The sequence below is a fragment of the Ochrobactrum sp. Q0168 genome (assembly GCF_016427605.1).
Lineage (GTDB): Bacteria > Pseudomonadota > Alphaproteobacteria > Rhizobiales > Rhizobiaceae > Brucella.
Window position 1 is genome coordinate 742,447 of sequence record NZ_JAELXQ010000001.1, and the last position, 55,808, is coordinate 798,254.

Consider the following 55,808-nt stretch of genomic DNA (forward strand, 5'->3'; position numbering starts at 1 on the left):
GGCAGCGCTCGCCGGATTTCTGCGGATATGGCAGCCGAAACGTATATGGACTTCGACAAGCCTTGATGCGGATGAGGTCGCCGCGCCCTATACCCCACCGCAGAAACATGCGACCGGAACCGTTTTCCGAGCTTGGCTGCCATGGCTCATCCTGTCGGTCTTCGTGTTTCTCTGGGGCACGCCGCAGTTCCGCACATGGCTTGATTCGCTCTGGGTGCTGAAAGTTCAGGTGCCTTATCTGCATAATCTGGTGTTCAAGGTACCGCCTGTCGTTGCCGAAGCCCATGCAGAAGCGGCGGTCTATACGCTTAACCTGTTGTCGGCCACCGGGTCGGGCATCCTGCTTTCCGCCATCGTGGCCGGGCTGGTTCTTGGCTTCAATCCATTCAAACTGGTGAAAGAATACGGCAGGACCGCCTATGTGGTGCGTTTCTCGCTCATCACTATCGCGGCCATGCTGGCGCTCGGCTATGTCACCCGTTATTCCGGTACGGACGCGACACTCGGCCTTGCATTCGCGCAGACTGGCTGGGTCTATCCGTTCTTCGGCGCGATGCTGGGCTGGCTCGGCGTTGCCCTCACCGGCTCGGACACCGCATCCAACGTGCTTTTCGGCGGATTGCAAAAAATCACCGCCGAACAGCTCGGCCTTTCGCCGGTGCTGATGGCCGCCTCGAATTCCTCGGGCGGCGTCATGGGCAAGATGATCGACGCGCAATCCATTGTCGTCGCGTCCACGGCAACCCAGTGGTACGGGCATGAATCGAAGATTCTGCGCTATGTGTTCTTCCACTCGATTGCACTGGCGTCGCTCATCGGCCTTCTCGTGATGGCACAAGCCTATCTGCCGCCTTTCACCCATATGGTTCCAGCAGAAGCGCTGCCCGCCATAACCCATTGATCGTGAAGAAGGTCACGGAGAACCCACGCGAGCGGATGCTGCGTGGGTTTTCGTATCGGAACCGATGCCGCGTTCAGGCGTTCCATTCTCATCCATTACGTTAAGGAGTCGAATGTGAATAGAAACGGGCTTTATCTGATTATCGGCGCGTTGATCGTCGTTGCGGCTGGTCTGGCTTTTTACGTCTATCGCGAAGAAACGAAACCCGCCGGGATTGAGTTAAAAATTGGAGAAGGCGGTGTTTCCGTTCAGGAAAATTGAGGCCTGAAAAGGTTATAAACATATAAACCGATTTAGATTTCAAGCGCTTACGCTTTGTGATGGAACGTTCTGAACAGCTTCATGTTATTTGCTTCGCCAGTTAAACGGAGGATCGAAATGAGTATCCAGACTGTTTCCGATGAACTTTATCGTCGTCATGAACGCGAATGGGCCCAGTGGCGCGAGGCAGTTGAAGAGCAGGAATCGAACCAGAGGCAACAGGATAAGGTTTCCGGCGAAGCTTCTTGCGACGGTAATACGTCCGGACATTGATCGGCTTCTTTTCGAAGAATTGGATGCGCCGCGAAAGCGGCGTTTTCCATTTGTGGCGTGCCGCTCCCCCGCCAAGCCAAGGTAACGAAATGCGAAGGAAGACTTGTTAGCGTCTGATAATCGCGATTCGAACAGGGGTCAGACATATGGCTGCACGCAAGCCCACCCGAAAAGCTGCACCGAGAAAAAGGGCCCGTTCCAACAAGGGCGGATCTGGTTCGTCTGCGCCCGTTCTGGCGCTGGCAGCCATTCTCGGTCTCGGCGCGTTCAGCCTGTGGGCCACATCGCAGCATAAAAGCCCGCAGGACGCACTGACCGCTCTGTTCCAGCGTTCCGCGACCAATCCATTCGCATCGACCGCGCCCCGCATGGAGAGCAAGCCGACCGTTGCCGCCAAGGCTCCAGAGCCGACCGTGCCGTCCAAGGATAAGGACTATGGCGCTGCCGTTGGTCCTGTGCCGCGTCCCTCTGCACCCGTAGCGCCTGTCGTACAGAAGCCCGTTCAGCAGGCAGCAGTGCAAGCCCCCACTCAAGTGACCGTTCAGGCGCCAAAGCCGCTACGTCCGACCAATCAGGTCGTCGCGTCAGCGCCGACAGGTCCTCATATGATGCCGCCGCGGGGCGTCAACACGCCCGCGCATTCGCCCTCGGTAGTCTATGCCCGGACGCAGCTCACCATCCACAAAAACGCCTGGGACAAATCCGCAGCCATCGGCACCGTGGAAAAAGGACGCGAGATGCGCTCCTACGGCAAGACCGGTCGCTGGCATCGCATCATCGTGCCTAAGACCAATATGATTGGTTGGGTTCATGAAGATCAGCTGGTCGGCGGTCGCAACAAGCCCGACAGTGCGACGCTGATTACCGGCTCGGTGACCAAGAAGCCGGAAATCGCAAAAACCGCGCCTGTTCAGACGCAATCGCGCATTGTGCCACTGAAATCCGTGGGCGATAAAAACTAGGCCTTCTGGGATTCCACGGCCATGGCTGCAATCTGCGGATCGCCGGGGAGATATTCAAACCCGGCCTCGATCAGCGACGATGTATCCGCCGTCAGATCGCCGAAAAGCTGCTCATAAAGGCCCTTTTTGCCGAGCGATGTCAGTAATAGGCGCATCAGCACGGGCGGCACGGGAAGAAGCCGCGTCGGACGCCCCATGGCGCTGCGGGCGATGGATACCAACTCCCGTGTTGAACGCGGCTTGGGTTCGGCCAGATGGAACACGCGCCCCGCGACCTTGTCCGCCGGAGCCTGTGCCAGAAAGGCGAGCGCGCGGGCGGCATTCTGTAAGGATACGAAGCTGCGCCGATTGTTCGCCATGCCGAAGGGCAGCGGCAAAGCGCCATCGCAGTGCTTCATCAGTGCTCGCAGATTGGCGCGCGCGCCGGGACCGTAGACAAGCACGGGCCGCGCAATCACAATCTCGATGCCGGTCATCGCCAGCAGAGCCGCTTCCGCCTTTGCCTTGGCGCGTCCATAGCCGTCGTCTGCCCTTGGCGCTAGCGGCATCTCGGGCGTCAACGGCGATGGATTTCCGGCAATGGTGTAGATGGTCGAAACGAAGATGAAGCGGTTTACGCCCGCCTGCTTGGCCCTCGCGGCAAGCTCCACCGTCAGCCGGTGATTGACGGCATCGAAAGCATCGGCATCCGGTCGTTCAGCGCCCGTGCGATGCGCAAGGGCCGCGCAATGCACGACCGTCTCAATGCCCGAAAAGTCCGCATCTGCCAGATCGTTGCGAGAGAGGGGCGTGACCTGATGGCCTTCCTGGCTCAGCTGCCGCGCAACTGCGCTGCCGATAAACCCGCCTGCCCCGGTGACGACAATCCTCACAGTCAGCCTGCCTTGTCGCCTGTTTGGCCATCAGTATCGGCCAGCACCTGTGACGCCAGCGCCCGCGTAATGCGGGACTTCTGCTCCAGTGCTGCCCGGTCAAGCTTATCGACGATTTGAATCGCAGACAGAAGCGAGCGTTCAATCCGGCTGACCAGATAGGTCACGACATGCGGCTCGACACTGACCTGACGATCCGCAAAGAGCTTATGAATGACGCCCGACAGCAGCAGATCGTCCGGCTCGGCGATTTCAACCACGGTTGCCGCTTTCAGCCGCGATGCGAGATCGGGCAGCTTTACGTTCCAGTTCGCGGGCCACAGGCGCGACGTCATCAACAGTGACGGCCCGAAACCCTGCGCTGCATGTTGGCGAACGCTGTTGATCAGGTGAAACAGCCCCGTTTCATCGAAGGGCGCGCCGCCAATATCGTCGATCAGCACGGCGCGCTCTGCCGCAGCCTGCACGATTTCATCTGAAATGCGTGTTGGATCGACCAGAAGCGCATCCGTGCCCGCGCGCCAGACTTCTGCGAGATGCGTCTTGCCCGCACCGGTAGGCCCGGCCAGAATCGTCACCGGCGACACCCAGTTCGGCCAGCGGTCGATAAGGTCGACCGCCGCACGGTTTGAGCCCGTGACGATCAGATCCTCGCGGTGATAACCGGGCTGGTGTTCGAGATTCAGCGGAATCTGACGCGGGGCGTCACGCATCGCTGCCTCCCGCACACCCATCCAGATTGCGGTTCAGTCTCATTTGTCTCTGCCTGCGTTCGGGCCTGCATTCTCGCCTGCCTCGATCAGCGGTCCCGCGTCCGGGTCGCGACGACGAAAGGCTGGATCGTACATCGGTGAATTGAGATAGCGATTCAAGGCAAAACGCACAAGCACCCCGACTGCTGCCGCAGCAGGCACCGCGACCAGCATTCCGGTGAAGCCGAACAGTGAACCGAACGCGAACAGAGCGAACATCAGCCATACCGGATGGAGGCCGACTGACGAGCCGACCAGCTTGGGCTGGAGGATGTTTCCCTCCACGAACTGGCCGATGAAAAACACCGCCGCAACGGCGCAGATCATGATCCAGTCCGGCCAGAACTGCACCAGAGCCACACCAATAGCGAGTGCCAAACCGACAAACGAGCCGATATAGGGAATGAAGGAGATCAGACCGGCAAAAAAGCCGATCAACAGGCCGAAATTGAGCCCTGTAAGGGTCAGTCCGAGGGCATAATAGGTGCCCAGAATAAGGCAGAGTGTGCCCTGCCCGCGAATAAAGCCTGCAACCGCTGCATTCATCTCGCGCGCGATCTGGCGCACCGTATGAAGCTGCGCGCGCGGCACCCAGGAATCGATGCGGTTGACCATGCGGTCCCAGTCGAGAAGCATGTAGAAGGCGACCACCGGCGTAACCACGAAAAGCCCTGCAATATCGATCAGCGATTTCCCCGAATTCCACAGGGACTGAAGCAGCGTGGTCATGAAACCAGCACCCTGCTGAAGCAGCGCGCTGAGATTTTGCTGAATGACCGAACTGTCGATGCCGATATATTTCTTCAGCCATTGCGAGTTCTCATTGGCGAGCAATGACTGCAACTGGGTGATATATCCCGGCACTTTGGAAATGAAATCGGCAAGCTGCGTTGCCAGAATAGGCACGATGATCATCAGGCCGACGACAAGCGCAATCAGGAAAACGAGCAGGATGACGACGGTTGCCGTCAGACGCGACAGGCCGAAGCGCTGAAGCCGGTCAGCCACCGGGTCAAGGAAATAAGCCAGAGCCATGCCCGCCACAAAGGGCAGCAGAACCGAGCTGAATACCACCAGGAAAAACACGAACACGGCCATTGTCGCGACCCAGAACATCGCCTGACGCCGGACCGTCGTTCCCGTCAAACTGCCGACTTCGACATTGACGTGGATATTGCCGTCCGAGGCGACGGCGTCCGTCTGACGAATGATCTTGCTGCCAGCCGCCTTGTTCGTATCCGTCTTGGTGCTCGTCTGGCGTGTCGGCGTCGGTTTCTTGACCATATGGTTCCGTTCTCTGCAAAGACCTGCTGGCAAAACAATATCTGAATTGCATTACCGTCATCTTATCGCTGATGCACGGCTCATTCCTTTTCGAGAGTAGACCGGACTGTGCGAAATGCAAAGCCAGCACAACAGACATCTGTATTGACACGAACATGGCCGGTCATTCGAAAAACTGGGCAGAATCCACCAGGGTTTTGCGCTTTTCCCGCTTCATGACCTTGCGGGCAAAGCCATCTCGTGTCATTGCGCGCAAGGGTCTAAACTCGATTAGGATTTGGAGCGCGGTATGACCTCGGAAAACAAGCTCGCCGGCCAGAATGGCCTGACCTATGCGCAGGCAGGTGTCGATATCGATGCCGGAAACCTGATGGTTGAAAAGATCAAGCCGCTGGTGCGTTCTACGCGCCGCCCCGGGGCGGATGGCGAAATCGGCGGTTTCGGTGGTCTCTTTGACCTTAAAGCGGCAGGCTTCAAAGACCCGGTTCTGGTCGCCGCCAATGATGGCGTGGGCACCAAGCTGAAGATCGCCATCGACGCCGACAAGCACGATACGGTCGGCATCGACCTCGTCGCCATGTGCGTGAACGATCTGGTCGTGCAGGGCGCGGAGCCGCTTTTCTTCCTCGATTATTATGCAACCGGCAAGCTGTCGCCCGATCAGGGCGTCGACATCGTTGCAGGCATCGCCGAAGGCTGCCGTCAGGCTGGCTCGGCGCTGATCGGTGGCGAAACCGCTGAAATGCCCGGCATGTATCGCGACGGCGATTACGATCTGGCCGGTTTTGCCGTTGGTGCAGCAGAGCGCGACCGGCTGTTGCCGCGCGGCGATATTGCCGAAGGCGATATCATTCTCGGCCTCGCCTCATCCGGCGTTCATTCCAATGGCTTCTCGCTGGTGCGGCGCATCGTTGAACTGTCCGGCCTCGGCTGGAAGTCCGACGCGCCATTCCAGCCGGGTTCGACGCTGGGCGAAGCGCTTCTCACTCCGACACGCATTTATGTGAAGCCGCTGCTTGCAGCCATCCGCGCTTCCGATGGTATCAAGGCGCTGGCGCATATCACCGGCGGCGGTTTCCCCGACAATATTCCGCGCGTTCTGCCGGAAGGTCTGGCTGCCGAAGTCAATCTGAGTGCCATCGCCGTTCCACCGGTTTTCTCCTGGCTTGCCAAAACTGGCGGCGTGGAGCCTGTCGAAATGCTGCGCACCTTCAATTGCGGCATCGGCATGATCGCCGTTGTCACGCCTGAAAAGGTTGACGAAGTGGTCGCAGCCCTCGTCGCTGAAGGCGAACAGGTCGTCACGCTCGGTCGCATGATTACGCGTGAGAAGGACGGCGTCGTCTATAAGGGCACGCTCGCGCTATGAGCCGCAAACGGGTCGTCATCTTCATCTCCGGCGGCGGCTCCAATATGGAGGCGCTGATCCGGGCAGCGCAGACACCCGACTTCCCGGCGGAAATCGTCGCGGTCTTTTCGGATAAGGCAGAAGCAGGCGGCATCGCAAAAGCGCGGGCCGCCGGTATCGCCACGCAGGTTTTCACGCGCAAGGATTTTGCGTCGAAGGACGAGCATGAAGATGCCATCCTCGCCGCATTGGCTACGCTGGAACCCGATTTTCTCTGCCTTGCTGGCTATATGCGGCTGCTGTCCGGGCGTTTTATCGCGCCCTATGAAGGACGCATTCTCAATATCCACCCTTCCCTGTTGCCGCTCTTTCCCGGTCTTCACACGCATCAGCGCGCCATCGATGCAGGCGTCAAGCTTGCAGGCTGCACCGTGCATCTGGTGACGGAAGGCATGGATGAAGGCCCTATTCTGGCTCAGGCAGCCGTGCCGGTCGTTGACGGCGATACCGCCGACACGCTGGCGGCACGCGTTTTGAAAGCCGAACATCGGATTTATCCGCTTGTTCTGCGACAGTTTGCCAGCGGCCAGAAGGACGAGGATGCGTCGCCAGCCAACGCTATGCTCGTGAGCGCCTAAGCGCGCTTACGCGCGACAAATTCATCACATCCCAAGTTTTTTGTTAATAAAACTTTAATCTCCCGCAAAAAGCTCTAATTCGCTTTTGTAACGGAACTTGCTTCGGCAATCCCCGTTATTGAGACGAGGCTTTCAGATTCGTCTCTTTCAATATGTGTTCAAGAAGAGGACAAGATCATGTCTCTCCGTTTTTCGACTTCCTTCCTGTCTGCAATGGCCGTCTTTTCCGGCATTGCTGTCACCGCTCCCGCCATCGCAGCAGACTACGTAGCTCCTCCCGCTTCAGGTCGCACGCAGCCGCGCTCGGAAGTCGGCACTCTCACCTGCGACATTTCCCCGGCGATCGGTGTGATCATCGGCAGCCAGCAGGAAGTTGATTGTGTATTCCGTCCTGCGCGCCGTGGTAATCCTTTGGAACATTACACGGGCACCATCACCAAGCTCGGCGTCGACGTCGGCTTCATCAATGGCGGAACTGTTGCCTGGGCTGTCTGGGCTCCGACCGTTCGTCCAGAAGGCGCGCTCAAGGGCCGTTACGTCGGCGCTTCGGCTAATGCAGCGATCGGCGTCGGTTTCGGCACGAACATTCTGACCGGCGGTTCGTGGAAGACGATCTCGCTGCAGCCGATTTCGGTACAAGGCCAGCGCGGTCTGAATGCAGCTGTGGGTGTGTCCAAGCTGAAGCTGAACTACGCCGGTTAATTGTTAGCCTGCTTTACGAAAAAGCCGCGCCGAAGACATTCGGCGCGGCTTTTTGTTGGAATTTGATGGCCTCTAACCTGGTCTGGTCACCACGCTTCCCCCTCATCCTAAGCTTGTCGAAGGACGAGGGAAAAGAGCACTTAGTAGCTTAACCGCAGAGTGTCGCTCCTCGGCCCAGTTTTCTAATCCAGATCTTGGTGTCATGCACCGCAAGACCGCCATAAGGGGCGGCAGGCTCCGCGCCGATCAGTGTATTGATCCCCTCGCCGCGCTCGAAGGACGAGTTGGGGAAAATGCCTTCCGACACCACCACGCCGCGTTTTTGACCAGCGCGCAGCACGGCATGCAGCACCACTTCGCCGCGATGATTGCCGATTTCAATGCGCTCGCCATCGGCAATGCCCAGTTCCGCCGCATCGTCCGGATGGATCAGCAGTTCAGGCCGGATTTCCTTGGCCATCGAGGTCTGCGTTTCGGCAAAAGTCGAGTTCAGGAAATTATGCGCCGGTGAGGTCGCAAGCCGGAAGGGATGCTCAACGTCGGCCACTTCGATCACTTCCCAATAATCCGGGAATTCCGGGATCGACTGGAACTCACCTTGCAGGCCCATGACTTCCGGTGGCCGGTCCGGCGCAGGGCTTCCGGTCCAGTCGGGACGGAAACGGAATTTACCATCGGGCCATTTGAAGCCGTTGATATAATGCGCTTCTTCGAAAGGCGGCTGCTTATCGATAAAGCGCCGCTCTTTCAGTTCGTCGAAATGCGGCAGATCGCTCTTGGCGTTCATATTGTCGATCAGCGTGCGCTCATCGACAGAAAAGCCCGGAAGATGGCCAACGCCAAGCCGGTTGGCCAGCTCGTTGATGACGAAAATATTCGGCCGCGCCTCGGCTAAAGGTTCAATCAGCTTCGGCCCGAGCACCACATGCTGCTGGCCGCCGCCGCGATAAATATCGTCATGTTCGAGAAATGTTGTGGCGGGCAACACGACATCGGCCATCGTGGCCGTATCCGTCATGAACTGCTCGTGCACGGTGACGAACAGGTCCTCGCGCGCAAACCCTTTGCGAACGAGACGCTGTTCCGGCGTTACATTCATCGGATTGGTGTTCTGGATCAGCATCGCCATGACGGGCGGGCCGTCATAAAGCGCCTCACGATCACCGGTGAGGATGCGCCCGATCTTGGACTGGTCGAGGAAGCGGATGGTCTTGTCCTGCATCGCCCGGCCTTCAATCTCGCGCTTGTCGAATTTGAAGATGCTGGCGTTCGAATGAAACGCGCCGCCGCCTTCATGCAGGAAAGCACCGGTCACGCAGGCAATCGACGCTGCGGCATGCATATTCACCGCGCCATTGCGCTGGCGCGTGAAGCCATAGCCAAGGCGGAAATAGGTCCGCTTGGTTTTGCCGACCAGATGCGCGAAGGCTTCGATTTCCTCAACGCTCAGACCGGTGATGGCGGACGCCCATTCCGGCGTGCGGGTGCTGAGATGCGCTTCCAGTCCCTTCGGATCGTCGGTGTAGCGTTCCAGATAATCCCAATCGGCAAGGCCGTCGCGGAACAGCACATGCATCACCGCACAGGCGAAAGCGCCATCCGTGCCCGGCTTGAGCACAATGCCCATATCGGCCTGCCGCACCGTCGCATTGGCATAAATGTCGATGACGACGATCTTCGCACCGCGCTCTTTGCGCGCCCGCACGGCGTGGGTCATGACATTGACCTGGGTGGCGGCGGCATTGGTGCCCCAGATCACCACCACATCGGCCTTGCTCATCTCGCGCGGGTCGGGGCCGATCAGGCTTCCCGTTCCGGCGAAATAGCCAGTCCATGCCATATTGGTGCAAAAACTGTCGAACTGATTGGAATAGCGCTTGGCAAAGCGAAGACGATTGATGGAGTCGCGCTGAACGAGCCCCATCGTGCCCGCATAATAATAAGGCCAGACGCTTTCGCTGCCATATTCGGCTTCGGCTTTCAAAAACCGTTCGGCAATCAGATCAAGCGCTGCTTCCCATGACGCCTGTTTCCATTCGCCCGCACCCTTAGCGCCGGAGCGTATCAAGGGGTGTTTCAGGCGGTCTGGATGATGAACGCGTTCGGCATAGCGCGCGACCTTGGCGCAGATCACACCAGCCGTATAGCTATTGTCCTTCGAACCGCGCACACGACCGATGGTGCGCTCGTCCAGAAGCTCGATATCGAGCGCGCATGTGGATGGGCAGTCATGCGGGCAAGCCGAATGGCCGATTTTGGTATTGGGAATGGAAACTTGCTCGTTCATATTTCTTTATTACCGCATGCGCTCAGAGGGCGAAATATGTTTTCGACAGAGAGCTGCTAAGAGAGACGAAGTGTGATGGCACCCAGCACAATGAGTGCCGCCGCCGCAAAGCGCGGCAAGCCCACCTTTTCCTTCAGCACCACAGCAGAAATGATCATGCCGAACAGGATGGCTGTTTCACGCAAGGCCGCCACCACGGCAATCGGCGCCATGGTCATTGCCCAGAGCGCCAGTCCGTAGGAACCGAGCGTTCCCACACCACCAATCAGCGCCGGACGCCAGCGATTGCGCATATAGCTGATGAAACGATCCGGCTCGCGATAGAGCGCCCAGCCCGCCAACGGCACGGCATTGATGACGAACAGCCACAATGTATAGGAAAGCGGCGCACCCGACGCCCGCACGCCAAGTCCGTCGATGATCGTGTAACCGGCGATAAACCCGGCATTGGTCAGCGCCAGAATGGCCGTGCGGCTGGAGGTGCCGCGATTGCGCCGCCTTGCTTCCAGCGCCATGGCCAACACACCCGAGCAGATGAACACGATGCCAAGCCAGCTCTTCCAGCCCATGACCTCGCCGACCAGCGGCGCACTGACCAGCGCGACGAGCAAGGGCGGCGTGCCGCGCATGATCGGGTAGGCCTCGCTCATATCGCCGGATTTATAGGCCGCCGCCACCAGCGACATATAGAAAGTCTGGGTGACGGTGGACATCAGGATATAGACCCAGCTGACCGCATTCGGCATAGGCAGAAATGGCACGATGAAAAGGGCGATGAAACCGGCAGCGCCGGTTACGCTAGCGGCTGCGAAAAACTTGTCGCCGCTGCCCTTGACGATAGCGTTCCAGCTCGCGTGAAGAAACGCGCCAAAGAGGACGATCAGAAGGACGCCACCGGACATTGCAAGCTCGACTCAGGTGAAGATGCGGTTGGTGACCGCTGTATGTCACATTTATGACAGCCAAGGCGAATCGGAAATTCGTATCCTCTTGCCGAAAGCGACCAGCCGTGAAACAAGCGCGATCATGAACTATCGTCATGCCTATCACGCCGGAAATTTCGCGGATGTCGTCAAGCACGTCATCCTCGCCCGTATTATCGACTATCTGAAGCGCAAGGATCAGGCCTTTCGCGTCATCGACACCCATGCGGGCATCGGGCTTTACGACCTGAAAGGTGTCGAAGCAGGCAAGACCGGCGAATGGACGGGCGGGATTCACCGCCTTGTCGACGCGGTGGAAAAAGGCCAGATCGAACCGGCGGCACTCGAACTGCTGGCGCCCTATCTCGATGCGGTGCGCGCGGTGAATGTGGACGGAAAGCTCCGCCACTATCCCGGCTCGCCTTATGTGACACGACATCTGTTACGTAAGCAGGACCGCCTGTCAGCGCTGGAACTGCATTCACAGGATGCGGCCAAACTGGCAAAGCGTTTCGACGGCGATTATCAGGTGCGCGTCATTGAACTCGATGGCTGGCTGGCAATGGGCGCGCATCTGCCGCCCAAGGAAAAGCGCGGCCTCGTGCTGGTCGATCCGCCTTTCGAAATGGAAGGTGAATTTGATCGTCTGGTGGATGGTCTCGCCAAGGCGCACAAGCGCTTCGGCGGCGGCACCTATGCGCTGTGGTATCCGGTGAAGGATCGCAAGGAAACCGAGCGTTTCGCAAAACGGCTCTATGAAACCGGAATTCCAAAGATCATGCAGATCGAGCTGGCGATTCGCCCGCCCTCATCCGAACCGCGCCTCGACGGCACCGGTATGATCGTCGTGAATCCGCCCTATACACTCGAAAGTGAGATGCAAACGCTGCTTCCCACCCTTACGAAAGTGCTGGCTGAAGAAAAGGGTAGCAATTTCGGTGTTCGGTGGATACGCGGCGAGACGGATCGCACTTGACCGCCGCCGCGTGCTGAAAGAAACTGCGCAAAGCAAAGCTTCGGCTATCACAGACATAAGCGCGCGCTTCGCGCGAGCATTTTGGGACAGGATAGAGACATGCAACTTACCTCGGGCAAACTGGATCGCTTCGGACGCTTTTCGCGGGCCGCCCTCTTCGCCGCCTCCGTCCTGCCGCTAACCTTTGCAGCCCTGCCCGCCAGCGCTGCCGATTACATTCAGTCCGCTCCAGCGGTGGTCGACAACACCGTCTGCAACCAGCAGAGCGTGTTGCGCCGGGTGGTCTCGCGTTTCGGCTATCAGGTGCGTCACGTTCCCGAACTGCCGCAGGTCGGCATTTCCGCCATGAGCGATGTGCGCCTCACCCGTTATGAGCCGAAGACCAACCCGGCTGAGATCGAACGCACCTATTGCAAGGCCACTGCCGTTTTGAGCGACGGCCAGTATCGTTCGGTCTGGTATCTGGTTGAAGAAGGCCAGGGCTTTGCATCGGTGGGCCGCAACGTGGAATTCTGCGTCGAAGGCTTCGACCGCTGGTATGTCTACGACGCGCCAAGCTGCCGCGTCCTCCGCTGACCGGAGGTTATATGCTGCGAAGACTGGCGGCTGCCTCAAGCGCTTTGCGTTCGGTTGCCCTGATGGCGACATTGTTGTCAGGGCTGACGGGGCCCGCCCTTGCTGACGACCGCGACGGCGGCGATGTGCCTGGAGATTTCGACTTCTATGTGCTGTCGCTCTCATGGTCGCCGAGCTATTGCGCGTCGGAGGGCCGTCGCGCCAACAAGCAGCAATGCAACACGCAGCGGCCTTTCGGTTTCGTCGCCCATGGTCTGTGGCCGCAGAATGAATGGGGCTATCCGGCCAATTGCCAGCTCGACAATGATCGAAGCCGCGGCGGCTATGTCCCGCGCCAAATCATTTCAAGCCTTTCCGACATCATGCCTGCTGCCGGATTGATCGGCCATGAATGGCGCAAGCACGGAAGCTGTTCCGGCCTCTCCCAGAGCGATTATTTCGATACGCTGCGCAAAGCCTATGATCAGGTAAATATTCCGCCAAGCCTGCGTAGCGTGAGCGGCAATCGACGGGTTGATCCGACGCTCGTTGAAAACGCTTTCATCGCTGCCAATCCGGGCATGAAGGCCAACGGCATTTCCGTCACCTGCCAGCGCAATTATCTTCAGGAAGTGCGCATCTGCATGACGAAGGATCTTCAGTTTCGCGCCTGCCAGGAGGTCAATAACAACTCCTGCCGCAGCCGTTCGGTCATGATGCCGGCAACCCAATAATCTTCATTCTCAGGAATCAAACATGACGCAGATTCTCTATTCACCCGCTTCGCCCTACAGCGCGAAGGTGCGTATGGCCGCACATTACGCAGGCGTCCCTTTTGAAAGCGTAGTCGTGAATACCTCGGCTGAGCCGGAAAACCTCATCACCGCCAATCCGCTCGGCAAGATTCCAACCCTCGTCACGGACGACGGCAAGGCAGTTTTTGACAGCCGCGCCATCACGCAATATCTGAACCGCGTTTCCGGCAACAAGCTCTTCCCACGCAATGCGGAAAAGCGCACCGATGCAGAGCGTTATGAAGCCATTGCTGATGGTCTGGCTGACGTTCTCCTCGCGCATGTCTACGAACGCCGCATGCGCCCGGACGAGAAAATCCACCAGCCATGGCTTGATCTGCAATGGCGCAAGGCAGAACGTGCGCTTGACCTGCTCAATGAAGCGCCTCCGCGTCTGGCGGGCAAGCTGCATGCGGGCCATATCGCCGTTGCCGCAACGCTTGGTTATCTCGCGCTGCGTTTCGATGGCAAATGGGAGCGCGGACGTCCGAAGCTCAAGCGCTGGATCAAGCGTTATCAGGAATTGCATCCAGAATTGGCGGCTTTGCTGCCGCAGGGTTAACTCTGGCGGTATACTATCAACGCCCCGGATGGCTGCCGCTATCCGGGGCGTTTGCGTTTATCGATCAGCGATTGCCGTCCAGCGCCTTCAGGATGCGGTAACCGGCCCTGATACGCGCCTCGTTCGGATAATTGCGGTTTGCAAGCATCACTATGCCGATCTTCTTAGCTGGCACAAAGGCCACATAGGCTCCAAAGCCGCCGGTCGAACCGGTCTTGTTGAGCAGCATGTCGTCTGACGGCTGCATGGGCGGATCGAGCCTTTCGATTTTATGCGATTTCATCGCCATGTCGGAGGTGTTGCCACCAAGCAGCGTTTTCAGACTCAGCGGATAGGTGTAACGCTCCCAGCCGAGGCTCTGCGTCATGTCGCCAACCTTGTAATAGCCGGTATGCGTGGCCGCCACAGCCTCTCGCATCGACTGGTCAAGCGATGCGCTGTCCATATTCAATTGCACGAAGCGAATCAGATCCGGTGCAGTGGTCTTAATTCCATAAGCCTGCGCGTCGAATGCACCCGGAGACACGCGGATCGGCTTGTTGGCTTTCGAATAGCCATAAGCATAGTTCGACATCTGGCTTTCAGGCACCTGGATGAATGTATGCTTCAGACCAAATGCCGGAATAAGCTTGTTTTCCATCACCTTGTCGAAGGGCTCGCCCATGCTTTGGGCAGCGAGATAACCGAACAGACCGATACTCGGATTCGAATAACGCCGTTGTGTTCCCGCCGGATAATCGGGCTTCCAGTTCCTGTAGTAGTCGATCATCGTCTGATGATCGGTGACGCTGTCTGCAAACTGCAAAGGCAGACCGCCAGCCGTATAGGTGCCAAGGTCGAGCATCGAGACCTTGTCGAAGCTGCTGCCTGCCAGTTCAGGCGCGTATTTCGTCGCCGGATCGCCCAGTTTGAACGCGCCGTCCGCGAGCCCCAACCCGCCGAGCGTCGCAGTGAAGGTCTTGGAAACAGACCCGATCTCGAAGATCGTGTCTTTGGTCACCTTCTGCCCGCTTTCTTTCGAGGCGACGCCATAGCCGAAAAAGTAGGTCTCACCGCCAGCCGTCACGGCCACCGCCATTCCGGCAATCTTGTGCTCGGCCATGACCGGCTTGATCGTTTCATCGACCAGATGCCTGATTTCTTTCTCACTTAACGCACCCGCAGCCTTTGCGGATACGCTGGACAACAGGCTGGCGACGGCAGCGACACTCAAGGCGAAAACGGTAGTTTTTCTCATGGCTTATAAGCGATCCTTATTGTGAAACGGTTTCCCTAGCGCGTTGATTTCTCTGGCTGGTCAATACCGCACGGCAGGAAGGCTATTGAAGGGCAAGCTGTCCGCGAAGAGAACTTCGGACAACAAAAAAACCGGGCAGTCGCCTGCCCGGTTTTCCGTGTTCAATTATCAGATAATTAGAACTTGTAGCCCAGACCAACGCGAATGTCGTGGGTGTCGAGCTTGTTGCCAACGGTCGTGGCGTCGATGTCGTAGTCCTTGTTACCGAACTGGGTGTAGCGATATTCAACGCGGCCCAGAATGTTTTCGGTCAGCTTGGCTTCCATACCGGCACCAGCCGTCCAACCAACGCGGAACTTGCTTTCGTCGTCGCCGTTGGCGCTCAGCTTGATCTGCGAACCAGCAATACCACCGGTGATGTATGGCATGATCGGGTTCAGGTCATAGCCGAGACGTGCACGCAGCGAGCCTTCGAAGCCCTGCTTGACTTCCAGACCTTCCTTGGACTTCTTGGCCCAGGAGTAACCGGCATCACCTTCAACACCGTATACGAACTGGTCCTGCTGGAAGTTCCAGCCAGCATAAGCGCCAGCCTTCCAGTCGTCAGGCTTGATGGTGCCGACGTAGTCGTTCTTGGCCTTGTTCCAGCCGTAGCCGAGGTACAGACCGGTATAGCCGCCAGCCCAGGTGTTCTGGGGAGCCATTTCGACCGGAGCCGGAACAGGAGGCTGTTCCTGAATGGCGTCAGCGGCAAATGCAGTCGCAGAGAACGGCAGCAGCGCAGCCGAGGCGATTACGAGAGACTTAAGAGTGCGCATAGCATTCTCCTTACACAATTACGTTTGACACGGTCCCTTATCGGGCGGGCAGCGTTTTGGGAGTAAACTGCCCATGCCGTGCTGATGGGGAGGAGGTATCGTCGGTAATTGCGGCACGAAATGCCCGCTTCTGTGAAGAAAACCAGTCGAGAAAATGGCAAAAATGCGATGTTGCATTCTCGCAACGCCAAGCATTTGGGACTATATCAGCAAGTGCGGATTGTTGCGGGGCAATCAACCCACCCGCTCGCTGCGAGAAGCACCTGAAATTGCTACGATTTTGTCAGCAGCCGAGCCATCTGGCGCTATTAATGGATGCAATTTGATGAGCAAAATGGCATGAAAATCACGTGAGAATCTCGATAAGAAAGTGTTTACCGTGTTGAACGATCAGGAAGTCAGCCAGCTTGCCAAATGTCCGGTTCTTGTGACGGGCGGCGCGCGGCGCATCGGAAAGGCGATTGTCGAATACCTCGCGGCCCATGGCTTCCCTGTTGCGATCCACTGCAACCGTTCCATCGACGAAGGGCAGGCTCTGGCCGACGCCATTATGGCGCGCGGCGGCACAGCCTGTGTTGTTCAGGCCGATCTGGCATCCGAACAGGATGTGCGCGGTCTCATTGCCCAAGCCGAGCGTCAGATCGGCCCCATCCGCCTGCTTGTCAACAATGCTTCCCTGTTCGAGGATGACCGGGTTGGTGATCTCGACATGGCGTTGTGGGACAGGCATTTTGCGATTCATCTCAAAGCGCCGGTCATTCTTTCCGAAGCCATGGCCAAGGCCTTGCCGGAAGCAACCGATGGGTTGATCGTCAATGTGATCGACCAGCGGGTCTGGAAGCTCAATCCGAACTTTTTCTCCTATACGCTGTCCAAGACGGCGCTCTGGAATGCGACCCGAACGCTTGCGCAGGCATTGGCCCCGCGCATTCGCGTTAACGCCATCGCGCCGGGCCCCACCTTGCCGAGTGAACGGCAGCGCCCGGGCGATTTTGAACGACAGGTCAGCAAGATCGCCTTGCAGCGTGCGCCAGAATTGCCGGAATTTGGGCGTACGGTGCGTTACTTCTGGGAGAATCGTTCCATTACCGGCCAGATGATCGCGCTCGATGGCGGGCAGCATCTGGCATGGGAAACCCCCGACATTGCAGGAATCACGGAATGAGCGGCAACCGCAAAAACCATGACGATACCGGGTCCAGTCTGCCGTCCGACGACGAGCAGGACGTGGCCGGTATTATCATTGGCGACGCGGAAGCCGAAGATGATGACGACAGCGACGATACCGGTTCCGAAATTGTCGCCGCACCTTCCATAGCCGACCAGATCCAGTGGGATTCGTCCGATGGACTGCCGGATACGGCAGGGCTTAGCGGTCAGGATATCATCAACGCCTTTGTCAAACGCCTGCCGAACAATCCCGGCGTCTATCGCATGTTCAACAGCGGTGGTGACGTGCTTTATGTCGGCAAGGCGCGCAATCTCAAGAAACGCGTTTCCAATTATGCGCGCGGCATAGCCCATTCGAATCGCATCGTGCGGATGATCCGCGAGACGGCGATGATGGAATTCGTCGTCACGCGCACGGAAACCGAAGCGCTGCTGCTCGAAGCCAATCTGATCAAAAGATTGCGCCCGCGCTTCAACGTTTTGATGCGCGACGACAAGTCGTTTCCCTATATCCTGCTGACTGGCGATCATCGCGCGCCCGGCATTTTCAAGCATCGTGGCGCGCGCTCGCGCAAGGGCGACTATTTCGGCCCCTTCGCGTCAGCAGGCGCTGTGGGACGCACGATCAACGCGCTGCAACGCGCCTTCCTGCTGCGCACCTGCACCGATTCGGTGTTCGAAAGCCGCACGCGTCCCTGCCTGCTCTATCAGATCAAGCGGTGCTCCGGCCCCTGCACGCACGAAATCAGCGATGCGGATTACGGAGAGCTGGTCTCCGAAGCCAAAGCATTCCTGTCAGGCAAGAGCCAGTCGGTGAAAGACCATCTGGCCACCGCCATGCAGGCCGCGTCCGCCGATCTCGATTTCGAACATGCTGCGGTCTATCGCGACCGTCTGGCAGCACTTTCGCATGTCCAGTCGCATCAGGGCATCAATCCGCAGACGGTCGAGGAAGCCGATGTTTTCGCCATCCATCAGGAAGGCGGCATGACCTGCATTCAGGTCTTCTTCTTCCGCACCGGCCAGAACTGGGGCAACCGCGCTTATTATCCGAAGGCCGACAGCTCGCTTGGCCCGGCGGAAGTTCTGGGCGCCTTCCTGTCACAATTCTATGACGACAAGCCCTGCCCGCGCCTTGTACTTTTGTCCGAGGCCGTGGAAGAACAAGCGCTCATCGCCGAGGCGCTCTCCACCCGCGCCGGTCATAAGGTGCAGGTCAATGTGCCCCAGCGCGGCGAGAAAAAGGATCTCGTCGATCACGCACTGACGAATGCCCGCGAAGCGCTGGGCCGCAGGCTTGCCGAAACCTCGTCGCAGGCGCGTCTGTTGCAAGGCATGGCGGAGACATTCGGCCTTGCGCGCACGCCGCGCCGCATCGAGGTCTACGATAACTCGCATATCATGGGCACGAACGCCGTCGGCGGCATGATTGTCGCGGGGCCGGAAGGTTTCGTCAAAAACCAGTATCGCAAGTTCAATATCCGCTCGACCGACATCACGCCGGGCGACGATTTTGGCATGATGCGCGAAGTGATCGAGCGTCGTTTCTCAAGGCTGGTGAAAGAGCATGGCGCCCCGGATGAAGCGCCCACCCCAGACAGCCTTGAAACGCCTGAAGTAAACGACAGTTTTCCGGCCTGGCCCGATGTGATTCTCATCGATGGTGGACTGGGGCAAGTGGGGGCTGTGCGTCAGATTCTCAATGAAATGGGTATCGCCAATCTCGTCAATGCAATCGGCATCGCCAAGGGGGTGGACCGTGAAGCAGGACGTGAGCGGTTTTTCGTGGAGGGCAAACAGCCTTTCACCCTGCCGCCCCGCGATCCCGTTCTTTACTTCATCCAGCGCCTGCGCGACGAGGCACACCGCTTTGCCATCGGCACCCACCGCGCGCGGCGCAAGAAGGAGATGGTCAAGAATCCGCTCGATGAGATTGCGGGAATCGGTCCGTCACGCAAACGCGCTTTGCTGCATCATTTCGGAACGGCAAAGGCGGTTTCGCAGGCGGCGGTGGAAGACCTGATGCAGATCGACGGCATATCAGAGGCGATGGCACGCACCATTCACGGCCATTTTCGTGACCGGTGACACAATTTTGATGCGCTTTTGCGCGGCAGCGTCATAAGGTCCGAGCAGAACACCTGCACAAGTGTTGATTTTATTGATCATCCCTGTTCATGTGCACAAAATAACGGTTACGGCGGAACAATGCAGAAAAAACATACCCTCTCCTTGCCCAACATCCTCACTTACGGACGGATTGTCGCCGTGCCGCTTGTGGTGTTGTGCTTTTTTGTGGAGGGACGCCTTGAATCCAGCGACTTCGCACGCTGGACCGCTCTTGGCCTGTTTGCGGTCGCCAGCATTACCGATTTCTTCGACGGCTATCTTGCTCGTATCTGGAAGCAGACCTCGACGATCGGGCGCATGCTTGACCCGATCGCAGACAAGCTTCTCGTATCTGCGATTCTGCTGCTTCTGGCTGCCGATGGCACCATTGCAGGCTGGACCCTGTGGGCGGCAATCATCATCCTGTGCCGCGAAATTCTGGTTTCGGGCCTGCGTGAATATCTCGCAGAACTCAAGGTCAGCGTTCCGGTTTCGCGTCTTGCGAAGTGGAAAACCACGGCGCAAATGGTTGCACTGGCGTTTTTGCTCGCTGGCCCTGCCGGTGATAAGATCATGCCCTATGTAACGGAACTGGGCATCGTCCTGCTCTGGATATCGGCGATCCTCACGCTTTATACGGGCTGGGATTATTTCCGCGCAGGTCTCAAGCACGTAATGGATTAAGCTCGTGAGCGTCAAAGTCGTCTATTTTGCCTGGGTGCGGGAGAAAATCGGCAAGGGTGAAGATCTCATCGTCCTCCCCTCCCCGAAAGTGACGGTCGGCGAACTCATAAGCGCGTTGAAAAGTCGTGGTGAAGAATATGAAGCGGCTTTCGAACATGGCGACGTTATCCGCGCAGCAATCAATCAGGAACATGCCGAACACCACGAATTCATCCAGGACGGGGACGAGGTTGCTCTTTTCCCGCCCATGACGGGTGGCTGAGATGAGCGGGCAACCGATTTGCCCGCTGTTCGTCAGCGTTCGCGAAGAAGACTTCGACGCGACTGCCGAAGTTGAAAAGCTTCGCGGCGGGCGCAAGGATATCGGGGCCATAGTCACCTTTTCCGGACTTTGCCGGGATGAAAATGGTCGCCTCTCCGCGCTTGAACTCGAACATTATCCGGGCATGGCGGAAGCCGAAATCGGGCGCATTGCCGAGCAGGCAATGGCGCGCTGGCCGCTTCTGGGCATATCCGTCATTCATCGCTACGGACTGATCAAACCGGGCGACAATATCGTACTCGTTGCAACCGCTTCGGCCCACCGCCTTGCCGCTTTCGAAGCAGCCTCTTTTCTCATGGATTTCATGAAGACCGGCGCACCGTTCTGGAAGCGCGAACATCTCGCTGACGGCACTGCCGATGGTTGGGTCGCAGCCAAGGATGACGACGAATTAAGTCGAAAGCGATGGGACAAATCGCAAAATACTTGATGCCCGTTCAGCACCTTGATCTATTTGCAGAAAACTCTGTTTCTCTTTAAGCACGAATTAACTATTTAAACCCCTAAAATAAACGGTAATTTGGGTGGCACTTACTTGTGCTGCCACAATTTTCACATGAAGATTTCATTATTGTCTGCGGAGTGAATCAAGCTCCTGTCAGACGCGGATCGCGGACGGAGCGACGGGCACGGCAACACTGTCACATTGGGAGAATATTCCCGACTGTGCAGGAACGAGGTTTCGGACTTTAAGAATGCGAAAACTACTGAAGAGCACTCTTTCCATTGCTGCGGCACTCGTGGTCGGCCTTGGCGCGCTTGGTGGCGCAGCCTTGTTCCTGACCACGTCCATGCCGACGAGCAGCATTGCTGCGGAGAAAACAGTCAGTGGCAAGGTCATGTATCGCGAACGCATTGCCCTGCCGCCGGAAGCCAAGCTGACGGTGCAGCTTGCAGATATCTCGCTCGCCGATGCGCCGTCCAAGACGATTGCCGAAACGCGCATCGAATCCGCGCAGGGATCGCCGATCCCCTTCGCGATCAATTTCGACACCGACCAGATCCAGCCCGGTCACACCTACGCCTTGCAGGCCCGCATCACGGCTGGCGATACGCTCTGGTTCGTCAACGACCAGAATTACACCATTGATCCAGCCAACCCCGGCGATCCGATAGAAATGCGCGTCGTCATGGTTCGCAAGAGCGCAGACGAGGCAGTGTCCATCGGCATCGAAGGCAAGGACTGGCTGGCGGAAGACATTCAGGGCGGCGGCGTCATCGACAATGCCCAAACCACGCTGACCGTCACCTCCGATGGGTCCGTCAGCGGTTCCGGCGGCTGCAATCGTTATTTCAGCAAGGCGACGGTAACGGGCGAAACCATTTCCTTTGCCGAAGTCGGATCGACCTACATGCAGTGCCCTCCCGCCCTCATGAACCAGGAACGCAAATTCCTCGATACGCTGACCAGAACACGGTCATACAAGATCGATACGGTGGGCAAACTCGTCCTTCTCGATCAGGACGGCAAAGAGATCGCGACACTGGCGCAAAATCTCTGATCTGATTTGAGAGAAGATACAAAAAAGCCGGGCTCGCGCCCGGCTTTTTTCATGCATATGGAGCGGATTAGCCGACGATTTCGGTGCCCGAGAACCAGTAAGCGATTTCTTCGGCAGCGGTTTCCGGAGCGTCGGAACCGTGAACCGAGTTTTCGCCGATCGACAGGGCGAATTCCTTGCGGATCGTGCCGGCGTCTGCGTTTGCAGGGTTGGTGGCGCCCATGACTTCGCGGTTCTTGGTGATTGCGTTTTCACCTTCGAGAACCTGAACGATCGTCGGGCCGGAAGACATGAATTCAGTCAGTTCGCCGAAGAAAGGACGGTCTTTGTGAACAGCGTAGAAGCCCTGTGCTTCACGCAGGCTCATCCAGACGCGCTTCGAAGCGACAACACGCAGACCAGCTTCTTCAAGCTTGGCGGTGATTGCGCCGGTGAGGTTGCGGCGGGTCGCGTCGGGCTTGATCATGGAGAAGGTACGTTCGATTGCCATTATGACACCTTGTTTGCTGGGAAATTTCAGAAAAGTGAGGCTCTATACCGTCGATAGGCCGAATTGCCAAGAGGCGGCTGGATTTAGAACACATCCGTTATCGCCTAGCAGCTTGAGACGGCACAAATTTGAAGGCATAGATAATGCCACTCCGATTCAATCTGTCAGATAGTGGGGGAATTGCATGGAACAGCATTTTCAAATGTTTGCGTGGTATAATCGCTGGGCGAACGAGCTGCTCTATGCCGCCGCTGCCGATCTGAGCGACGAGGAATACCGGCTGGATCTCGGCCTGTTCTTCGGCTCGGTCCATCGCACGCTCAACCATCTTCTGGTCACCGACCGCATCTGGATGAAGCGCTTTACCGGCGAAGGCGACCATCCAAAGCAGCTCGATGCGATCATTACCGACAATTTCATCACGCTGCGCGATCTGCGCCACGCCGAGGATGAACGCATCTGCCGCTATACCGATGGGTTAAACGCCGAAAAGCTCGCGGGGCGCTTTACCTATACGACCGTTTCAGACATGCGCACGATGAGCCAGCGGCTTGCGCCTTCGCTCGCGCATCTGTTCAATCACCAGACGCATCATCGCGGCCAGATCCATGCGGCCCTGACGCGGCTCGGTACCAGCGCCCCATCGCTCGACCTCGCACAATTCCAGCGCACGGAAGGCGGCCGCCGCTTCGCCTGATTGATGTTGATACTTGCGGAAATGCGCAGAGCCGTGCAAAAGCCAGTCCATGCTTATTCTCGATGACATTTCCGTCCGCATCGCCGGACGCCTTCTGATCGATCATGCCAGCGTGACGCTGCCTGCCGGGTCGAAGACCGGTTTCGTCGGTCGCAACGGCACGGGAAAGTCCACCCTGTTTCGGGTGATCACCGGCGATCTCGCGCCTGAAACGGGCAGCGTTTCCGTGCCGAAGCACACCCGCATCGGTCAGGTTGCGCAGGAAGCCCCCGGCACGGAAGAACCGCTGATCGAAATCGTCATGAAGGCGGACAAGGAGCGGACAGCCCTTCTGGAAGAAGCCGAAACGGCGACCGACCCGCACCGCATTGCGGAAATTCACACGCGGCTTGCCGATATCGACGCTCATTCGGCGGAAGCGCGCGCAGGCGCGATCCTGTCAGGTCTCGGTTTCGATGCCGAAGCGCAACGGCGTCCGGCCTCGGCCTTCTCCGGCGGCTGGCGCATGCGCGTGGCGCTGGCTGCGGTTCTGTTTGCCGAACCGGACCTGCTGCTGCTCGATGAACCGACCAACTATCTCGATCTCGAAGGCGTTTTGTGGCTGGTCGACTATGTGAAGCGTTACCCGCACACGGTCATCATCATCAGCCATGATCGCGACCTCCTGAATTCGGCCACGACGTCGATCATGCATCTCGACCAGAAGAAAATCAGCTTCTGGCGCGGCAATTACGACCAGTTCGAACGGCAGCGGCATGAAATGCTGGAATTGCAGCAAAAGGCGCATGCCAAACAAGAAGCGCACCGCAAGCACATGGAATCCTTTGTCGAGCGGTTCCGCGCCAAGGCCACCAAGGCCCGGCAGGCGCAGTCGCGCCTCAAGGCATTGCAGAAGCTGAAGCCCATCGAGCTTTATGTCGACAGCCATGTGCAGCCCTTCAGTTTTCCGGATGCGGAAAAGAAGGCCGCCTCGCCCATCATCGCGCTGGACCACGCCGATGTCGGCTATGTGCCGGGCAAGCCGGTGCTGCGCAATGTGACGCTGCGTATCGACAATGATGACCGCATCGCGCTGCTCGGTTCAAACGGCAATGGTAAGTCCACACTGGCCAAGCTGATCGCTGGCCGGTTGAAACCGGAAAACGGCACGCTGACCATCTCGCCCAATCTGAAAGTTGCCTTCTTCGCACAGCATCAGTTGGACGATCTGGTGCCGGAAGACAACGCCATCGAGCATGTACGCAAGCTGATGCCGACCGAGCCGGAAGCGAAAGTTCGCTCCCGCGTGGCGCGCATGGGGCTTTCGACGGAAAAGATGCTGACCCCGGCCAAGGATCTTTCGGGCGGTGAGAAAGCACGTCTGCTGATGGGACTTGCGACCTTCCATGGCCCGAACCTTCTGATCCTCGACGAACCGACCAACCATCTCGATATCGATAGTCGTGAAGAACTGGTCCACGCGCTCAACGCCTTCAACGGCGCTGTCATCCTAATCGCGCATGATCGCCATTTGATCGAGGCCACGATGGAGCGGCTTTGGCTGGTGCGCGAGGGCGGCGTCAAGGCATTTGAGGGCGATCTCGACGAGTATCGCCAGATCGTGCTGGCCGACGCCAAGGGCGAAACGGTATCAGAACGTGACGAAGGGCCGAAGGTCAATAAAGCGGAGCAGCGCAAGCTTGCCGCACAGAAGCGCGAAGCCATGGCGCCCTTGCAGAAAAAGATCAAGGAAACCGAGAGTTTGATGCAGAAACTGCAGAAACAGATTCAAGCTTTCGCCAATCAGCTGGAAGATCCGGCGCTTTATGAAAAAGAGCCTCAGAAAGCCATTCGCATCAACAAGGATATGAGCGATGCGAAATCCGCGCTCGCGAGCGCGGAAGAAAAATGGCTGGAACTTTCATCGGAATATGAAGAGGCGATGGCGGATTAATCCGCCGTCCCTCAACCGAGAAACCCAACAGCGAACACAAGCGCCAGCAGCATCCATCCGATAATGCGCACCCAGACCGGCAGCGGCCTTGGCGCGAAGCGGACTGCCAGAACCGCGAAAATGACGGTCAGGATCGGAAATCCGAAATAGATCGCGACATATCCGCTTGATCCTTCAAAAGATGAGCCGAAAACGCCAAGCCGCTCAAGCGGGAACAAGGCGATAAAGGCCAGCACAGCCGATAGAAGAAGCAAAAGCAAGCGGTCTGAAACGGTGCGGACGAGCTGCATGGGATCAGCTCTGTCGACGCAATCGGGTGCGCATCAGGCCGTAAACGCCCAGAACCCCCAGAACCAGACCGATGGTCGTAAAGGTTTCGTCCGGCGTCTCCGCCCCACGACGCAGAACCAGATCGGCCTTCGATATTTGCAGACCGTCCGTATTGCCCTGAACGAGACGAAACGCATATTGGCCCGGAATGACCGGATCGATATCGCCTGCACTTTGACGCAGCGGCGTTCCGTCCTGCGGGCGGTCCGTATTGATCGAACTGCTGTTGGACACGAAATCGAGCCCCTGCGACAGAACCGGCTGGCCATCGCGGCTGATGGCAAGCGTCAACGCGGACCGTCGTTCCGCTGGAACATAGCCCGGCAATGGCGTGGCATCGATGAATACACGCACCGGCGCATCGCCCGCTTCAAGGCGTATTTCCTGTATCTTGAAGCCGCTCTGGCGATTTTCCAGCATCGTCCAGCGGCCAATCTCGCTGCCGGTGAAATGGCGCATATACCACGGGTAGCCCAAGCCAAGCCCGACGCCCGCCACGATCATCGCAACAAAAACCGGACGCATCAGGCTTTCCGCTCCCAGCGGCGATCCGGCGTCTGCTGCCAGTAAGTCAAATCGTGATTCTCCGCCTTGAAGGCTTTCCATTGCCCGCGTGCAATATCGAGCTGGTCCTGATCGTGACCGTCGAACATCACCACAAGCCGTTCATAATTGCCGACCTGCTCCAGCCCCGCGCCTTCCACCAGAAAGCGCACAGTTGCGCCATTGGCATTGTTTTCGGTCGTCGTCAGCAGAACGGGCTGCTGCTCCGGGTTGGGTTCCGCATCGGTGCCGTGGGCAACGAAGGACGTGTCGGAGAAGGTCCACAGCAGATTGTCCAAAGCGTCCCGCCTCTCCTCGCTGACGGTCTGCACCGTCACGCGCCAGCCGCGCCCAAGCGACCGCTCGACGAGACCCGGCAGAGCTTCGTCGAGTGTCGATTCCGTCAGATGGTAGAACAGGATTTCTGCCATGCACTTCCCTGCACATTTTGGGAAAGGCGGAGAATATGATTCATGTCTCCGCCATATCCCACTGTTCCAAATCGGATTTTAGCTTTCGAAGTGATCGCGGACAAGGCGGTCGAGCAAACGCACGCCATAGCCGGAAGCCCAGCCTTGGCTATATTCGTTTGCGGGAGACCCCATGGCCGTGCCTGCCACGTCGAGATGCGCCCAAGGCGTGTCGCCGACAAAGCGCTTCAGGAACTGGGCAGCAGTGATCGAACCGCCATAACGCCCGGCGCTGTTCTTCATATCGGCGAATTTCGAATCGATCATCTTGTCGTATTCCGCGCCAAGCGGCAGACGCCACAGCTTCTCACCTGTTGCCTGACCGGCATCGTAAAGCTGGTCCGCCAGTTCGTCGTCATTCGAGAACAGACCCGCATGATACTGACCGAGCGCCACCATGACAGCGCCGGTGAGCGTGGCCAGATTGATGATAAAGCGCGGCTTGAAGCGATCATTGGTGTAGTGCAGCGCATCGGCCAGCACCAGACGCCCTTCGGCATCGGTGTTGATAACCTCGATGGTCTGACCGGACATGGTCGTGACAATGTCGCCCGGGCGCTGTGCATTGCCATCGGGCATGTTTTCCACAAGGCCGATCACGCCAATCGCATTGACCTTGGCCTTGCGTCCGGCGAGCGCGCGCATCAGACCCGTCACGGCAGCAGCGCCGCCCATATCGCCCTTCATGTCTTCCATGCCGCCAGCGGGCTTGATGGAAATGCCGCCTGTGTCGAACACCACGCCCTTGCCGACAAAGGCGACCGGCTTTTCCTTGCCCTTCGCGCCCTGCCATTCCATGATGACGAGACGGGGCGGACGCACTGACCCTTGCGCAACGCCGAGAAGCGCGCCCATGCCGAGCTTCTTCATTTCCTTTTCGCCGAGGATTTCGATCTTCACACCGAGCTTCTCAAGCTTTTCCGCTTCCTCGGCAAATTCCACCGGACCCAGCACATTGGCTGGTTCGTTAACCAGATTGCGCGCCTGGATGACGCCATCCGAAATGGCTTCCGCCACTTCAAAAGCCTTCTTCGCGCTGTGCGTGTCGGCAACGTTGATGGTGATCTTCGCGGCGTGCTTCGGCTCGGCGTTTTCTTCGTTCTTGCGCGTCTTGTAACGGTCGAATTTGTAGGAGCGCAGGATCATGCCCAGCGCTACGTCAGCCGCTTCATCACCGGCAATCGTCGTTTCCGGCAGGGCCAGCGTGACCGTCGCGCGTTCGGACTTGCCGATTCGCGAAAATGCAGCCCCGCCGATCTTCAGCCAGTCGTCATTTCCAAGCTTGCCGGGCTCGCCGACGCCGACGAGAATAATCTTGTCGATGCCGCCGGCCGTCGTTTCGATTGCTTCTGCGGTTTTGCCCAATGCGCCGGTGAAATCAGAGATTTCGAGGATGCGCGCAATCTTTTCCGCCCCGCCGACGGCCTTTGCCGCTTCTTCAGCGAAGCCTCCGCCTTTGGCAACAAGAACGATGGCGGCACCCTTTTCAGGGGCTTCAAACGCGCTGAAAGAAATCGAAGGACGTTTAGACATGATAACTCCAAACCGATGGCCGATTAACAAATGACACGATTGTGTCGCGACTTTTCATCACTCATGTGAGACGAATATGGCGAAACAGCAAGGGCGCAAGCCCCTCCTTATCAGTTTTGCGTTAACTTGGGTGAACCGTCATCACATGCAATCGATATCCTGGTCATTTCGTTTAGGGGTTTCGCAAAAACATGTTGCCTCGGACATTTCAATCCTTTTAACAGACAACAGCTAGCGCCAGCGCTTCGCTTTTAGTAATCTGTTAACTGCGTTTATTCGGGCAATCTTAGCCAAGCGGCATTAGATTAAGTTCATTATTGGGAGTGCCAAACCAGATTATGGTTGGTCTCCTTCAACGGAACCGGGATGTAAACTCCACCTATGCGATTGATAGAGTTGTACATCCTGCGCCGCGTGGCGATCATGTTCCTCGCGGTGCTGGGCGCGGCGGTGGGCATTACGTGGACGGTGCAGGTGCTCCAGCGCATCGACTTTCTGACGACCAGCGGCCAGACTTTTCAGACGATCATTCAGTTCAGTTCACTTTTGATCCCGTCTGCCATTCCGCTGGTGATGCCCTTTGCACTGATCATCGCCATCACGCAGACGCTCTCGACGATGAACCAGGATTCCGAGCTTGTCGTCATCAATGCATCGGGTGCGCCGCGCAGTGCGGTGATGCGCCCGATTCTGATGCTGGCTGCCGTGATTTCCATCATTTCGTTTCTGGTCGCCAATTATGTTGATCCCTATGCCCGCATGAACATGCGCGCCATGATCGCCAATGCGAGTGCCGACCTCGTCAATCTGATCGTGCAGGAAGGCAGCTTCCGCAAGCTCGCCGACAATCTCTATATTCAGGTGGCCGAGCGCCGTGCCGATGGCAGCATTGGTGGCCTATTCATCGCTGATTCTCGCGATCCATCGCTCGATCTCATCTATTATGCAGCCGATGGCGGCATTGCCACGACTGAGACCGGCGCCAACATGCTTCTGATGCAGAATGGCGAAGTGCAGCGCCGCAGCGTGTCCGACGGCACGGTTTCGATCATCAAGTTCGATTCCTATGCATTCGACCTCAGCCAATTCGCGTCGGCTGGCGACGATTTCGTGGTCTACGCCAAGGACCGCCCGCTGTCCTATCTGCTCAATCCAGACCCGAATGATCCGATCCTGCAAACGCGCCCGCTGCGTTACAAGGCAGAGCTGCATCGCCGTTTGACGCAGTGGCTCTATCCGGTGGTCTTCGCCATGATCGCACTGGCTTTCGCGGGTGATTCCCGCTCGCATCGTGAAGCGCGTGTTTCTGCCTCGTTTTCGGCCATCAGCGTTGCCCTCCTCGTCTATTGGGCCGGGTATTTCGCATCCGACCGCGCAGACAAGGACGCAGCCTATATTCTTATCATGTATGTCGTGCCAATCGCCGTGATGCTCATAACCGGTTTTGCGCTGGCGACAGGGCGCAGCATCGGGCTGCCCAGCAAGTGGAACGATCGCCTTCTCGACGGCTTTGACCGCCTCCAGCAGATTGTTTCCGATCTCTATGATCGTGTGATGGGCCGTTTCCGCGGCAATGCGGGAGGTCAGGCATGATCGGTTGGACACTCGGTCGCTACTTCTTCACGCGTTACGTGCAGATCACCTTCTATTTTCTGCTCGGAATTTTCGCGCTTTCGATGCTTCTCGACTTCACCGAGAACGCCAGCAAACTTTCGAATCTGCCCGATTATACGGTGTGGGCGGCGCTTGGCATTTCCGCCATGCGCGTTCCGTTTATCATGCAGGAGATGATCCCCTTCGTGGCGCTGTTTTCGGCAATGGCGACACTGATTTCGCTCAACCGTAAATATGAGCTGGTTGTCGCGCGGTCGGTCGGCGTTTCGGCATGGCAGTTTCTGCTGCCCGCATGCCTCGGCGCGCTGCTGTTCGGTGTGGCGACGATTTTCATACTCAACCCGTTCGCCGCTTATGGTTTCTCCAAAGCTGAAGAAATCGCGGCGACGTGGAAAAACGGCAAAGTTACCGACGTTTCGGCGCTGCGTGATCCCTGGCTCCGTCAGAAGACCGACGAAGGCGAAACCATCATTGGCGCGAAGAGCATTCTAGATCAGGGCGCGACGCTTGCCGACGCGACTTTCATTCAGTTCGACAGCCAAAAGAATATCAGCGTGCGCTACGACGCCCGCAAGGCTCAGTTGATGGAAGGTCATTGGCAGCTCACCGACGTTATGCGATTCGCACGTGGTGAAGAGCCCGAGAAAATGGACAGCTTTGCTATCCCCACGCAGCTGCGCCCGGAATATGTTGAAGAGAAGCTCGCTTCTCCCAACACGATTCCCTTTACACAACTACGACACAAGATCGAAGTCGCGCGTTCATTTGGCTATTCGGCAAACGCATTTGACATGCAATACCAGTCACTTCTGGCTTTGCCGGCGCTTCTGATGGCAATGACTCTCATTGCTGCAACAGTGTCCCTGAAATTTGTGCGCTTCGGTCAGTCGGGTGCGATGATTCTGGGTGGCGTTGTCGCTGGCTTCATGCTTTATGTCGTTTCGGTACTGGTCAAAGCATTCGGCAATGCGGGATTCGTCCCGCCGTTTGTGGCTGCCTGGGTTCCTGTGATTATTGCGACATTCTTTGGTGTCTCCTTTTTGTTGCATAAGGAGGATGGTTAGTGGGTTTGAGTAACACCCGCATGGTATTGCCCCAGCTGCTCACGCGCTTCTCGCGCGGGACCGCCTTGGCGTGCGTCCTTGCTTTGCCTTTCATATCTGTCGCAGTCATGCCCTCGCCCGCGTCGGCGCAGGAGGCATTGGGAGCCAATTACCAAGGTGATCCGAATGCGCGGATGCTTCTGCAGGCGGATGAGCTTGTCTATGATCGCGATGTGAACACCGTTACCGCTCAGGGTCGGGTGAAGATCGAGTATGACGGCAATCGCCTTGTCGCCGACAAGGTGACCTATAACCAGCAGACCCGCCGCATGACCGCGAGCGGAAATGTTGAAGTCGTCGAACGTGACGGCAATAAGATCTATTCCGATCATATGGATGTCACCGACAGTTTCCGCGATGGCTTCGTGAATGGCCTGCGCGTCGAGACGACGGATAATACGCGTTTTGCCGCTGAAAGCGCCGAGCGCAGCAACGGTGAAATCACGACATTCAACAACGGCGTCTACACGGCATGCGAAGCGTGTAAGAAAGACCCCGACAGGCCTGTTCTGTGGCAGATCAAGGCCCGCAAGATCATCTGGAACAGCACCACGAAGACCGTCCGTTTCGAACGGGGCAAGTTTGAGTTCCTCGGCATTCCGTTGGCTTGGTTTCCGGCCTTTGAAATGGCTGACCCGACAGTCAAGCGCAAGAGCGGCTTCCTGTTCCCGGGTTTCGCCTACAAGGATGATCTGGGCTTCGGCATCAAGAACTCCTATTTCTGGGCGCTTGCCCCGAATTACGACGTGACCCTTTCCTCGACCTATTACACGAAGCAGGGTTTCCTGACCGAAGCCGAGTGGCGTCATCGTCTTGAGAGCGGCACCTATAATCTGCGTATCGCCGGTATCCATCAGGCCAAGCCCGGTGAGTTCGATGACGCAACCGTTGATCGTGACGTTGATAATCGCGGCATGATCGCTTCGAAGGGCGATTTCGAAATCAATTCACGCTGGCGTTACGGCTGGGATGTCATAGCCCAGAGTGATCGCAATTTCAGCCGTACCTACAATCTTGACGGATATAATGCTGGAACGCAGGTTTCCAAGATTTACCTGACCGGCATCGCCAATCGCAATTATTTCGACCTGAATTTCTATCGCTTCAATGTGCAGGAATCCCTCCTCCCGGATAATCCGAACGAAATTCATTCGAAGCAGCCTTGGGTTTTCCCAAGTCTGGACTATTCCTACACTTTGCCGGAACCCGTCTATGGCGGCGAGCTGAACATCAATACCAACCTGCAGGCGCTTTATCGCGAGAATTCGAATTTCGCTACACGTTTAGGCGATCAGAGATTCTATCCGCGCGTTCCCGGCTTTGGTGGGACAAATGCGCGGCTAACCAGCGAAGCGGAATGGAAGCGTACTTACATTACGCCATCAGGCCTGGTGATCACGCCATTGCTTGCATTGCGTGCCGATGCAATCGGCGCAAATACGGATCTCGATCTTTCGTCGGCTGGCTATACGGACGCGGTTGTGCGCTCCGAAGCGCTGCGCGCTATGGCTACTGCCGGTCTCGAATTGCGTTGGCCGATCCTGTTCTCGACGACCAGTGCAACGCACATCATTGAACCGATTGCGCAGATTTATGTGCGCAATAACGAGCGTTATGCTGGGGAACTGCCAAACGAAGATGCGCAGAGCTTTGTCTTCGATGCGACGAACCTGTTCTCGCGCGACAAGTTCTCTGGCTACGACCGCGTGGAAGGCGGTACGCGCGCCAATCTTGGTCTGCGTTATTCCGGCAACTTCAACGACAGCGACTGGTCGCTTTACGCCTTGGCGGGTCAGTCATTCCAGCTTGGCGGCTTGAACTCCTATGCGGCAAGCGACTTCGTGAATGTCGGCGCAGATTCGGGCCTTGACAGCGCACGCTCCGACTATGTCGCAATGATCGGCACGTCCAATTCGACTGGTCTGGCACTCGCGGCACGTGGTCGTTTTGACAAGGACAGCCTGTCCGTGCGTCGCGGCGAACTCGAAGTGCAGCAGAGCTGGCAAAAGCTCACGCTGACGGCGCAATATGCCTATATCACGCCGCAGCCAGCCTATGGTTATAACGATCTGCGTCAGGAAGTAAGCGGCACTGCTTCGGCCAAGATTAATGCGAACTGGCGCGTGTTCGGCTCCGGCACTTACGACCTCGTGTCCAGCACGTTGGTTCGTGCATCGTCAGGCCTTGCCTATGACGATGAATGCTTCACCTATATGATGGCCTATACGCAAACGCGTAATCCCGGTGAAGATAAGACTTCGCACGGTATCGGGTTCAATATCTCGCTGCGTACGCTCGGTGACATTGGCAGCGGCACCCAGACATTCTAAGAATCGATGACCGGAAACATATTCTTATGTTTTCGGTCACCTGTGCTCTGGGGCCTTTCGCACAGAAATCACCTTCTTCAAGAAATTGCGATTTCGTTCAGTAAGCAGCACTCAATCGTCTTGTAAAATGCGCGAGGGTCATTGTTTCGCCGCACTGGCTCCTCTATACAGACAGCACTATAGTTGGTTTCCGATACTCTTGCGGCTCGATGACAAGCATATCCGAAACCGAATGAACACATCCGGTGACGGGTTTCGTTCACCGACCGCAAGGAAATCGGGAAACAAGATGATGTTTGCAAGACCTCTTTTCGCCTCCCTGTTAAGCGCGGCTGTCTGCCTGACGGCGCTCGGCACGGTTGCACTTCCCTCTTCGGCTTTTGCCGCTGGGGAAGGTGAGGTCAAGGTTGTCGTGTCCGGCAATGCCATCACCAATGGCGACATTCAGCACCGCGCCGCTTTTTTGAAGCTGCAGCGCAAAGGCGGCAATCTCACTCAGCTCGCACGTCAGGAACTGACTGACGAAATGCTGAAACGGATCGAGATGAAGAGCCGCAACATCAATGTTTCCGATCAGGAAGTCGATCAGGCCTATGCGGGCTTTGCATCCCGCAACAAGATGACGCTTACCCAGATGAACCAGGTGCTTAATCAGGCCGGCGTCACGCCGGACCACTTTAAGAAATACATAATGGTCCAGATGGGTTGGGGCCGCCTCGTCAGTGCTCGCTTCCGCGCCACCGGCATGGTCAGCGAACAGGATGCCGTGCAGCGCATGCTGAAGGACGGCGGCAAGAAGCCCGTAGCGACCGAATATCACCTCCAGCAGGTGATTTTCGTCGTCCCCACCTCAAAGCGGTCGCCGGCATTGCTCGCCAAGCGCCGTCAGGAAGCCAATGCGCTTCGTTCCCGTTTCCAGAGCTGTGACAGCACGCGCCAGCAGGCAAAGGGCATCATTGATGTCACGGTCCGTGATCTTGGCCGCATTCTCGAACAGCAGCTCCCGGGTGAATGGTCAAAGGACGTGAAGGCCGCCGGCGTTGGTCGTACGACACCGCCGCACGACACCGAAAAAGGCGTTGAATTCCTCGCAGTCTGTGCCACACGCCAGCTTTCCGATGACCGCGTTGCACAGCTCGTTTTCTCCATGGAGGGAGCAGACTCGCCGGAAGGTCAGGAAAAGAAGGCTGATGCGCTCTCCACCAAGTATCTGGATGAGCTGCGCAAAAAGGCCACCATCGTTAATCGCTAAAATTCCGGCGGCAGCAGCACAGCTGTCGTTCAGGAAAAAGCAATGATATGAGCTGGCACGGTCTTTCCGGTTGCCAGCTTTATTTTTGGAATCAAAGTCATGTGCGCAAAATCTGTCGTTCCGCTCGCGGTTACTATCGGCGACCCGTCAGGTGTCGGCCCTGATATCGCGTTAGCTGTCTGGCTCAGGCGGGATGAATTATCCCTGCCCCCTTTTGTGCTGCTGGCCGATCCCGAACAGTTGAAAGCACGTGGGCGGCTTCTCAATATCGATGTCCAGATTGAGGCGGTCGCCGACGCTGCCGTATCGCGGAGCGTTTTTGCTCGTGCGTTGCCCGTCTTGCCGCTTGTGAACAAACACAGCGAAAGCGCGGGCAAACCGCTGGCAGAGAACGCAGCCGGTACAGTCGAAGCGATTGAACGCGCCGTCGCTCTCACGCTCGCTGGCGAGGCATCCGCTGTCGTCACCTGCCCTATTGCCAAGAAACCGCTTTATGAAGCCGGGTTCCGGCATCCGGGGCATACGGAGTTTCTGGCCGAGCTTGCAAGCCGGCACGTCGGCACGGAAATCACTCCAGTAATGATGCTGGCTGGGCCGCAATTGCGCGCAGTGCCGGTGACGATTCACATTCCGCTTGCCGAAGTGCCGCGACAGCTTACGACCGAGGGCATTCTGGATGTATCGCGTATTACAGCGCGGGAACTGCGCGAACGGTTCGGCATTGCCAAGCCGCGTCTGGCGCTTTCCGGTCTCAATCCCCATGCGGGCGAAGGCGGCGCGCTGGGTAAGGAAGATGACGCCATCATTCGCCCCGCAGTGGAACAGCTTTTGCGCGAGGGCATCGATGTGCGCGGTCCCCTGCCCGCCGATACGATGTTCCACCCGCAGGCGCGTGCGGCTTGCGACGCCGCCATCTGCATGTATCACGATCAGGCGCTGATTCCAGCCAAGGCGCTGGCGTTCGACGAAACCGTCAATGTGACGCTCGGCCTGCCCTTTATCCGCACCTCGCCAGACCACGGCACAGCGTTCGACATTGCAGGCCAAGGCATTGCACGACCGGACAGCCTGATTGCAGCGATCCGGCTCGCGCACGAGCTGGCAGAAAATACAACAGGTTCCAAGGCATGAGCATCGACAACCTGCCTCCGCTTCGCGAAGTCATAGAGCGGCATGATCTGATGCCGAAGAAGTCGCTCGGACAGAATTTTCTGTTCGATCTCAATCTGACGTCCAAGATTGCCCGTCAGGCTGGCGATCTAAAGGACCAGCCGGTCATTGAGGTTGGGCCCGGTCCCGGCGGGCTGACCCGTGCCCTTCTGGCGCAAGGTGCCTATGTGACGGCAATTGAGCGTGACGAACGCTGCCTTGAGGCGCTGGCGGAGATTGAAGCGCAGTATCCGGGCCGTCTGCGGATCATCTCCGGCGACGCGCTGGAGCAGGATTTCAAGACGCTGTTTCCCGACGGGCCAAAGCCACGGATCGTCTCCAATCTGCCCTATAATGTCGGCACGCAGCTGCTTTTGAACTGGCTTCTGGTTGAGCCGTGGCCGCCTTTCTATTCCTCCATGACGCTGATGTTCCAGCGCGAAGTGGCGGAACGGATCGTGGCCGCGCCCGACAGCGATCATTATGGCCGGCTCGGCGTGCTCGCTGGCTGGCGGACAAAATCGAAGATCGCTTTCGACGTGCCGCCGCAAGCCTTTACGCCGCCGCCAAAAGTCATGTCGTCAGTGGTTCATATCGTGCCGCTGGAAAATCCGTTGTCCTGCAATGCGACGGCGCTCGGTCAGGTGACGCAGGCTGCTTTCGGCCAAAGGCGGAAAATGCTGCGCCAAAGCCTGAAGCCCATTGGCGGCGCTGCCCTTCTGGAAAAGACCGGCATTGACGGAACGCGCCGTGCCGAAACGCTGAGCGTCGAAGAATTCGTCGCTCTGGCGAATGCCTACCGCCCGTAAACAGTCAAATCAACGGCGACCATGGCCGCCGCCTGCAGGCCCCGCCCCTTGATGACTACCAAGCCGATCATGCGATTGAGCTTCATCCTTGGCGTCTGAGCCATCTTTCAAAACGGGCAGCGTCATTTCATTGACGATCTGACCGACATGGTCGATTTCCTCACGGAAACTCGACAAGGATGAGCCGGAGAGCTTTTCACCGGCATTAAGACGCGCTGTCAGCGGATCCACATACTGATCGCCAACCTTCAGCTCATAATAGAGATGCGGACCTGTCGAATAGCCAGTTGAGCCGACATAAGCGATCACTTCACCCTGCTTGACATGCTGACCAATACGCAGCCCCGCCTTGGCGGAAGACAAATGGGCATAGGTGGTGCTGTATCCGCCCTGATGGCGAATACGAACATATTTGCCATATCCCTTTTCCGACGAAATCACTTCGACCACGCCATCGCCCGCAGCCACGATCGGTGAGCCGATCGGCGCATCATAATCCACGCCATTGTGGTGCTTGCGGACATGCAGAACCGGATGAATGCGCCAGCCGAAACCATCATTGAGCCGCCCGTTCGGCAAAGGCTTGGGCATCAGATATTTGGTCATCGAGGAGCCATCCTCGTTAAAATAATCTGCGGCTCCACTTTTACCCTCGTGGCGGTAGAGGCGCTTGCTTTTGCCGTTGGTGGTAAATTCCACGAACACCAGTTCGGGGTCCGTCTCCAGACTTTTCCTGAAAAGCAGGTCGATCAGATCAGGTGAATTGGCGCTCTTCTCCAGCACGACGCCGTTCTGCGCGGCAAGCTTTTCGACATCGCGCACGATGTCGCGCGGTGCGCCCGCCTGAACCAGCCTCGTTTCGATGCTGCTATCGCTGCTGACAGCCGGAGCCGACGGATGATAAGCGCTCAGCATCGCATCGCGGGACAGCCGCGCAAAAAGCCGCTCATTCCCGGTCGCATGAAAGACGCCGTCATCCGCTCGCCCATAGACGGCCTTGTTGGCATTGCCATGATTGAAGCGGGCAAGCGACACATGGGCGGCGGCATCGCTGCCGTCTTTCTTATCGACCAGCAATTCGAGATTATCGCCGGGCAGCAATTCGGTGCGGGCCAGCGCTTCTTCAAGCCTCTTGCTGTCTTCAGCCGCAATACCGGCTGCTTGCAAAAGCGCCTCTATGCGTTCCCGGGACTGGGGCGCGACGACGATTTCATGCACATCGGCCTTCTCGTGGGCCGCGGGCTTCGCAAGGCTGACATTGACCGGAACGCCACGCTCCAATTCGGACAGCGACTGCGCCGGTTCGCCAGCGGCAACGGATTTCGCCGCCATTGTCGATGCGTCCATTGCATCGTCGATGGTGGGTCGTCTGTTGTCGTGGCCTTTCACGTCCAGCACCACATGCTGGTAGGTGTAGAGACGCGGGTCGCCATCCTCGACGCCTTCCGCAATATCGATGCGGCGCGACACACGATGGCTCATATCGTTGTTCACGGCCGGCGCCAGCCGCGCATCCTTGGCCGCGGCATGATGCTGGCGAACCAAAGCCGTTGGATTGGCGAAGGCTGGTTGTGCGGCATGGCCGTGGCGCACAAGGCCGCCAGTCGCCAGGATCAACCCACCACCGGCTATAACAGTGGTCGAGACGAGTGCCAGACAGAAGCGCAGATGCGTGCGCAAGGAAAAGCGAACCCAGCGTACCGGCCCGAGGCTGCGGAGCGAGAGCGGTTCTGTCTTCAAATTCGTGCCCGCAGGTGCAAAGGCAGACCCCAGTGGGTTCATAGCCGCAACCGCAAGCTTGCGATGGGAGTATCCTGCCCTCAGGGCCATTCCGACAATTCTCTAGGTTCTTCACAAATATTGGCGGAAGTGATGCCGACACAGCGGCTAAAATAAGACCTCCGGCGGATTATCCACCGGAGGTGAATCACAAATTATTTACGATTTACCGATCAAGCGCGCGCTCGGCTGCGACGATGCTGCGAAAGCGTGGACCAGGTGTAGAGCGCAAGCCCTGCCCAAATCAGCACGAAAGCGCCAAGCTGCACGGTCGAAAACGGCTCATTAAAGATGAAAATCGCAAAGAAAAACAACATGGTGGGCGTCATATACTGCATCAGCCCAAGCGTGGTGTAGCGCAAAAGCTTTGCCCCGCCCGCATAAAGGATAAGCGGGATGGCTGTAAACGGACCGGCCAGCAGAAGAAGCCAGACATTGGAAATCGGACCGGCGAAGAAATGGTCCTGACCATGCGCCGCGAGGAAAGCGACATAGCCAAGCGCCGGAACGCAGAGGATCAGCACTTCAAGCGTAAAACCCTGCAATGGGGGCATGGGCAAAGACTTGCGGAAAAACCCGTAGAGACCGAAGGACACTGGCAAAGCCAGCGAGACCCATGGCAACCCACCGGCATTGAACGTGAGCAGAAGAACAGCCGCCGCAGCAAAGCCGACGGCAACATACTGGACCTTGCTCAACCGCTCGCCGAGGAAAAGGCCGCCAAGCACAACGTTGAACAGCGGATTGATATAATAACCAAGGGCTGCGCCCATGACCTGATCATGCGCGACCGCCCAGACATAGATGGTCCAGTTGATCGTGATCAGCGCGGCTGTCAGCCCCGCCATCGCAAGCATACGCGGCTGGCGGACAGCGTTCAGAATATCCTTGAACTGACCCAGCGCCACCAACAGCAACAGTGCTACCGGAACCGACCAAATGACGCGGTGGGACACCACTTCCATGGCGGGAATATCGGCTACGGTCTTGAGGTAAAACGGCAGCGCGCCCCAAAGCGCATAAGCGCCGAAGGCCATGAGAAAACCTCTGACCCCATCCGAAAGACGGGCGTCGGACAAGGTCTGATCGGTCATTGTCTCTCTCCGCTCGAAAGCACTGCCGCTTTTGAGTAAATCAAATAGCAGTTGGCTTAATCAGCCACTGCTATGCGCTTCTCAACTCATAAAATCCATTCAATTAAAATGATTGAAGCATCAATCCTGGTGAATGATGAATTTTATTCGGCAGCGGCAAGCCCGGCCATGGAGCGGTTTTTCATGAGCTTGAAATTCACGGAATCCATCAAGGCCTGGAACGATGCGTCGATGATATTGTCCGAAACACCGACCGTGCGCCAGCGCGCACCGGTCGCATCGCCGGATTCGATCAGGACGCGCGTGATAGCCGCCGTACCGCCATTGAGGATGCGAACCTTGAAGTCCACCAGTTCGAGATCTTCGATTTCCGCCTGAAATCGCCCGAGATCTTTGCGCAGTGCAATATCGAGCGCGTTGACCGGGCCGTGGCCTTCGGCAACGGACATGCGCACTTCGCCATCGACTTCTACCTTGACCACTGCTTCCGAGACAGTCTTCAACATGCCATTGGCATCGAAACGGCGCTCGACGAGACAGCGGAATGACTCGACCTTGAAGAATTCCGGCTGCGGGTTGAGCATATTGCGCGCCAGAAGCTCGAAACTCGCATCCGCGCCTTCATAGGCATAGCCCTCTGCCTCGCGCTCTTTGACCAGCGTGATCAGCGTGTCGAGGCGGACATCATCTTTCGCAACGCGGATGCCGCGACGTTCCAGCTCGGCGATGAAATTCGACTTTCCGCCCTGATCCGAAACCATGACGCGGCGGCTGTTGCCGACCGTTTCCGGCGGAACATGCTCGTAGGTCTGCGGTTCCTTGAGCAAGGCCGAGGCATGGATGCCCGCTTTCGTCGCGAAAGCCGATGTACCTGTATAAGGCGCCTGCTCAGCCGGCGGACGGTTCAAAATGTCGTCGAAAGCGCGCGAAATGCGGGTGATCGCCTTCAGCGAGGCTGGCTTGATCCCGAGCTCAAAACGCTCGGACCAATAAGGCTTGAGCAGCAATGTCGGGATAAGCGAAACCAGATTGGCATTGCCGCAGCGCTCGCCGATACCGTTCAGTGTGCCCTGTACATGGCGCACACCGGCATCGATGGCGGCGAGCGAAACCGCAACGGCCTGTTCCGTGTCGTTATGGGCATGGATGCCGAGGCTCTCCCCGGGCACTACGGCCTTCACCGCATTGACGATTTTAGCAATTTCATGCGGCTGCGTACCGCCATTGGTGTCGCACAGGACAACCCAGCGTGCGCCTGCGGTGTAAGCCGCCTTGGCGCATTCCAGCGCATAGTCCGGGTTTGCCTTATAGCCGTCGAAGAAGTGCTCGCAATCGACCAGCGCCTCACGGCCCGCCATGCGTGCAGCCGTCACCGACGCGGTGATCGATTCCAGATTTTCCTCATTGGTGCAGCCGAGCGCCAGCCGCACATGATAGTCCCAACTTTTGGCCACAAAACAGACGGCGTCGGCGGAAGCCTGCAGCAGGCTCGACAGTCCGGGATCATTCGACGCGGAAACACCAGCGCGTTTCGTCATGCCGAAGGCGGTGAACTTGGCACGCGATGTCTGGCGGCGCTTGAAGAAAGCCGTATCGGTCGGATTTGCGCCCGGATAGCCACCTTCGACATAATCGACGCCCAATTCTTCCAGCAGCGCGACAATCGACTTCTTGTCCTCGACAGAAAAATCAATGCCGGGCGTCTGCTGTCCGTCCCGCAATGTCGTGTCGTAGATATAGATGCGTTCGCGTGCCATCAGTTTGCTCCCGACATCAGGGACGGACACGTGACGCCCGCTTTTGCATTAGTCCGTCCTCGCACGCTTCGCGGCTGCGGGCGGACGGTTGGCGTCAGCTGTCCGTCCCGCAATGTCGTGTCGTAGATATAGATGCGTTCGCGTGCCATAAGTGCCTGCCTGTCGGTGGGTCTGCTGCTGGTTCAACGTTACCGTTGCGGCCAATTATCTGTGTCGTAGTCTGGATGCTGGTAGGAAATCATCGTCCTGACGAATTCGATGCTCTCCGGATCGCGTTCGGTTGCATAGCCGGGAAGATTTGCAAGTCCGCCCACATAGGGAAGCTGCTTCTCGATCCCCCATTGTACGGTCGGCTCCACTTCCTCCGGCGCATCGAAAGTGCCGATGGCGAGCGCGACACCATCCGGCGCTTCATAGGTCAACGGGGTTCCGCATTCCGGGCAGAACCCGCGCTGAACATGGTTGGAGGAGCGAAAACGTTTCGGCTCATTGCGCGTCCATTCCAGCTTCGCCTGATTGACGGAAACCAGCGGCGCATAGAAATTGCCGAAAGCCTTCTGGCACATGCGACAATGACAGATGGAGGCCGAACCCAAAGCACCATCGACGCGGAATCGCACCGCGCCGCATTGGCAACCGCCGGTATAAATCGGCTTGTTATCGAGCGTCATGTTGTCCTCCACAATCAAAAACGCTGTCAGCCTACCACATCCCACGTCGTCATGCGCTCGCCCGTGGCAGGATCCTTGCCATCCTTGAGCTGCACGCCCTCGGCAAGAAGCGCATCGCGGATGCGATCGGCTTCCGCGAAGTTCTTCTCCTTGATCAAGCGCAGGCGTTCGGCAATGCGCGCCTCGATGGCATCCGTATCGACATTCGCCTTGGCGAATACCGGCACATCCTCAGCCGTCACGAAGTGAGAATCGAGCAGCCCCATCAGCGCCATGCCCTCGCCCAGCGTCGCAATATCCTTGTTCTTGAAGGCCTTGCGCAAGGCGGTGATCGCGACCCAGCTGTTCAGATCGTCGGACAGGGCTTCCGTCACTTCACCAATGGCGGTGAGCTTCTCCGGCGCAACAAACATGGCATCCCGCAGCAAACCGTACCAGCGGCGCAGTTCGTCAGACGATTCCGCCAGACGCTGTGCCGTCCAGTTGATCGGCTCGCGATAATGGGTTTGCAGCATCGACAGGCGCGCAGCCAGACCGACCCAGCGATCGCGGATTGCATTGTCATCCCAATCGCCCAGTTGCGGCAGACCGCCATTCAGCACATCGCGAATGGTGATGAAATTACCGAGCGATTTCGACATTTTCTGCCCTTCGACCTGCAGAAAGCCGTTATGCATCCAGATATTGGCCATCCGCTCGGTGCCGAATGCGCAGCAGGACTGCGCAATTTCGTTCTCATGATGCGGGAAGACCAGATCAATGCCGCCGCCGTGAATATCGAAGCGGTTCATTTCCGGATCGTCGCATTTCAGTCCGCCGCCGAACGGCTCCAAAAGCTTGGCCATCGACATGGCCGAGCATTCGATATGCCAGCCCGGACGGCCAAGCGCCTCAATGCCCGCAGGCGACGGCCAGCCCGGCTCGCCTTCCTTGGAAGGCTTCCACAGCACAAAATCCATCTCGTCGCGCTTGTAGGAGGCAACGTCCACGCGCGCCCCCGCCAGCATTTCGTCAAGCGAGCGGCGGGCCAGCGCACCATAGCGCGGACCGCCAAATGTTTTGACGCGCTCGTTCATGGCAGAGGGCGAAAACAGCACATGATCTTCGGCCACATAGGCGACGCCGATGGCGACCAGACGGTCGATCATGGCGCGCATTTCGTCCATATGCTCGGTCGCGCGCGGCTGAACGCTCGGCGCCAGATTGCCGAGCGCCGTCACATCGGCCTGAAACTGTGCATTGGTGCTTTCCGTCACACGACGGATGGCCTCGTTGAAAGGAAGCTGCGGATAATCGCGTGCGGCGCGCGCATTGATCTTGTCGTCAACGTCGGTGATGTTGCGCGCATAGGTGACGTGTTCGGCACCGTAAACCTGACGCAACAGCCGAAACAGAATGTCGAAGACGATGACCGGGCGCGCATTGCCGATATGGGCAAAATCATAGACGGTGGGTCCGCAGACATACATGCGCACATTGTCGGCATCGATGGGGGAAAAATCCTCCTTCGTGCGGGTCAGCGTATTGTAAAGACGCAATTGCGGCGCATCAGCCATTGTAATCATTCCCCAAAATAACCAGCAAAATCCCAGTGAATTCCCAAGTGAATTCAATGCACGACGGATCCCAGCCATTTGGCCGGGGCGTTATCATCCTGTTTTAGGAAAGGGAGACGAAAACGGCCGGGCCAGCAGGCTGCTAGCCAATAATGATCGCACAAATACAAATGTTCGTGGTCGGCGTTTTCATGGCAGCACTTATCCCTGTCCGGCGAACGACAGTCAAGCGCTTTTGCTTGCCAGTGGTTATTTTGCCGGGAAGCTTCATCCCACGCCAACGCAGTCGAAGACATCTGCCAAAATGTTGCATTTCTGCAACCCGGACAATCCTTGACGGGCATTAACCGGAATACCGCAAAACCGGCCCCAAACAGCCTTCATTCGGTCTCAATCCATCACAAAATAGTGAGCATGAATTGCTTAGGCGTAACCGGAGATCGGTTGGTTTCGAGAGCATTCGAAACTGGACACTTCGGGGAAAGGAAGTAAAAATGTCTAAGAGTGAACTGCAACCGCGTCAGGACCGTCTGGTCGACAAGTATCGTGAAATTGGCCCCGCAGCGCTCGTCGCCGCCTTGATGACGGCAGCAAAGCGCAGCAGCGCTGCCCGCAACGACAATCGTCGTCATTCCATACTGGCCACCAACAAATTCGCCAAGTAAGCGGTAACGACCGCAATAAGTCGCACAAAGCGGTCAGAACATCGAAAGCTGACCGCCGGAACCGTCTTCCGGTTCCGTTTTGCCCTTGCGCTTTTGTGGCGTTTTTAGCGCTTCAGTCGTTTCTTCGACGCGCATCTGCAGGTCTGGCGTGGCGTTGCTCACCTTGTTGACCTTGTCCGAGACGGGGATCGCCTCGAAAAAATCCTCCTGCACCGGGCGCATGATATCGGCCACTTCGCGCGGCAAATAGTGCTTGCAGTCGAGCCAGCGCGCAAAATCCTCCGGCTGCACCACCACCGGCATGCGCTCGTGGATCGGGCGCAGCAGCGCATTGGCGCTTGTGGTCAATATGCCGCCCGTTTCGATCTGCGATCCGTCGGCACTGCTCCAGGTTTCGATCAGCGCGCCAAAGGCGACCACGCCGCCATTGCGCGGGCGCACCCAATAGGCCTGCGCCTTGTTCTTCCCCTCCCGACGCCATTCATAAAAGCCGGAAGCTGGAACAAGCGCGCGGCGATGGTTCAGCGCGGCGCGAAACGAGTTCTTCTCGGCGGCGGTTTCCGACCGGATGTTGAACATCAAAGGCCAGTCATTGGGGTCTTTCACCCATGACGGCACGAAACCCCAGCGCACCAGCGTACCGACCCGGTCCGGGCGGTTACTCCCTATAGGCGGAGTTTCTCCCGCAACTATGGTGAGGATCGGCTGGGTCGGGGCGATATTATAGCGCGGAGGAAAATCCTCCGAGATCATGGCAGCCAGAAAGGTTTCAAGTTCTTCCCGGCTTGCCGTCAATGAAAAGCGTCCGCACATGGCGGCCATGTTCAGGTTTTTGTGCGGGTGGTCAAGACTGGTTTGCGATTGCCAAATCGCTGCAAGCCGATCATAGCTATTCCATGCCCACGATCCCCGTCATTCCCGTTCCGCTTCATGTTCATGGCGTTTCGCTGATCTGCCGTCGCGAAAGCCGCTTTCTGCTGGTTGAGCGCGGCAAGGAACCGTGGAAAGGCTGGCTGGCTTTTCCAGGCGGTGGCATCGAGACAGGCGAGACGCCGGAACAGGCGGCCATTCGCGAGCTTAAGGAAGAAACCGCGCTCGATGTCAGCGCCCTCTCCCATGTCATCACCGTGGATCTCGCATTGGAGGGCAAGGCTTATGAGAAGAGCTATTTCCTCTCCGTCTTTCGCGCGCTGGATATTTCAGGGCAAGAACAGCCCGGCGATGACGCCGCGGCCATCCACTGGCTGACAATTGAAGAAATGATCCATGCCCGCGTGACAGACAGCACGCTCGACGTTGCCCGCTCCGTTGCGGAAAGCGAAGATGGCTTGGGATATTAATCGGCCCGCGTTCGATCCTGTTTGACAATCTGCCTTGAAGCAGCCCCTATTTCACGCAACAAGTGCATTTCATGTGAGAGGGTTTCCGATTGAAAGGCATGAAACTGTTCCGGTTCGCATTGTTGATGTGGGCAGGCGCAGCCGGTCCGGCTTTTGCGCAGGATGCGCCCTATGAGGGCAAGATGTTGCGGCTTGCCGAGGTTCTCGGTTCGCTGCACTATCTGCGCAACCTATGCGGAGAAGCAGGCAGCGAATGGCGCGACCGTATGGATGCGATCATTGCCGCCGAAAAGCCGTCGGAAGGCGAAAGGGTGAGGATCGTTTCGAGCTTCAACCACGGATATCGCGTCTTCAGCGACAATTATACCCGCTGCACCCCTTCCGCCCTTGCGGCGATAGACCGCTATATGAAGGAAGGCGAAGGCTTGTCGAACGAGATCATCTCGCGCTATGGAAATTAACCAATCATACACTCTTATGCGGATTGCGGAGAATAGTCTCATTTAAATCCGGTATAATCTGTTAACACTGTCTTAAGAAGGCAGGCAGGCCGCAAATGGATCGGGCTCCCGCAACACGGTGAGACATCCGCAAAACGGCAGAAAGGCGAAAGCCAGGATGAAATCTATGGAACATGCACCGACCGATCTGGACGAGATGATCGCCCGCGAGAAGAAACTCGTGGCGATCGAGTATCACAACGAAGCCTGGGCGGACGGTATTTCCGAAGGCATCGAGCCTGAAATCCTCGCCGAAGCCGCTTTCACAACCGCGCTGACGGAACTGATCCGTGAGGCTGGCGATGATTGTGCTCTTGAACTCATTGAAAAGATGCGCGAGCAGATCGAAGCTGGCGCTTTCCTGCCAGCGCGCATCCTGCAATAGCCAAGCCATAACGCTGCCGGTCGCGGGGCAAGAACCGGCCGTTCCCCACAGTCGTCCTCCGACAACACCGATGCATCCTGCACTCTGGAATTTCGTCCGACCGCTCGCGCTTGTCGCTGGCATGATGCACTGCTCTCTGCCAGCATTTGCAGCAGCGGACCAGTTGGCGCTTGTAGATCGGTCCGAATTTCTGACCCTGCCCGCCTATCGCACCGCACCGGATGAGCATCCGGTCTCGTCGCCGATCCCGCTTCCCAATGCGTTGCCGCACCGGGTGCCATCTGCAACGCCGCAAAATACGCCTGCGCCCGCTGCCAAGCCGATGCCGGTAGTACTGCGTGATTTGGACAAGCTGCCGCAGCCTGTCCGGCAAATGCGCGAGAAAATGCTCGCGGCTGCACAATCCGGCGACATCGAGCAATTGCGCTCGCTTCTGGGCGAAGCCGACAACAGCACGCAGCTTTCTCTCGAAGACCATGAAGAAGATGTCATCGAATTTCTGAAATCGCTCGCGGGCGATGCGGAAGGCCGCGAAATCCTCGCCATCATCGCCGACCTGCTCGGTACGGGCTATGTGCATATGAATGCCGGGACGGATGACGAGGTCTATGTCTGGCCCTATTTCTACGCCATGCCGCTAGACAGGCTGACGCCATCGCAGACTGTCGAGCTGTTTCAGATCGTCACCGCCAGCGACTTCGAAGACATGAAAAAGGCGGGCGGCTATATTTTCTACAGCATCGGCATCGCACCCGATGGAAGCTGGCGCTTTTTCACCGCCGGAGAGTAATCACCCCGCTGCCCCGCGTGCGCGGCTTGGCGGCTGGTCATAGATACGCTGCCAGGCACGGCGAAACTGCCGCGCCGAGGCGAAGCCCGATCTTTCGGCGACATTCTCAATATCAAGACCCGAATTGAGCAGCATTTCACGGGCCAAACCGACTTTCAGCCGATTGACATAATCGGTCACGCTCATGCCCGTATGTTCGTTGAACAGCCGGGAGAGATTGCGCGGGCTCGCGCCGCTGACATCGGCCAGCCTCTCGACAGGCCAGGCCCCAGCCGGGTCTGCCGCAATGGCGTCCTGCGCGCGATGCACGACGGGGTTCATGTGATTGCGCCCTTCCAGCCAGGGCGAAAGTTGCGGATCGCCGCCGCTGCGTCTGAGATAAACGACCAGATAGCGCGCCACCGACAAGGCGACTGCGTGGCTGGTGGAATCGGCCACGATTTGCAGCATCAGGTCGATCCCGGCGGTGATACCCGCACTGGTCAGCCGTTCGCCATCTTCCACAAATAGCCGGTTCTGCAGCACTTTTGCGGTGGGAGCCGACTTTTCCAGTTCTGCGATGGCCAGATGATGCGTCGTGCAGACATAGCCATCAAGCAGCCCCGCGCGCGCCGCCAGCAAGGCGCCGGAGCAGATCGTGACCAGCCGGATACCGGGGCAGACGACACGCTTCAGCCAGTTGATAATTTCGTTCTCGAAGACGGCGTCTTCATCGCGGCTGGCAACCGGCCCGCCAAGCGGCATATCCGCGGAACCGGATACAATCACCAGCGAACCCTGCGGCACGGCATCCGGCAGCGGGCCGACGCCCGTTACCGCCAGACCGATGGAACTGTGCACCGTGCCAAGCGGCCCGACATAATGCACAGCAAATTCGACCTTGTTCTGGTCGAGATTAGCCTTGCGCAACACCTCAAGCGGTCCTGCCACGTCCAGCAAAAGCAGACGTGGCGGAACGATGACATAGACGGGAATGATTTGCTTGCCGTCTGTCGATTGGGTCATGCGGCCTTCCGTTCTTGATGTCCCGCCAGCGCTTCTTCCACCGTGGCGATACGGGCGAAGCGATTGGCCAGCACAAGTTCCGTGCGCGCCCGAATCTCAGCGGCGCTCCATTCGCGGCCCGCCGCATCGGTCATCGGAAAGGTCAGAGTCGCCTCGCTGACGTAATCGACCGCATAGCCAAGATCCGATGCCTGACGTGTAGTGGTTTCGCAGCACTGTTCCGTGCGGATGCCGGAAACGATCACGCGACGAATCCCATTCTCAACCAGCCAGACATTCAGTCCGGTGCCGACCAGCGCACTATGGCGACGCTTGCGAAACACCACATCCGGCGTGAAGGAGAGCGGCGCCAGCGTGCGGACATAGCCTGACGCTTCGGCGAAGTTGCCGCTATCTTCCGTATGGAAAATCTGAACAACCGGAATGCCCGCCTGCTTTGCGCCATCGATCAGCTTTTGCTGGCGCTCGATATAGGCGGCCACATCGGCATCGCGGTAGTAAGGCTGGTGACGGAAGGATTCCTGCGCGTCGATGACAAGCAGAACGGTATCTTGAGCGGACATTTTTGTTCTCCTACAGTGTGAATATAGGAGAGAATTTACGCCGTACAGACAGGATCGAAAGATAGATGCCGGACAAAGATGGGACAAATCACGCCATTCATCTAAATGGCGTGAACAACCATTATCCGCGCGGCAGAGCCTCGATGAATTCGACCGGCTCGCCCCGATGCGGGTTCACGATTTCGGCGTCCCACATCACCTTGATACCGCGAATGATCGTCCCGACCGGCCAGCCGGTGACGGTCTTGCCGTGGTAAGGCGTCCAGCCAGCCTTTGAACCCGCCTGCTCATGGGCGATGGTTTCGCGGCGCTTCATGTCCACAATGGTCAGATCGGCATCGTAGCCCACAGCAATGCGACCCTTGCGCGACATGCCGAAAATGCGGTTCGGGCCGTGGCTCGACAGATCGACGAAGCGCTCCAGCGACAGTTTGCCCGCATTCACATGGTCGAGCATGATCGGCACCAGCGTCTGCACGCCAGTCATGCCGGATGGCGAAGCCGGGTAAGGCTTCTGCTTTTCTTCCAGCGTATGCGGCGCGTGATCGGAGCCAAGCACGTCAACAATACCCTGATCAATACCCTTCCAGACACCATCGCGATGGCGCTTGTCGCGCACCGGCGGGTTCATCTGGATGAGATTGCCCAGCGTCTTGTAGTCATCGGCGCAAAGCGTCAGGTGATGCGGCGTCGCTTCGCAAGTCGCAACATCCTTATGCGCTTGCAGAAAGTCGATTTCCTCAGCGGTGGAGATGTGCAGCACATGTATACGCGCGCCGGTTTCATGGGCAATGCGCACCAGACGTTCGGTGCATTGCAGCGCGGCAACCTCGTCGCGCCAGACCGGATGGCTGGACGGGTCGCCCTCAACGCGCAGACCCTCCCGCTGCTTGAGGCGGAATTCGTCTTCCGAATGGAAGGCAGCGCGGCGGCGCGTGTTCTTCAGAATGGAGCGAACGCCTTCATCGTCTTCAACCAGCAGATCGCCGGTCGAGGAACCCATGAACACCTTGATGCCTGCGGCGCCCGGAAGGCGCTCCAGTTCGGCAACGTCCTTTGCATTGTCGCGTGTGCCGCCGACCCAGAAGGCGAAATCGCAATGCATGCGATGGCGTCCGCGACGAATTTTGTCTTCCAGCGTTTCGACGGTCGTGGTCAGTGGTTTGGTGTTCGGCATTTCGAAAACCGCAGTCACCCCGCCCAGCACGGCAGCGCGGGAGCCCGTTTCCAGATCTTCCTTATGCTCAAGGCCCGGCTCGCGGAAATGAACCTGACTATCCACGACCCCCGGCAGAATGTGCAGGCCGGTGCAGTCGATCACTTCGCCCGCCGAAGCCTGCCCCAGAGAGCCGATAGCAGCGATGCGCCCGTTGCGAATACCGATATCGCGCTGCCCGGTGCCATCATGATTGACGAGGGTTGCGCCTTTCAGAATCGTGTCGAACGTCTCGGCCATTGTGCTCTCCTACGCTGCTGGGACTTGCGAGCCTTTCCAATGGGGATTACGTAACGAAGGCGCGAAACGCAAGGAAGAAGCGATGACAACGGCAGCCGAAACGATCAATCTTTCCAACAGGGCACTGGTTCACATCACCGGCGAAGACGCGGAAAAGTTTTTGCAGGCCGTGATCACGACCAATCTCGACAAGCTCGGCCCGGACGAAGCCAAACCGGGTGCGCTGCTGACGCCGCAGGGGAAAATCCTGTTCGATTTCCTCGTCTCGCGTATTGAAAACGGCCTGCGCTTCGACATGCCCGCAAGCATCGCAGCTGATTTCTGCAAGCGCATGACGTTCTATCGCCTGCGCGCCAAAGCGGAAATTACACAATTGCCGGAATCACTTGTCAGCGTTTCCTGGCAAACTGATTCCGCTCCTTCACAAGATGATCCAACCAAGCGCGATTCCCGTTTTCCAGCTGAGCTGAACGTGCTTCGCACCTATGGCAAAGCCGGTGGAAATGCCGATGCCTCGGCATGGACGAAGCTGCGCGCCGAATATGGCATCGCGGAAGGCGAAGCCGATTTTGCCTATAGCGATGTGTTTCCGCATGACGTGAATTTCGACCAGACCGGCGGTGTGACCTTCCCGAAGGGATGCTTCATCGGGCAGGAAGTCGTGTCCCGCATGCAGCATCGCGGCACGCCGCGACGCCGTGTTCTGGTCGTCAAAGCGGAAGGCAATCTGCCGCCGCTCGGCACACCCATTACGGCAGAGGGACGCGAGGTCGGCAATCTCGGCAGTTCCGCAGGAGGTGTCGGCATCGCGCTTGTGCGCATCGATCGTGTCAAGGATGCAATGGATGCGGGCACGCCGCTTCTCGCTGGCGAAACGCCGCTTGAACTAAGCCTGCCGCCGCATGTCCGGTTCGGCCTCCCCGAACCCGAAGCAGGCAACGCCTGATGGCGGCTGCGGATCAATCATCCGGCAAAGCCCGTGCCTGGCAACGCATGTTGTCTGGCCGCAGGCTCGACCTGCTTGACCCCTCGCCGCTCGATGTGGAGATTGAGGATATCGCCCATGGCCTCTCCCGCGTGGCGCGCTGGAACGGACAGACCATCGGAGAACATGCTTTTTCCGTCGCCCAGCATTCCTTGCTGGTGGAGGAGATTTTCAACCGCCTTCAGCCGGATGCAAGCGCCGAATGGCAAATCCTGACCCTGCTGCATGATGCACCTGAATATGTGATCGGCGACATGATCTCGCCGTTCAAGGCTGTGATGGGCGGCAATTACAAGTTGATCGAAACCCGGCTGCAAACTGCCATTCACCACCGCTTTTCGCTGCCGGCAACATTATCGGCAAAGCTCAAACCACTCGTAAAGCGCGCAGATCAGATCGCGGCCTATTTTGAGGCCACACGGCTGGCCGGGTTCAGCGAAGGGGAAGCCATCAAATATTTTGGCCGTCCACGCGGCTTCGATCCAGCCGGACTGGACCTGGCCCCACGCCCGACGCAAAGCATACAAAGTGACTTTCTGGCGCGCTTCGCCTTGCTGGAAGAAAAGCGCAAGAGCGGATCATGACGCTGATCGTCGTCAGCCCCCTCTCCCAACTGGCTGAACAGCTGGAGCATCACAGGCCAAGCCATGTGATAACACTGACCAGTGGCGACGTTCCGGCCTTAACCGACAGCTGCACTGCACAGCGTCTGGTGCTGACATTCAACGACATCACCGAACCGCGCGAAGGCATGGTCGCGCCGGATGCAGCCCATGTGCAAGCCTTGCTCGATTTTGTGCATGGCTGGCAACAGGACGCACCACTGCTCATCCATTGCTATGCGGGCATTTCCCGTTCAACCGCTGCCGCCTATATCGCGGCTATAGCGCTCAATCCGCGAAGCGACGAAGTAGCCCTGGCAAGCGAATTGCGGAAACAATCCCCCTCCGCCACGCCGAATATTCGCCTGATCGTGATTGCAGATGAGATTCTGGGACGAAACGGGCGCATGGGCGCCGCGATCAAATTGATCGGGCGCGGCGCAGAAGCGTTCGAAGGCGAGGTTTTCAGCCTGCCTGTCCGCGTTTGAGCGCGTTCAGAAAGCCCCCACGGGAATCGGGCGGCGTCTGCGCCCGCGGCTCCCAGACATGGCGCATGAAAAAATAGCCTGTCATCTTGAATGCATGGTCGATGTCGTCATAGGACGACGCCCGCACAGCGGTGTCGTTGACGAAAGCAGGCAAGGCCAGAAGCTTGTCGGCCCATGGCGCGCCAGCCTCGCGGCACACGGCACGGCCTGATTTCGGCGAGACATAAATCAGCTCTTCACGACGGCCCGTAGCGGCGCATTCCTTGAGATCGAGACCGAAGCCCAGTTCTTCCAGCATCATGACTTCGAAGCGCAGCAGCAATTCGCCGGATGCCAGCGGATCGTCAAAATGTTCGATGATGAGCCGCAGCGTTTCGTAAAGGCCGCGATGCGCATCGCGTTCCGGCAAAAGCCGCAAATGCGAGGCTGCAAGCTGAATGCCATAAAGCGCGACCGGCGTTTCAATGAGCCGCGCTGCGGCGAAGCCCAACGGCTCAATGGTGAAACTGCCCATATGCTCGTCCAGCCGCGCCCACCAGCCGATATCGACATGGTTGCCAGGCTGGAGCAGCGGCTGCATGCGGCGGGATCGCCCGCCGCGCACCATGCCCAGATGTCGGCCATGATCGCGGGTCATCACTTCGACAATGGCGCTGGTTTCACCATGACGACGTGTGCCGAGAATTATGCCTTCATCATGCCATTCCATAGACGTGAGTTTTGACTGCTAGGTGGGAAAATCAAGTCCCATTTCGCGATAGCGCTCGGGATCATTGCCCCAGTTTTCGCGCACTTTCACGAACAGGAACAGATGAACCGTCTGTTCGAGAATTTCCGAGATTTCCTTGCGCGCCGACTGGCCGATAGCCTTCACGGTCTCGCCCTTGTGGCCAAGCACGATCTTCTTCTGGCTTTCGCGCTCGACATAGATGACCTGTTCGATGCGAACCGAGCCGTCCTTGCGCTCTTCCCAGCGTTCCGTTTCCACGGTCGATGCATAGGGCAGTTCTTCATGCAGGCGCAGGTAAAGCTTTTCGCGAGTGATTTCGGCTGCGAGCTGGCGCATCGGCATGTCGGAAATCTGGTCTTCCGGATAGTACCACGGACCGTTCGGCACGTTTTCAGCCAGATATTTCGCCAGATCCTTGCAGCCCGAACCGTTGAGCGCCGAGATCATGAATGTCTGGTCGAAGGTCACGAGTTCATTGGCCTTCTGGGCCAGTGTCAGCAGCACCGGCGGGTCAACACGGTCGACCTTGTTCAGCACCAGCACCTTCTTCTGGCGCACGTTCTTCATGCTTTCCAGAAGCGCTTCGGCATTCTCATTGAGACTGCCCTGCGCATCCAGCAGAACCAGAATGATATCCGCGTCCTTTGCACCGCCCCAGGCCGTGGTGACCATGGCGCGGTCGAGCCTGCGCTTCGGGCGGAAGATGCCGGGGGTGTCGACCAGAACGATCTGCGCCGGACCCTCGATGAAAATGCCGCGCACGAGCGCGCGCGTTGTCTGCACCTTGTGCGTGACAATCGATACTTTCGTGCCCACGAGTTGGTTGACCAGTGTGGATTTCCCCGCATTTGGCGCCCCGATCAGCGCAACAAAACCCGAGCGGGTCTGCCCGGTTTCCGTTTCGCTTTCTGTCGGTGTCGTCCGATTATTCATTGTCCATCCTTCCAGACGATATTTTGTATAGAGCGTGGTCCCCTTGGCACGCTCATTGCCCCCCGGTGCGACAGCGTCGTCGTTACAACGAGATTTGTCGCAATCGATCAATTATAACCGATTTCGATTGAAAAAACGTGAGTTCTTGCGTCATACAGTTTCGTCGCGCTTCCACACGCCTTCGCGGTAGAGCATGGCTTCCGCAGCGCTTTGTTCGGCGATGCGCTTTGAGCGTCCCTCGCCGATTGCCGGCGCGAAACCCTGCACCTGCACTTCCACCACAAAGAGAGGATCATGGTCCGGGCCGCTGCGGCTCAAAACAGAATAGGACGGGTGTACATTGCCCTGCTGATGCGCCCATTCCTGCAGCTCTGTCTTGGCATCGCGCCGTCCCGCGCCCGTTTCAAGCGATCTTTTCTTCCAGTAACGCTTGATGAAGGCGCGTGCCGCTTCAAGTCCGCCGTCGAGATAGATGGTGGCGATCAGCGCTTCGACGACATCCGCCCGCACATTCATGAGGCGCTTGTCGTTCAGCGATTTGATATCGGAGCCGGTATGAATAAAACGGGCGAGACCGATTTCGTCAGCAATCGCCGCGCAGGTTTCGGCATTGACCAGCGCATTGAGGCGCACCGACAATTCGCCTTCGGACGCCTCGGGAAATGCTTCGAACAGCATTTCTGCGACAGCAAGACCCAGCACACGGTCGCCCAGAAACTCCAGCCGCTCATAATTAGCCCGCAACGGGGCCTGTACACTTGAATGCGTGAGCGCACGTTCCAGCCGTTTCAAATTCAGAAAACGGTGTCCGGTGCGCTCCTCGAGAATTGTAGCTGCCTGGCTTGCGGAAACCATATCAGTTTCCGGTGACGGCCGTATGCGGCGCAGCATTCACAGAGCTGAACAGACGGCTGAAACGCACATCCGTCGGCCATTTCCAGATTTCGAGCGGGCTCGACTTATCAGCGATGGAGAAGAAGATGATATTGGCGCGGCCGACGAGATTTTCGAACGGCACATAGCCAACCCCGAAACGGCTATCGAGCGAATTGTCGCGATTGTCGCCCATCATGAAGTAATGACCGGCCGGCACTTCAAAAACGCGGGTATCGTCGCCGATAGAATTCGGTGCGAGATCGAGCGTATCATAGGTCACGCCTTCCGGCAGCGTTTCGCGATAAACCTCAACCGGACGGTTCACTTCCGTCACATCGGGATTGTCGATGGTGCCGATGCGATCGCGCTTCACAGGCTGATCGTTGATATAGAGCACGCCGCCGCGCATTTGCACGCGGTCGCCCGGCAGGCCGATCACGCGCTTGATGTAATCAACGGACGTGTCGCTCGGCAGCTTGAACACCACCACGTCGCCGCGCTTCGGTTCCGCGCTCCAGATACGGCCCGAAAACAGGTCGAGACCGAAAGGCAGCGAAAAGCGCGAATAGCCATAGGCATATTTCGACACAAACAAATAATCGCCTTCCAGCAAAGTCGGGCGCATCGAGCCCGATGGAATGCTGAATGGCTGGAAAAGAATGGTGCGAATGACCAGCGCCAGCAGCAGAGCCTGCACGATAACGCTGATGGTTTCGCCCAGGCCGCCGGACTTTTTGGTTTCACTCTTGCTGGACACGCTCATTGTCTCTCCGCTTGCGATAACGCGATCATGTGTATTCACGCATTATCCGACGCAAAACCGCTGCGCACTTTTGCTGGAAATGCTCTAATAACGACTTGGATTGCGTGAGGCAATCCGCGCACTGCTTTCTCGCACGATTATGAGCAGGAGTTTACCTGTCACAACCCCAATAACTTTCGTCCGGATCGCCAAAACCGCTCAAGCCGGTTCCGGCAACGCCTCGATGATCACGAAAGCCTGCGCGAGAGGAAAATCATCGGTAATTGTCAGATGTATGGCGGCGCGCGTTCCCGGCGGCAGAAGTCTTTGCAACTGTTTGGCCGCGCCGTCCGTCAGTTGCATTGTGGGCTTGCCGGAAGGCGCATTGACCACGCCCATGTCGCGCCAGAACACGCCGCGCGCAATGCCGGTGCCTAGCGCCTTGGCGCAGGCTTCCTTAGCGGCAAAGCGCTTGGCGTAGGACGCCGCACGCTGCTGACGTCCCTCCGATTTCTTCTGCTCGATTTCGGTAAAAACCCGATTGCGGAAACGGTCGCCGTGCCGCTCCAGAGCTTTTTCGATACGCCGGATATCGATGAGGTCGCTACCTATTCCGACGATCATATTTGCTGAAGCTCCCGTTCCGCGTGCCGCCTGTGCTTTTCAGCCAGTCGTTCCAGACGGCGACGGCGAAACACGGAGACCG

General features: G+C 57.9%; 60 protein-coding genes (2 of these 60 only partly in view). 33 read left to right on the forward strand and 27 right to left on the reverse strand.

Translation table 11 applies throughout. From position 1 onward, the window contains the following. The 4 genes from JAU75_RS03600 to JAU75_RS03615 form a co-directional block, all read left to right on the forward strand. A protein-coding gene (locus JAU75_RS03600) for an L-lactate permease (RefSeq protein WP_199054620.1) crosses the window boundary here: on the forward strand, positions 1-901 show its 3' portion. Its footprint begins 773 nt before the window's first position; 901 of the gene's 1,674 nt are visible here — the last part of the coding sequence; the start codon falls outside the window, past its left edge; the stop codon is at positions 899-901. A 42-nt stretch (positions 902-943) separates the two neighbouring features. Next, positions 944-1,162, forward strand: coding sequence for a hypothetical protein (locus JAU75_RS03605; protein ID WP_199054956.1), 219 nt, complete (start codon positions 944-946; stop codon positions 1,160-1,162). Positions 1,163-1,279: 117 nt separating this feature from the next. Then, on the forward strand, positions 1,280-1,435 hold the full coding sequence (locus tag JAU75_RS03610) for a hypothetical protein (RefSeq protein WP_199054622.1): 156 nt from the start codon (positions 1,280-1,282) through the stop codon (positions 1,433-1,435). A 146-nt stretch (positions 1,436-1,581) separates the two neighbouring features. After that, positions 1,582-2,397 carry a hypothetical protein gene (locus JAU75_RS03615; protein WP_199054624.1) on the forward strand — a complete coding sequence of 272 codons (816 nt, stop codon included), beginning with the start codon at positions 1,582-1,584 and terminating at the stop codon, positions 2,395-2,397. Here JAU75_RS03615 and JAU75_RS03620 read toward each other — a convergent pair. The 3 genes from JAU75_RS03620 to JAU75_RS03630 are packed head-to-tail and all read right to left on the reverse strand — an operon-like array spanning position 2,394 to position 5,305. After that, positions 2,394-3,269, reverse strand: coding sequence for an NAD-dependent epimerase/dehydratase family protein (locus JAU75_RS03620; protein WP_199054632.1), 876 nt, complete (start codon positions 3,267-3,269; stop codon positions 2,394-2,396). The two genes, JAU75_RS03615 and JAU75_RS03620, sit on opposite strands and share 4 nt — an antisense overlap. Before the next feature lie 2 nt (positions 3,270-3,271). Continuing rightward, complete coding sequence (gene hdaA / locus JAU75_RS03625; protein WP_371836104.1) at positions 3,272-3,982, reverse strand: DnaA regulatory inactivator HdaA; 711 nt, start codon at positions 3,980-3,982, stop codon at positions 3,272-3,274. Positions 3,983-4,021: 39 nt separating this feature from the next. Beyond that, entirely contained in the window at positions 4,022-5,305 is a 1,284-nt protein-coding gene (locus JAU75_RS03630; protein WP_199054636.1) for an AI-2E family transporter, read from the reverse strand. Between the two features lie 289 nt (positions 5,306-5,594). On the opposite strand from JAU75_RS03630, the gene purM reads away from it, so the two are divergent. The 3 genes from purM to JAU75_RS03645 all read left to right on the forward strand — a co-directional run bounded on the left by purM (position 5,595) and on the right by JAU75_RS03645 (position 7,993). Next, the gene (gene purM, locus JAU75_RS03635; RefSeq protein WP_199054638.1) at positions 5,595-6,674 is read left to right on the forward strand and encodes a phosphoribosylformylglycinamidine cyclo-ligase; all 1,080 of its coding nucleotides are present in this window, start codon (positions 5,595-5,597) and stop codon (positions 6,672-6,674) included. Then, positions 6,671-7,291 (forward strand): phosphoribosylglycinamide formyltransferase, encoded by a 621-nt coding sequence (gene purN, locus JAU75_RS03640; protein ID WP_199054640.1) that lies wholly within the window; start codon positions 6,671-6,673, stop codon positions 7,289-7,291. Before purM ends, purN begins: the two co-directional genes overlap by 4 nt. Positions 7,292-7,468: 177 nt before the next feature. Next, positions 7,469-7,993 carry a DUF992 domain-containing protein gene (locus JAU75_RS03645; protein WP_199054642.1) on the forward strand — a complete coding sequence of 175 codons (525 nt, stop codon included), beginning with the start codon at positions 7,469-7,471 and terminating at the stop codon, positions 7,991-7,993. 148 nt (positions 7,994-8,141) lie between these two features. Here the strand turns inward: JAU75_RS03645 and JAU75_RS03650 are convergent, their stop codons facing one another. Continuing rightward, positions 8,142-10,280, reverse strand: a complete 2,139-nt coding sequence (locus JAU75_RS03650; protein ID WP_199054649.1) for a molybdopterin oxidoreductase family protein — start codon at positions 10,278-10,280, stop codon at positions 8,142-8,144. Between the two features lie 56 nt (positions 10,281-10,336). Next, positions 10,337-11,182 (reverse strand): DMT family transporter, encoded by an 846-nt coding sequence (locus JAU75_RS03655; protein ID WP_199054650.1) that lies wholly within the window; start codon positions 11,180-11,182, stop codon positions 10,337-10,339. Positions 11,183-11,306: 124 nt separating this feature from the next. Here JAU75_RS03655 and JAU75_RS03660 point away from each other — a divergent pair, with 124 nt between their 5' ends. From JAU75_RS03660 to JAU75_RS03675, 4 genes are all read left to right on the forward strand, one after another. Next, complete coding sequence (locus tag JAU75_RS03660; RefSeq protein WP_199054926.1) at positions 11,307-12,179, forward strand: 23S rRNA (adenine(2030)-N(6))-methyltransferase RlmJ; 873 nt, start codon at positions 11,307-11,309, stop codon at positions 12,177-12,179. Positions 12,180-12,278: 99 nt separating this feature from the next. Continuing rightward, positions 12,279-12,755, forward strand: coding sequence for a phage portal protein (locus JAU75_RS03665; RefSeq protein ID WP_199054651.1), 477 nt, complete (start codon positions 12,279-12,281; stop codon positions 12,753-12,755). Between the two features lie 11 nt (positions 12,756-12,766). Beyond that, a complete protein-coding gene (locus JAU75_RS03670; protein ID WP_199054652.1) occupies positions 12,767-13,468 on the forward strand; it encodes a ribonuclease T in 702 nt (233 codons plus the stop codon). A gap of 22 nt (positions 13,469-13,490) precedes the next feature. Further along, positions 13,491-14,090, forward strand: a complete 600-nt coding sequence (locus JAU75_RS03675) for a glutathione S-transferase (protein WP_199054653.1) — start codon at positions 13,491-13,493, stop codon at positions 14,088-14,090. A 64-nt stretch (positions 14,091-14,154) separates the two neighbouring features. Here the strand turns inward: JAU75_RS03675 and ampC are convergent, their stop codons facing one another. Then, positions 14,155-15,327 (reverse strand): class C beta-lactamase, encoded by a 1,173-nt coding sequence (gene ampC, locus JAU75_RS03680; RefSeq protein WP_199054654.1) that lies wholly within the window; start codon positions 15,325-15,327, stop codon positions 14,155-14,157. A gap of 176 nt (positions 15,328-15,503) precedes the next feature. Continuing rightward, positions 15,504-16,145 carry an outer membrane protein Omp25 gene (omp25, locus tag JAU75_RS03685; protein WP_199054655.1) on the reverse strand — a complete coding sequence of 214 codons (642 nt, stop codon included), beginning with the start codon at positions 16,143-16,145 and terminating at the stop codon, positions 15,504-15,506. Positions 16,146-16,524: 379 nt separating this feature from the next. Between omp25 and JAU75_RS03690 the strand changes: the two genes are divergently transcribed. The 6 genes from JAU75_RS03690 (at position 16,525) to JAU75_RS03715 (ending at position 21,932) form a co-directional block, all read left to right on the forward strand. Continuing rightward, entirely contained in the window at positions 16,525-17,310 is a 786-nt protein-coding gene (locus JAU75_RS03690) for an SDR family oxidoreductase (protein ID WP_199054657.1), read from the forward strand. Further along, positions 17,307-19,403 carry an excinuclease ABC subunit UvrC gene (gene uvrC, locus JAU75_RS03695; RefSeq protein ID WP_199054659.1) on the forward strand — a complete coding sequence of 699 codons (2,097 nt, stop codon included), beginning with the start codon at positions 17,307-17,309 and terminating at the stop codon, positions 19,401-19,403. The genes JAU75_RS03690 and uvrC overlap by 4 nt, the downstream gene beginning before the upstream one ends. A 120-nt stretch (positions 19,404-19,523) precedes the next feature. Next, positions 19,524-20,108 carry a CDP-diacylglycerol--glycerol-3-phosphate 3-phosphatidyltransferase gene (pgsA, locus tag JAU75_RS03700; protein ID WP_199054661.1) on the forward strand — a complete coding sequence of 195 codons (585 nt, stop codon included), beginning with the start codon at positions 19,524-19,526 and terminating at the stop codon, positions 20,106-20,108. Between the two features lie 4 nt (positions 20,109-20,112). After that, positions 20,113-20,370 carry a molybdopterin converting factor subunit 1 gene (gene moaD / locus JAU75_RS03705; RefSeq protein ID WP_199054663.1) on the forward strand — a complete coding sequence of 86 codons (258 nt, stop codon included), beginning with the start codon at positions 20,113-20,115 and terminating at the stop codon, positions 20,368-20,370. Between the two features lies 1 nt (position 20,371). Further along, positions 20,372-20,860: a molybdenum cofactor biosynthesis protein MoaE gene (locus tag JAU75_RS03710; protein WP_199054665.1), complete on the forward strand. Its 489-nt coding sequence runs from the start codon at positions 20,372-20,374 to the stop codon at positions 20,858-20,860. 265 nt (positions 20,861-21,125) lie between these two features. Continuing rightward, a complete protein-coding gene (locus tag JAU75_RS03715; protein ID WP_199054667.1) occupies positions 21,126-21,932 on the forward strand; it encodes a YbaY family lipoprotein in 807 nt (268 codons plus the stop codon). A gap of 67 nt (positions 21,933-21,999) precedes the next feature. Here the strand turns inward: JAU75_RS03715 and ndk are convergent, their stop codons facing one another. After that, complete coding sequence (gene ndk / locus JAU75_RS03720; RefSeq protein WP_199054669.1) at positions 22,000-22,422, reverse strand: nucleoside-diphosphate kinase; 423 nt, start codon at positions 22,420-22,422, stop codon at positions 22,000-22,002. 184 nt (positions 22,423-22,606) lie between these two features. On the opposite strand from ndk, the gene JAU75_RS03725 reads away from it, so the two are divergent. Next, positions 22,607-23,119, forward strand: coding sequence for a DinB family protein (locus JAU75_RS03725; protein WP_199054671.1), 513 nt, complete (start codon positions 22,607-22,609; stop codon positions 23,117-23,119). 49 nt (positions 23,120-23,168) lie between these two features. Further along, positions 23,169-25,052 (forward strand): ABC-F family ATP-binding cassette domain-containing protein, encoded by a 1,884-nt coding sequence (locus tag JAU75_RS03730; RefSeq protein ID WP_199054672.1) that lies wholly within the window; start codon positions 23,169-23,171, stop codon positions 25,050-25,052. Between the two features lie 11 nt (positions 25,053-25,063). On the opposite strand, the gene JAU75_RS03735 is transcribed toward JAU75_RS03730, so the two are convergent. The 4 genes from JAU75_RS03735 to JAU75_RS03750 all read right to left on the reverse strand — a co-directional run bounded on the left by JAU75_RS03735 (position 25,064) and on the right by JAU75_RS03750 (position 27,928). Continuing rightward, positions 25,064-25,342, reverse strand: a complete 279-nt coding sequence (locus tag JAU75_RS03735; protein ID WP_199054674.1) for a hypothetical protein — start codon at positions 25,340-25,342, stop codon at positions 25,064-25,066. Positions 25,343-25,346: 4 nt separating this feature from the next. Further along, positions 25,347-25,907, reverse strand: coding sequence for a type IV secretion system effector BspB (gene bspB, locus JAU75_RS03740; protein ID WP_199054676.1), 561 nt, complete (start codon positions 25,905-25,907; stop codon positions 25,347-25,349). Continuing rightward, a complete protein-coding gene (locus tag JAU75_RS03745) occupies positions 25,907-26,356 on the reverse strand; it encodes a DNA polymerase III subunit chi (RefSeq protein WP_199054678.1) in 450 nt (149 codons plus the stop codon). Before JAU75_RS03745 ends, bspB begins: the two co-directional genes overlap by 1 nt. Before the next feature lie 78 nt (positions 26,357-26,434). After that, positions 26,435-27,928 carry a leucyl aminopeptidase gene (locus JAU75_RS03750; protein WP_199054680.1) on the reverse strand — a complete coding sequence of 498 codons (1,494 nt, stop codon included), beginning with the start codon at positions 27,926-27,928 and terminating at the stop codon, positions 26,435-26,437. A 381-nt stretch (positions 27,929-28,309) separates the two neighbouring features. On the opposite strand from JAU75_RS03750, the gene lptF reads away from it, so the two are divergent. The 6 genes from lptF (at position 28,310) to rsmA (ending at position 36,185) form a co-directional block, all read left to right on the forward strand. After that, positions 28,310-29,521 (forward strand): LPS export ABC transporter permease LptF, encoded by a 1,212-nt coding sequence (gene lptF / locus JAU75_RS03755; RefSeq protein ID WP_199054682.1) that lies wholly within the window; start codon positions 28,310-28,312, stop codon positions 29,519-29,521. Beyond that, positions 29,518-30,606 (forward strand): LPS export ABC transporter permease LptG, encoded by a 1,089-nt coding sequence (lptG, locus tag JAU75_RS03760; RefSeq protein WP_199054684.1) that lies wholly within the window; start codon positions 29,518-29,520, stop codon positions 30,604-30,606. Before lptF ends, lptG begins: the two co-directional genes overlap by 4 nt. A 20-nt stretch (positions 30,607-30,626) precedes the next feature. Continuing rightward, the gene (locus tag JAU75_RS03765) at positions 30,627-32,975 is read left to right on the forward strand and encodes an LPS-assembly protein LptD (RefSeq protein WP_199054927.1); all 2,349 of its coding nucleotides are present in this window, start codon (positions 30,627-30,629) and stop codon (positions 32,973-32,975) included. A 289-nt stretch (positions 32,976-33,264) separates the two neighbouring features. After that, the gene (locus JAU75_RS03770; RefSeq protein ID WP_199054686.1) at positions 33,265-34,227 is read left to right on the forward strand and encodes a peptidylprolyl isomerase; all 963 of its coding nucleotides are present in this window, start codon (positions 33,265-33,267) and stop codon (positions 34,225-34,227) included. A gap of 99 nt (positions 34,228-34,326) precedes the next feature. Further along, on the forward strand, positions 34,327-35,358 hold the full coding sequence (gene pdxA, locus JAU75_RS03775; protein ID WP_199054688.1) for a 4-hydroxythreonine-4-phosphate dehydrogenase PdxA: 1,032 nt from the start codon (positions 34,327-34,329) through the stop codon (positions 35,356-35,358). Then, the gene (rsmA, locus tag JAU75_RS03780) at positions 35,355-36,185 is read left to right on the forward strand and encodes a 16S rRNA (adenine(1518)-N(6)/adenine(1519)-N(6))-dimethyltransferase RsmA (RefSeq protein WP_199054689.1); all 831 of its coding nucleotides are present in this window, start codon (positions 35,355-35,357) and stop codon (positions 36,183-36,185) included. The genes pdxA and rsmA overlap by 4 nt, the downstream gene beginning before the upstream one ends. A gap of 9 nt (positions 36,186-36,194) precedes the next feature. On the opposite strand, the gene JAU75_RS03785 is transcribed toward rsmA, so the two are convergent. The 5 genes from JAU75_RS03785 to cysS all read right to left on the reverse strand — a co-directional run bounded on the left by JAU75_RS03785 (position 36,195) and on the right by cysS (position 43,042). Next, the gene (locus JAU75_RS03785; RefSeq protein WP_199054928.1) at positions 36,195-37,967 is read right to left on the reverse strand and encodes a M23 family metallopeptidase; all 1,773 of its coding nucleotides are present in this window, start codon (positions 37,965-37,967) and stop codon (positions 36,195-36,197) included. Between the two features lie 170 nt (positions 37,968-38,137). Next, the gene (gene rarD / locus JAU75_RS03790; protein ID WP_199054691.1) at positions 38,138-39,058 is read right to left on the reverse strand and encodes an EamA family transporter RarD; all 921 of its coding nucleotides are present in this window, start codon (positions 39,056-39,058) and stop codon (positions 38,138-38,140) included. Between the two features lie 143 nt (positions 39,059-39,201). Then, on the reverse strand, positions 39,202-40,815 hold the full coding sequence (gene cimA, locus JAU75_RS03795) for a citramalate synthase (RefSeq protein WP_199054693.1): 1,614 nt from the start codon (positions 40,813-40,815) through the stop codon (positions 39,202-39,204). Positions 40,816-41,003: 188 nt separating this feature from the next. Beyond that, entirely contained in the window at positions 41,004-41,486 is a 483-nt protein-coding gene (locus JAU75_RS03800; RefSeq protein ID WP_199054695.1) for a GFA family protein, read from the reverse strand. A gap of 26 nt (positions 41,487-41,512) precedes the next feature. Continuing rightward, entirely contained in the window at positions 41,513-43,042 is a 1,530-nt protein-coding gene (cysS, locus tag JAU75_RS03805; RefSeq protein WP_199054697.1) for a cysteine--tRNA ligase, read from the reverse strand. A gap of 494 nt (positions 43,043-43,536) precedes the next feature. On the opposite strand from cysS, the gene JAU75_RS03810 reads away from it, so the two are divergent. Further along, positions 43,537-43,707, forward strand: coding sequence for a hydrolase (locus tag JAU75_RS03810; RefSeq protein ID WP_199054699.1), 171 nt, complete (start codon positions 43,537-43,539; stop codon positions 43,705-43,707). A gap of 33 nt (positions 43,708-43,740) precedes the next feature. On the opposite strand, the gene JAU75_RS03815 is transcribed toward JAU75_RS03810, so the two are convergent. Continuing rightward, positions 43,741-44,520, reverse strand: a complete 780-nt coding sequence (locus tag JAU75_RS03815; protein ID WP_199054929.1) for an SOS response-associated peptidase — start codon at positions 44,518-44,520, stop codon at positions 43,741-43,743. Between the two features lie 83 nt (positions 44,521-44,603). Here JAU75_RS03815 and JAU75_RS03820 point away from each other — a divergent pair, with 83 nt between their 5' ends. The 4 genes from JAU75_RS03820 to JAU75_RS03835 all read left to right on the forward strand — a co-directional run bounded on the left by JAU75_RS03820 (position 44,604) and on the right by JAU75_RS03835 (position 46,722). Continuing rightward, on the forward strand, positions 44,604-45,047 hold the full coding sequence (locus JAU75_RS03820) for an NUDIX domain-containing protein (protein ID WP_199054701.1): 444 nt from the start codon (positions 44,604-44,606) through the stop codon (positions 45,045-45,047). Between the two features lie 98 nt (positions 45,048-45,145). Next, positions 45,146-45,508, forward strand: coding sequence for a TIGR02301 family protein (locus JAU75_RS03825; RefSeq protein WP_371836105.1), 363 nt, complete (start codon positions 45,146-45,148; stop codon positions 45,506-45,508). Positions 45,509-45,674: 166 nt separating this feature from the next. Next, entirely contained in the window at positions 45,675-45,932 is a 258-nt protein-coding gene (locus JAU75_RS03830) for a hypothetical protein (RefSeq protein WP_199054703.1), read from the forward strand. Between the two features lie 7 nt (positions 45,933-45,939). Then, a complete protein-coding gene (locus JAU75_RS03835) occupies positions 45,940-46,722 on the forward strand; it encodes a hypothetical protein (protein WP_371836113.1) in 783 nt (260 codons plus the stop codon). On the opposite strand, the gene JAU75_RS03840 is transcribed toward JAU75_RS03835, so the two are convergent. From JAU75_RS03840 to JAU75_RS03850, 3 genes are all read right to left on the reverse strand, one after another. After that, positions 46,723-47,727, reverse strand: a complete 1,005-nt coding sequence (locus JAU75_RS03840) for a helix-turn-helix domain-containing protein (RefSeq protein ID WP_199054705.1) — start codon at positions 47,725-47,727, stop codon at positions 46,723-46,725. Further along, entirely contained in the window at positions 47,724-48,290 is a 567-nt protein-coding gene (locus tag JAU75_RS03845) for an isochorismatase family protein (RefSeq protein WP_199054707.1), read from the reverse strand. Before JAU75_RS03845 ends, JAU75_RS03840 begins: the two co-directional genes overlap by 4 nt. A 121-nt stretch (positions 48,291-48,411) precedes the next feature. Next, complete coding sequence (locus JAU75_RS03850) at positions 48,412-49,746, reverse strand: dihydroorotase (protein WP_199054708.1); 1,335 nt, start codon at positions 49,744-49,746, stop codon at positions 48,412-48,414. Between JAU75_RS03850 and JAU75_RS03855 the strand changes: the two genes are divergently transcribed. From JAU75_RS03855 to JAU75_RS03865, 3 genes are read left to right on the forward strand one after another with little or no spacing between them, the layout of a single operon-like run. Beyond that, positions 49,745-50,692, forward strand: coding sequence for a folate-binding protein YgfZ (locus JAU75_RS03855; RefSeq protein ID WP_199054932.1), 948 nt, complete (start codon positions 49,745-49,747; stop codon positions 50,690-50,692). The two genes, JAU75_RS03850 and JAU75_RS03855, sit on opposite strands and share 2 nt — an antisense overlap. Then, positions 50,692-51,315 carry an HD family hydrolase gene (locus JAU75_RS03860; protein WP_199054709.1) on the forward strand — a complete coding sequence of 208 codons (624 nt, stop codon included), beginning with the start codon at positions 50,692-50,694 and terminating at the stop codon, positions 51,313-51,315. Before JAU75_RS03855 ends, JAU75_RS03860 begins: the two co-directional genes overlap by 1 nt. Continuing rightward, complete coding sequence (locus JAU75_RS03865; protein WP_199054710.1) at positions 51,312-51,821, forward strand: tyrosine protein phosphatase; 510 nt, start codon at positions 51,312-51,314, stop codon at positions 51,819-51,821. The genes JAU75_RS03860 and JAU75_RS03865 overlap by 4 nt, the downstream gene beginning before the upstream one ends. Here JAU75_RS03865 and recO read toward each other — a convergent pair. The 6 genes from recO to bspA form a co-directional block, all read right to left on the reverse strand. Then, positions 51,799-52,530 carry a DNA repair protein RecO gene (gene recO / locus JAU75_RS03870; protein WP_199054711.1) on the reverse strand — a complete coding sequence of 244 codons (732 nt, stop codon included), beginning with the start codon at positions 52,528-52,530 and terminating at the stop codon, positions 51,799-51,801. The two genes, JAU75_RS03865 and recO, sit on opposite strands and share 23 nt — an antisense overlap. Before the next feature lie 18 nt (positions 52,531-52,548). After that, complete coding sequence (gene era / locus JAU75_RS03875; protein WP_199054712.1) at positions 52,549-53,484, reverse strand: GTPase Era; 936 nt, start codon at positions 53,482-53,484, stop codon at positions 52,549-52,551. A 150-nt stretch (positions 53,485-53,634) separates the two neighbouring features. After that, on the reverse strand, positions 53,635-54,339 hold the full coding sequence (gene rnc, locus JAU75_RS03880; protein ID WP_199054713.1) for a ribonuclease III: 705 nt from the start codon (positions 54,337-54,339) through the stop codon (positions 53,635-53,637). Position 54,340: 1 nt separating this feature from the next. Next, positions 54,341-55,123, reverse strand: a complete 783-nt coding sequence (lepB, locus tag JAU75_RS03885; RefSeq protein WP_199054714.1) for a signal peptidase I — start codon at positions 55,121-55,123, stop codon at positions 54,341-54,343. 198 nt (positions 55,124-55,321) lie between these two features. Further along, a complete protein-coding gene (gene acpS / locus JAU75_RS03890; RefSeq protein ID WP_199054715.1) occupies positions 55,322-55,726 on the reverse strand; it encodes a holo-ACP synthase in 405 nt (134 codons plus the stop codon). Next, positions 55,723-55,808, reverse strand: the 3' portion of a protein-coding gene (gene bspA / locus JAU75_RS03895; RefSeq protein WP_199054716.1) for a type IV secretion system effector BspA. It continues 490 nt past the right edge of the window; only the last 86 of its 576 coding nucleotides appear in the window; its start codon lies beyond the right edge, outside the window — the gene reads right to left on this strand; the stop codon is at positions 55,723-55,725. Before bspA ends, acpS begins: the two co-directional genes overlap by 4 nt.

Bases quoted from the DNA above. Each gene is read 5' to 3' on its own strand.
- lptG (WP_199054684.1), top strand. From the start codon at position 29,518: ATGATCGGTTGGACACTCGGTCGCTACTTCTTCACGCGTTACGTGCAG.
- JAU75_RS03815 (WP_199054929.1), bottom strand. From the start codon at position 44,520: ATGTGCGGACGCTTTTCATTGACGGCAAGCCGGGAAGAACTTGAAACC.
- JAU75_RS03735 (WP_199054674.1), bottom strand. From the start codon at position 25,342: ATGCAGCTCGTCCGCACCGTTTCAGACCGCTTGCTTTTGCTTCTTCTA.
- JAU75_RS03715 (WP_199054667.1), top strand. From the start codon at position 21,126: ATGCGAAAACTACTGAAGAGCACTCTTTCCATTGCTGCGGCACTCGTG.
- pgsA (WP_199054661.1), top strand. From the start codon at position 19,524: ATGCAGAAAAAACATACCCTCTCCTTGCCCAACATCCTCACTTACGGA.
- cimA (WP_199054693.1), bottom strand. From the start codon at position 40,815: ATGGCACGCGAACGCATCTATATCTACGACACGACATTGCGGGACGGA.
- pdxA (WP_199054688.1), top strand. From the start codon at position 34,327: ATGTGCGCAAAATCTGTCGTTCCGCTCGCGGTTACTATCGGCGACCCG.
- JAU75_RS03615 (WP_199054624.1), top strand. From the start codon at position 1,582: ATGGCTGCACGCAAGCCCACCCGAAAAGCTGCACCGAGAAAAAGGGCC.
- JAU75_RS03850 (WP_199054708.1), bottom strand. From the start codon at position 49,746: ATGGCCGAGACGTTCGACACGATTCTGAAAGGCGCAACCCTCGTCAAT.
- cysS (WP_199054697.1), bottom strand. From the start codon at position 43,042: ATGGCTGATGCGCCGCAATTGCGTCTTTACAATACGCTGACCCGCACG.
- JAU75_RS03665 (WP_199054651.1), top strand. From the start codon at position 12,279: ATGCAACTTACCTCGGGCAAACTGGATCGCTTCGGACGCTTTTCGCGG.
- bspB (WP_199054676.1), bottom strand. From the start codon at position 25,907: ATGCGTCCGGTTTTTGTTGCGATGATCGTGGCGGGCGTCGGGCTTGGC.
- JAU75_RS03845 (WP_199054707.1), bottom strand. From the start codon at position 48,290: ATGTCCGCTCAAGATACCGTTCTGCTTGTCATCGACGCGCAGGAATCC.
- hdaA (WP_371836104.1), bottom strand. From the start codon at position 3,982: ATGCGTGACGCCCCGCGTCAGATTCCGCTGAATCTCGAACACCAGCCC.
- JAU75_RS03860 (WP_199054709.1), top strand. From the start codon at position 50,692: ATGGCGGCTGCGGATCAATCATCCGGCAAAGCCCGTGCCTGGCAACGC.
- recO (WP_199054711.1), bottom strand. From the start codon at position 52,530: ATGGAATGGCATGATGAAGGCATAATTCTCGGCACACGTCGTCATGGT.
- JAU75_RS03670 (WP_199054652.1), top strand. From the start codon at position 12,767: ATGCTGCGAAGACTGGCGGCTGCCTCAAGCGCTTTGCGTTCGGTTGCC.
- JAU75_RS03750 (WP_199054680.1), bottom strand. From the start codon at position 27,928: ATGTCTAAACGTCCTTCGATTTCTTTCAGCGCGTTTGAAGCCCCTGAA.
- lptF (WP_199054682.1), top strand. From the start codon at position 28,310: ATGCGATTGATAGAGTTGTACATCCTGCGCCGCGTGGCGATCATGTTC.
- JAU75_RS03745 (WP_199054678.1), bottom strand. From the start codon at position 26,356: ATGGCAGAAATCCTGTTCTACCATCTGACGGAATCGACACTCGACGAA.
- ampC (WP_199054654.1), bottom strand. From the start codon at position 15,327: ATGAGAAAAACTACCGTTTTCGCCTTGAGTGTCGCTGCCGTCGCCAGC.
- JAU75_RS03710 (WP_199054665.1), top strand. From the start codon at position 20,372: ATGAGCGGGCAACCGATTTGCCCGCTGTTCGTCAGCGTTCGCGAAGAA.
- ndk (WP_199054669.1), bottom strand. From the start codon at position 22,422: ATGGCAATCGAACGTACCTTCTCCATGATCAAGCCCGACGCGACCCGC.
- JAU75_RS03645 (WP_199054642.1), top strand. From the start codon at position 7,469: ATGTCTCTCCGTTTTTCGACTTCCTTCCTGTCTGCAATGGCCGTCTTT.
- JAU75_RS03785 (WP_199054928.1), bottom strand. From the start codon at position 37,967: ATGAACCCACTGGGGTCTGCCTTTGCACCTGCGGGCACGAATTTGAAG.
- JAU75_RS03800 (WP_199054695.1), bottom strand. From the start codon at position 41,486: ATGACGCTCGATAACAAGCCGATTTATACCGGCGGTTGCCAATGCGGC.
- JAU75_RS03630 (WP_199054636.1), bottom strand. From the start codon at position 5,305: ATGGTCAAGAAACCGACGCCGACACGCCAGACGAGCACCAAGACGGAT.
- purN (WP_199054640.1), top strand. From the start codon at position 6,671: ATGAGCCGCAAACGGGTCGTCATCTTCATCTCCGGCGGCGGCTCCAAT.
- rsmA (WP_199054689.1), top strand. From the start codon at position 35,355: ATGAGCATCGACAACCTGCCTCCGCTTCGCGAAGTCATAGAGCGGCAT.
- omp25 (WP_199054655.1), bottom strand. From the start codon at position 16,145: ATGCGCACTCTTAAGTCTCTCGTAATCGCCTCGGCTGCGCTGCTGCCG.
- acpS (WP_199054715.1), bottom strand. From the start codon at position 55,726: ATGATCGTCGGAATAGGTAGCGACCTCATCGATATCCGGCGTATCGAA.
- JAU75_RS03840 (WP_199054705.1), bottom strand. From the start codon at position 47,727: ATGACCCAATCGACAGACGGCAAGCAAATCATTCCCGTCTATGTCATC.
- era (WP_199054712.1), bottom strand. From the start codon at position 53,484: ATGAATAATCGGACGACACCGACAGAAAGCGAAACGGAAACCGGGCAG.
- JAU75_RS03820 (WP_199054701.1), top strand. From the start codon at position 44,604: ATGCCCACGATCCCCGTCATTCCCGTTCCGCTTCATGTTCATGGCGTT.
- JAU75_RS03865 (WP_199054710.1), top strand. From the start codon at position 51,312: ATGACGCTGATCGTCGTCAGCCCCCTCTCCCAACTGGCTGAACAGCTG.
- JAU75_RS03650 (WP_199054649.1), bottom strand. From the start codon at position 10,280: ATGAACGAGCAAGTTTCCATTCCCAATACCAAAATCGGCCATTCGGCT.
- JAU75_RS03655 (WP_199054650.1), bottom strand. From the start codon at position 11,182: ATGTCCGGTGGCGTCCTTCTGATCGTCCTCTTTGGCGCGTTTCTTCAC.
- JAU75_RS03765 (WP_199054927.1), top strand. From the start codon at position 30,627: ATGGTATTGCCCCAGCTGCTCACGCGCTTCTCGCGCGGGACCGCCTTG.
- JAU75_RS03730 (WP_199054672.1), top strand. From the start codon at position 23,169: ATGCTTATTCTCGATGACATTTCCGTCCGCATCGCCGGACGCCTTCTG.
- JAU75_RS03725 (WP_199054671.1), top strand. From the start codon at position 22,607: ATGGAACAGCATTTTCAAATGTTTGCGTGGTATAATCGCTGGGCGAAC.
- JAU75_RS03810 (WP_199054699.1), top strand. From the start codon at position 43,537: ATGTCTAAGAGTGAACTGCAACCGCGTCAGGACCGTCTGGTCGACAAG.
- lepB (WP_199054714.1), bottom strand. From the start codon at position 55,123: ATGAGCGTGTCCAGCAAGAGTGAAACCAAAAAGTCCGGCGGCCTGGGC.
- rarD (WP_199054691.1), bottom strand. From the start codon at position 39,058: ATGACCGATCAGACCTTGTCCGACGCCCGTCTTTCGGATGGGGTCAGA.
- uvrC (WP_199054659.1), top strand. From the start codon at position 17,307: ATGAGCGGCAACCGCAAAAACCATGACGATACCGGGTCCAGTCTGCCG.
- JAU75_RS03825 (WP_371836105.1), top strand. From the start codon at position 45,146: ATGAAACTGTTCCGGTTCGCATTGTTGATGTGGGCAGGCGCAGCCGGT.
- JAU75_RS03610 (WP_199054622.1), top strand. From the start codon at position 1,280: ATGAGTATCCAGACTGTTTCCGATGAACTTTATCGTCGTCATGAACGC.
- JAU75_RS03770 (WP_199054686.1), top strand. From the start codon at position 33,265: ATGATGTTTGCAAGACCTCTTTTCGCCTCCCTGTTAAGCGCGGCTGTC.
- JAU75_RS03660 (WP_199054926.1), top strand. From the start codon at position 11,307: ATGAACTATCGTCATGCCTATCACGCCGGAAATTTCGCGGATGTCGTC.
- JAU75_RS03830 (WP_199054703.1), top strand. From the start codon at position 45,675: ATGGAACATGCACCGACCGATCTGGACGAGATGATCGCCCGCGAGAAG.
- JAU75_RS03675 (WP_199054653.1), top strand. From the start codon at position 13,491: ATGACGCAGATTCTCTATTCACCCGCTTCGCCCTACAGCGCGAAGGTG.
- rnc (WP_199054713.1), bottom strand. From the start codon at position 54,339: ATGGTTTCCGCAAGCCAGGCAGCTACAATTCTCGAGGAGCGCACCGGA.
- purM (WP_199054638.1), top strand. From the start codon at position 5,595: ATGACCTCGGAAAACAAGCTCGCCGGCCAGAATGGCCTGACCTATGCG.